Below are 53,541 nucleotides of genomic sequence, written 5' to 3'. Positions count from 1 at the left end.
TCCTGACCGCGCGCCTCTCCCTGGATGTAGCCCATAAACGACAATGCCCGTATCGATCGATACGGGCATTGTCTTCAGCTTCGACTCAGACGGCTAGGTTTTCACACAGTCTGCAATGGCCGCCCTTTTTCGTTTATGCCTTCCGCCGCATGGGCGTGACGGGCTGGCCGCCGATCAGGTAAACTCCCCCGCTATTTTTCGGCGAGCAACCTGCTTGCGGCTTTCTTGAGTGTTGACCTGTGAGTGACCTGAGTCATATCCGCAATTTCTCCATCATCGCCCACATCGACCATGGCAAGTCGACCCTGGCAGACCGCTTCATCCAGATGTGCGGCGGCCTGTCCGACCGCGAGATGGAGGCCCAGGTACTGGACTCCATGGACCTGGAGCGCGAGCGTGGCATCACCATCAAGGCCCACAGCGTCACGCTGCACTACAAGGCGCAGAGCGGTAAGACTTACCAGCTGAACTTCATCGACACCCCCGGTCACGTGGACTTCACCTACGAGGTCAGCCGTTCGCTGGCCGCGTGCGAAGGCGCGTTGCTGGTGGTGGATGCCGGCCAGGGCGTGGAAGCCCAGTCCGTGGCCAACTGCTACACCGCCATCGAGCAGGGCCTCGAGGTCATGCCGGTGCTGAACAAGATGGACCTGCCCCAGGCCGAGCCGGAGCGGGTCAAGGAAGAGATCGAACACATTATCGGCATCGACGCCACCGACGCCGTGCCCTGCAGTGCCAAAAGCGGCATGGGCGTGATCGATGTGCTGGAGCGTCTGGTCGAGGTGATCCCGGCACCGGAAGGCGAGATCGACGCACCGTTGCAGGCCCTGATCATCGACTCCTGGTTCGACAACTACCTGGGCGTTGTCTCTCTGGTGCGGGTCAAGCACGGCCGGGTGAAGAAGGGCGACAAGATCCTGGTGAAATCCACCGGCAAGCTCCACCAGGTGGACAGCGTTGGTGTATTCACTCCGAAGCACACCGAGATGGCCGATCTGAAGGCCGGCGAGGTGGGCTTCATCATTGCGGGCATCAAGGACATCCATGGCGCGCCGGTGGGCGATACCCTGACCCTGTCCAACACCCCTGACGTGGACGTGCTGCCGGGCTTCCAGCGCATCAAGCCGCAGGTTTACGCCGGCCTGTTCCCGGTCAGCTCCGATGACTTCGAAGACTTCCGCGAAGCCCTGCAGAAGCTGACCCTGAACGACGCCGCCCTGCAGTACGAGCCGGAAAGCTCCGAAGCCCTGGGCTTTGGTTTCCGCATCGGGTTCCTCGGCATGCTGCACATGGAGATCATCCAGGAGCGCCTGGAGCGCGAATACGACCTGGACCTGATCACCACCGCTCCCACCGTGGTCTTCGAGATCGTGCAGAAGAACGGCGAGACGATCTACGTCGACAACCCGTCCAAGCTGCCCGACCTCGCGTCCATCGACGAAATGCGTGAGCCCATCGTCCGCGCCAATATCCTGGTACCCCAGGAGCACCTCGGCAACGTCATCACCCTGTGCATCGAGAAACGTGGCGTCCAGCGCGACATGCAGTTCCTCAGCTCGCAGGTCCAGGTCTGCTATGACCTGCCGATGAACGAGGTGGTGCTGGACTTCTTCGACCGCCTGAAGTCGGTAAGTCGTGGCTATGCGTCGCTGGACTACAGCTTCGATCGTTTTGAACCGGCTAATCTGGTGAAGCTGGATGTGCTGATCAACGGCGAGAAGGTCGATGCCCTGGCACTCATCGTGCATCGCGATCAGGCCCACTACAAGGGGCGTGCGCTGACCGAAAAGATGAAGGAACTGATCCCGCGGCAGATGTTCGACGTGGCGATTCAGGCGGCGATCGGTGGACAGATCGTTGCGCGTACTACCGTAAAGGCGCTCAGGAAGAACGTTCTGGCCAAGTGCTACGGCGGCGACGTCAGCCGTAAGAAAAAACTGCTGGAGAAGCAGAAGGCCGGTAAGAAACGGATGAAGCAGGTTGGCAGCGTGGAAATCCCGCAAGAAGCCTTCCTCGCTGTGCTCAAAGTGGATAGCTAGGGTCTATGTCGATCAATTTCCCGCTGTTGTTGGTTATCGCCGTGGCAGTCTGCGGCGTGCTCGCGCTTATCGATCTGGTTCTGCTGGCCCCGCGCCGGCGCTCTGCGATTGCTGCCTACGAGGGGCAAGTCGGCGAGCCCGACCCGGAGGTGGTCGACAAGCTGAACAAGGAGCCACTGCTGGTGGAGTACGGGAAGTCCTTCTTCCCAGTACTGGCCATCGTACTGGTGCTGCGCTCCTTCCTGGTGGAACCCTTCCAGATCCCGTCCGGCTCGATGAAACCGACCCTGGAAGTGGGTGATTTCATCCTGGTCAACAAGTTCGCCTATGGCATCCGCCTGCCAGTGCTGGATAACAAGGTGATCGAGGTGGGTGATCCGCAGCGCGGTGATGTCATGGTGTTCCGCTATCCCAGCGACCCGAACATCAACTACATCAAGCGGGTGATCGGCCTGCCGGGCGACCGCATTGCCTACAGCAGCGACAAGCACCTGACCGTCAACGGTAAGCCAGTCGCCGAAAAGCTGCTGGGCGAAGAGCCGGGAACGTTGGGTAGCGCCATGCTCTACGAAGAGAAACTGGGCGAAGCCGAGCACCTGATTCGCAAGGAAATGAAGCGCTACCGCATGGAGCCGGGTCGCGAGTGGGTAGTGCCCCAGGGTCATTACTTCATGATGGGCGACAACAGGGACAACTCCAACGACAGCCGCTACTGGAACGATCCGCGTATCCCGAAGGACCTGCTCGGCATGGTCCCGGACCGGAATGTCGTCGGCAAGGCGTTTGCCGTGTGGATGAGCTGGCCCGATCCCAAGATGCGTAACCTGCCGAACTTCTCCCGAGTGGGCCTGATTCACTGATAACCCGCTCGCCATTGCGGTTTTGCGGCGTTGTTCATGACAGCGCCGCAGTCGCTATATAGTCTTGCTTGCGGGCCAACCGGCCTCCATAAAAACACAGACATTGAGGTCGATCATGACGTTCGCGCGTAAGCAGAAGGGTATGTCGGTTATGGGCTGGCTGCTGGTTCTGGCCATAGTGGCTTTCCTGGCCAGCACCGCCTTCAAGGTCATCCCGCACTATCTCGATTTCTTCTCCCTGGAGAAGATCATTACTTCGGTGGAAACCGAGAAGGCCCTGGAAATCAGGTCCATTCCCGATTTCTACAGCCATGTCAGCAAGGGCATGCAGGTGAATGGCATCCGTGACCTTGACCTGGAAAAGTCCCTGAAGGTAACCCTGGAAAACAACGAGTTCCAGGCCCACCTCAAGTATGAAAAACGCGAACCTCTGGTCGAGAACCTCGATCTGGTGGTGCGCTTCGATAAAGAATTCCGTGTGCGAGCCCAGTGAGCGTATCCCTCAGCCGTCTCGAGCGTAAGCTCGGCTATACCTTCAAGGACCAGAGTCTGATGATTCTGGCCCTGACCCACCGCAGTTACGCGGGGCGCAACAACGAGCGTCTCGAGTTCCTCGGCGATGCCATCCTCAATTTCGTCGCCGGCGAAGCGCTGTTCGAGCGGTTTCCGCAGGCCCGTGAGGGCCAGCTGTCACGGCTGCGCGCGCGACTGGTGAAGGGCGAGACCCTGGCGCTGCTCGCCCGCGGTTTCGAGCTGGGCGAGTACCTGCGCCTGGGCTCGGGTGAGCTGAAGAGTGGCGGTTTCCGCCGTGAATCGATTCTCGCTGACGCACTGGAAGCGCTGATAGGCGCCATCTACCTGGATTCCGGCATGGAGGCCGCGCGTGAGCGCGTACTCGCCTGGCTGGCCAACGAACTCGAAGGCCTGACCCTGGTGGACACCAACAAGGATCCCAAGACCCGTCTGCAGGAATTTCTGCAGTCCAGGGCGTGCGAACTGCCACGTTATGAAGTGGTGGATATCCAGGGTGAACCGCACTGCCGGACGTTTTTCGTCGAGTGCCAGGTCACCCTGTTGAATGACAAGACCCAGGGCCAGGGCGTCAGCCGGCGTATCGCCGAACAGGTGGCTGCGGCTGCCGCCCTGGTTGCCCTCGGCGTGGAGAACGGCAATGACTGATATCGATACCCCCCGCTGCGGCTACGTTGCCATCGTCGGCCGCCCCAATGTGGGCAAGTCCACGCTGCTCAACCACATCCTTGGGCAGAAACTGGCGATCACCTCGCGCAAGCCGCAGACCACCCGGCACAACATGCTCGGCATCAAGACCGAGGGTAATGTCCAGGCGATCTATGTCGACACCCCCGGCTTGCACAAGAAGAGCGACAAGGCGCTGAACCGCTACATGAACCGTAGCGCCTCGGCGGCCCTGAAGGATGTGGACGTGGTTGTCTTCGTGGTCGACCGTGACCGCTGGACCGAAGAAGACCAACTGGTGCTGGAGCGCGTGCAGTACGTGCAAGGCCCAGTGCTGATCGCGGTGAACAAGACTGACCGCCTGGAAGAGAAGGGCGACCTCATCCCGCACCTGGCCTGGCTCCAGGAGCAACTGCCGAACGCTGAACTGATCCCGGTTTCCGCCCTCCAGGGACACAACCTGGACACGTTGGAGCGCCTGGTGTCGGAGCGTCTGCCGGAAGGTGACCACTTCTTCCCGGAAGACCAGATCACCGACCGCAGCAGCCGCTTCCTCGCAGCCGAGCTGGTGCGCGAGAAGATCATGCGGCAGTTGGGCGCCGAGCTGCCCTACCAGATCACCGTGGAGATCGAAGAGTTCAAGCAGGAAGGTCACATCCTGCACATCCACGCCCTGATCCTGGTGGAGCGTGACGGCCAGAAGAAGATCATCATTGGCGACGGTGGGGAGCGCATCAAACGCATCGGCCAGGACGCCCGCAAGGACATGGAGACCATGTTCGACTCCAAGGTCATGCTCAACCTCTGGGTGAAAGTGAAGGGAGGCTGGTCCGACGACGAGCGTGCCTTGCGTTCCCTGGGCTACAACGACCTCTGAGCCTCCTCATGATCAGCGCGGCGCTACCGGCGTTTGTCCTGCACAGCAGGGCCTATCGGGAAAGCAGCGCGCTGGTCGACTTTTTCACCCCTCAAGGCCGCCTGCGCGCCGTCATGCGGGGTGCTCGAGGCAAGACCGGAACCCTGGCGCGACCCTTCCTGCCGCTGGAAGCCGAGTTCCGTGGCCGCGGCGAGCTGAAGAATGTCGCGCGCCTGGAGGGCGGCGGTATCCCCAACCTGCTTGCCGGTGAAGCGCTGTTCAGCGGGCTCTACCTCAATGAACTGCTGATTCGCCTGCTGCCGGCTGAAGACGCGCAGCCGGCGCTCTTCGAACACTATGCCGTTACGCTCCAGGCCCTGGCGGCCAACCGACCGCTGGAACCTTTGCTGCGCGCGTTCGAATGGCGCCTGCTGGACGAGCTGGGCTATGGTTTCGCCCTGGATTCGGACCTGGCAGGACAGCCCATTGCCCCCGACGGTATCTATCGCTTGTTGCCCGACGCAGGGTTGGAGCCGGTGGGGCAGTTGCAGCCCGGTCTTTTCCATGGCCGCGAACTCCTCGCCCTGGCCGAAGCCGACTGGAGCGCCCCCGGCGCCCTCGGCGCGGCCAAGCGCCTGATGCGCCAGGCCCTGGCACCTCATCTGGGCGGCCGACCTCTGGTCAGCCGCGAGCTATTCATGACGATCAAGGAACCTCCCCGTGACTGAAGCCAACCGCGTACTTCTCGGCGTCAACATCGATCACGTCGCCACCCTTCGCCAGGCCCGTGGCACTCGCTATCCGGACCCCGTCAAGGCGGCGCTGGACGCCGAGGAAGCGGGTGCCGATGGCATCACCGTGCACCTGCGCGAAGACCGCCGGCACATCCAGGAGCGCGACGTACGCCTGCTCAAGGACGTGCTGCAGACCCGCATGAACTTCGAGATGGGCGTGACCGAGGAAATGATGGCCTTCGCCGAGGAGATTCGCCCCGCGCATGTCTGCCTGGTTCCGGAGACCCGCCAGGAGTTGACCACTGAAGGCGGACTCGACGTCGCCGGCCAGGAAGCCCGCATCAAGGCCGCGGTAGAACGCCTGGCCAAGGTCGGCAGTGAAGTGTCGCTGTTCATCGATGCTGATCCGCAGCAGATCGAGGCGGCCCACCGTGTCGGTGCACCGGCCATCGAGCTGCATACCGGTCGTTACGCCGATGCCCACACCCCGGAAGAAGCCGCTCGCGAACTTCAGCGCATCCAGGAGGGCGTCGCCCTGGGCCTCAAGCTCGGCCTGATCGTCAACGCCGGCCATGGCCTGCACTATCACAACGTCGAGCCTGTGGCGGCGATTCCGGGCATCAATGAGCTGAACATTGGCCACGCGCTGGTGGCCCACGCGCTGTTCGTTGGCTTCAAGCAGGCAGTGGTGGAGATGAAGCAACTGATCGTTTCGGCCGCGGCCAAGGGCTGATCAAGTCAGGCCTCGGGCCTGTTCAGCGAATGAGCTCACCCCCATATGGCGTTCGTTTCATGTGTGGGTGTGTAGGGTGGGCTCCAGCCCACCCTACGCGCTCCCACGACGTAACCAGTATCAAGGCTTGCGGGCGATCATCACGGCACGGGCCGGCGCGGGCAGGCCTTCGATGGTGCGGCTATGGTCAGCGGGATCGAGGAACTCCGGGAGAGACTGGAAGCGCATCCATTCGGTGCTGCGCTGCTCTTCCACGCTGGTGTAGCTGACATCCACGCAACGGATATCCACGTAGCCTGCACGGCGTAGCCACAGCTCCAGGGCCGGAGCCGAAGGCAGGAACCAGACATTGCGCATCTGTGCGTAGCGGTCCTCGGGCACCAGCACCTGTTGCGCATCGCCTTCGACCACCAGGGTTTCCAGTACCAGCTCGCCGCCTCGGCGCAGGCAATCCTTGAGGTCGAGCAAGTGGTCGATGGGGGAGCGGCGATGGTAGAGCACGCCCATGGAGAACACGGTATCGAAGCCTTCCAGCTTCGGCGGCAACTCTTCCAGCGCCAGAGGCAGGTGCCAGGCGGGGAGGTCAGGGAGGAAGCGTTTCATGGCCAGGAACTGGCAGAAGAACAGCCAGTTGGGATCGATACCCACCACGCTGTCGGCGCCGGCACCAAGCATGCGCCACTGGTAGTAACCATTACCGCAGCCGACATCCAGCACGCGGCGTCCACGCAGGTCGAGATGGGGCGACACCCGGGACCATTTCCAGTCCGAGCGCCATTCGGTGTCGACGTGTACGCCGAACAGCTCAAAGGGGCCCTTACGCCAGGGAATCAGCCCTTGCAGCGCAGTTCTCAGTGCAATGCGTGTGGCGTCGTCGCACGGGCCGTCGAGCAGGAAGCGCTGCGCCAGTTCCACGTGCTGTGGTTGTAGCGGCGGCAGCGCGTTGACCGCAGCGCTCCAGCGCTCCAGATCGCCATGACCAACCGCCAGCTTGGCGTCGAGCTGAGCGGGCAGATCGGCTGCCCAATCCTGCAGGGGCGTGCCTGCCAACGTTTGCTGCAGAGTGTCCAGGTCCAGCGTACGAATCATGGTAGGGCGATCAGCGAAGCGAAGTTGAGGCATTGGAACCAGGGCACGACCTTGGAGAAGCCGGCCGCCAGCAGGCGTTCACGGTGTTCTTCCAGGCTGTCCGGGTGCATGACGTTTTCCAGGGCACTGCGTTTCTGGGCGATTTCCAGTTCGCTGTAGCCATTGGCGCGCTTGAAGGCAATGTGCAGGTCGGTGAGTAACTGGTGCTCGTCGGCGTCCTCGAAGCGCAGCTTTTCCGAGAGGATCAGCGCGCCGCCGGGCAGCAAGGCCTGGCGAATACGGCCGAGGAGTTCCGTGCGGCGCTCGCGGGGCACGAATTGCAGGGTGAAATTCATCGCCACCAGGGAGCAGGGCTGGAAGTCCAGGGCAAGGATGTCGGCCTCCATCACCTCCACCGGCAGCAGCTCCTGAAACATGGCGTCCTGAGCGTGCAGGTACTCGCGGCAGCGCTCCACCATGGCGCTGGAGTTATCCACAGCAATGACCCGGCAACCGTCAGTCTTCACATGGCGGCGCAGGGCCTGGGTCACGGCACCGAGGGAACTGCCCAGGTCATAGAGTGGGGTACCGGCCTGGGCGAACTGAGCTGCCAGCACGCCGATGTTCTCGACGATGGTGGGGTAGCCTGGCACCGAGCGCTTGATCATGTCCGGGAACACCCGGACCACGTCTTCGTTGAAGGCGAAGTCGCCGACTTGGGCCTGGGGATTGGCGTAGATGCGATCAGGGCTTTCGGTCACGGGCCGGTACCAGCAGTGGAAAAGGCCGGCATTCTAACGGACTGCGCGACGCGGCCAAACCACCCTTACTTCAACTGATCGGAAAAGAACTCGCCCGCCCCCTGCAGGGGGCCAAGCGGGTTTCGCTTGACCTCGTGGCGGCGGATGTTCGGTTCGCCGTTGCTCACCTTGTGCACGACCACGTCGTCCACCAGCACGAATACAGCGCGGAATACCCAACCCTGCAGTTCGCGATTCTTGCGGAAATTGAAGACGTCAGCCCAGAAGCTGCCGACCCGCTGGGTATCGGTTTTGGTGAATTCGAAGGCGTAGCCAATGCAGCGGTCCTTGGCTTCGAGGCACTTCATCAGCCCTTCGGGCAGATAATCGATCGGGACGTTGGGCTGGACGAACATCAATCGCACGTCGATGAACGAGAGCATCTTGCCGTTGCCCTGGATCAGCGGGTCGAAGCCCAGGGAAAAAAGCTCGGGGCGGGTCGTTCTGCCCGGCATCGCCTGGGAATAGCGGGCCTCGGCATCGCTGTAATCCCGAAACGGCGACAACACTTCGGCCCGTTCGCTGGGCAATAGACTGCCGCAACCTGCGAGAAGAACTGCATAGCACAGCAAGCTCCACAGTCGTACCAGGCCGCCCATTGCTCGCTCCCTTTTTTTTGAGTGTCCGCCTATTTGCTATAGCCGATTTCCCGGGAGGGTGCCGGGGGTTTCTTCGCGGATGGGATGGAGGTCGACAACGTCACGGCGGAGGAAGTGATGCCCCATTGGCCGAGCCAGTAGCTGAGAATGATCAAATAGCTCGCGGCACCAAAGGGGGAGACGAAGCGGTTGAGCCCGATCAGGCTGTCGGATAGCACGAAGAGCGCAGCACCCCCGGCTGCCAAGAGCGCCGATTGGCGGTCGAGATCGGCACCCAGGCGGGCCAGTGCACGCCAGAGCATGGCACTGATGGCCAGTGCGTAGCAGGCTACCGGTACCAGCAGGACGCCCAGGCCGCCCGAGGCGAGCAGGGCGAAGATGGTGCCGCCACTCCCAAGCGCCACCAGCAGTGCCATTGGGGCCAGCCGACGGGTGTCCAGCAGATAGGCGCGCAAGTAGGCCAGATGGGCTAGCAGGAAAGCGCCAAGGCCGAAGACGAACAGATCGGCAGGCCACTGCAGCAGCATGTCGCCGAGCAGCGACAACGCCAGGCCGATGGCTATCCAGCGGCGGTAAGGGCCGGATGGTGCTCGGCGCAGCCAGAGCAGCAGGGCGATGATGGGAACCGGTTTGCTGACGAAGCACAACCAGTCGAGTTCCAGCGCGAGGCCAGTGAGAAAAGCCAGCACGCCGGCCAGCCCGAAGATCAAGATTCCCATGAGTGCTCCTGCAGATCGGTCAGGGCATCACTATGGGAAGCTGCCGATGCGCCCGCCAGGCGGCGGACGCCAACGGTGCAGTCATTTGGCGCTACTTGACGCTGATCTGGCAGTCGAAGGATTCGGCCGGCGCCACGTCGGTCTCCCAGGGGCGCTGGTAGTCGAGGTGCAATCGGCCTTCGCCGGGTTGGCTGGCCTTGAAGCGCCAGGTGGATTGGCCCGCGCTGCCCACCAGGCCGGCATCTTCCGGCGTCGAGTAGACCTCCGGGCCGAGGCTCTGCAGCACGTTGGTCGCGGCGTCGCGCACCACCCAGCGAAAGCCGGTGGTGGGGTTGCTGGGGAGTGTCAGCACCAGAGGTTGGCCCTGGCTGAGGGAGAGCGGGCAGTCATCCTGTTGGTCCTGGACCACCATCGGGCCGGTCTTCTGCTGGGCGCAGGCGGTGAGCAGGGCGAGGCCCAGGGGCAACAACAGGCGAGGGGAGGGAACGAAGAACATCGGCGGCTCCGTCGGTCAAGGGCGGGGTCAGCATAACGGCTGACTCCGCCCTTGCGTAGGCTTGGTTCGAAAAGTGCCAGCGACTTTTCTCGAACAGGAGCGGTCCCTCAGTCGAACAATACCTTCGCCACATCGCTGAAGCGTCGGGCAAAGTGCACGGTCAGGCCTTCCTTGAGGTAGTCCGGCAGTTCTTCGAACGAACCTCGGTTGGCCTCAGGCAGGATCAGCTCGAAGATTTTCTGCCGGCGTGCGGCGATCACCTTCTCGCGTACGCCACCGATCGGCAGCACCTGGCCCGTGAGGGTCAGCTCGCCGGTCATGGCGACGCCCTTTTTCGGTACCTGGTTGCGTGCCAGGGAGAGCAATGCGCTGGCCATGGTGATGCCGGCACTTGGGCCATCCTTGGGCGTGGCGCCTTCCGGTACGTGGAGATGGACGAATGCCTGGTCGAAGAAGGTCGGGTCGCCGCCGTAGCGCTTCAGGTGCGAGCTGATGTAGCTGTAGGCGATCTCGGCCGACTCCTTCATCACATCACCCAGTTGGCCGGTGAGCTTGAAGCCGCGGTTGAGGGTGTGGATGCGCGTCGCCTCGATGGGCAGGGTTGCTCCGCCCAGGCTGGTCCAGGCCAGGCCAGTGATCACGCCGACCCCCGACAGCAGCTGCTCCTTGCGGAACGGCGCCAGGCCCAGGTAGTGCTCCAGGTCCTTCTGGCCGACCTTGATATTCGTCTCGGGCTCCTCCAGCAGGCGGACCACCGCCTTGCGGATGATCTTGCCCAACTGCTTCTCCAGTTGACGCACGCCTGCTTCGCGGGCGTAGCCCTCGATCACGGAAGTCAGGGCGCCATCGGTAATGGCCAGGCGCCCCTTCGGTACGCCGGTACGCTCCAGCAGGCGCGGCCAGAGGTGGCGCTTGGCGATGGCGTGCTTTTCCTCGGTGATGTAGCCGGAGAGGCGAATGGTCTCCATGCGGTCCAACAGGGGCCCCGGAATGGAGTCCAGTGTGTTGGCGGTGCAGACGAACAGCACCTTGGACAGATCCAGGCGCAGGTCCAGATAGTGGTCGAGAAACTCGACGTTCTGCTCCGGGTCCAGGGTTTCCAGCAGGGCCGAGGCTGGATCGCCCTGATAGCTGGCCCCGAGTTTGTCGATCTCGTCGAGCATGATGACCGGATTCATCACCTCCACCTCTTTCAGCGCCTGCACCAGCTTGCCGGGCAGGGCGCCGATGTAGGTGCGGCGGTGGCCCTTGATTTCAGCTTCGTCGCGCATGCCGCCAACGCTGAATCGGTAGAAGGGGCGCCCGAGGGATTCGGCGATGGACTTGCCGATGCTGGTCTTGCCCACGCCGGGCGGGCCTACCAGCAGGACGATGGAACCGGATATCTCACCCTTGAAGGCGCCCACCGCGAGGAATTCGAGGATGCGGTTTTTCACGTCATCCAGCCCGGCGTGGTGTTTGTCCAATACCTTGCGGGCATGCTTGAGGTCGAGCTTGTCTGCCTTGTAGACGCCCCATGGCACCGAGGTGGCCCAGTCCAGGTAATTGCGGGTGACCGCGTACTCCGGCGATCCGGTTTCCAGGATCGACAACTTGTTCAGCTCTTCATCAATGCGCTTCTTCGCCTGGCTGGGCAGCACCTTGCCTTCCAGGCGCTGGGTGAACTGCTCACTGTCGGCACTGCGGTCGTCCTTGGTGATGCCGAGTTCCTGCTGGATCAGCTTGAGCTGCTCCTTGAGGAAAAATTCGCGCTGGTGCTGGCCGATCTTGCGGTTCACCTCGGCGGACAGCTCGCTCTGCAGCCGCGCGACTTCCACTTCCTTGCGCAGTAGCGGCAGCACCTTCTCCATGCGCTTGAGGATCGGTACGGTGTCCAGCACCTCCTGCAACTCACGGGCGGGCGCAGTGGTCAGGGCAGCGGCGAAGTCGGTCAGCGGCGAAGGATCGTTGGGGCTGAAGCGGTTGAGGTAGTTCTTCAGTTCTTCGCTGTACAGCGGGTTGAGCGGCAGCAGTTCCTTGATGGCATTGATCAGCGCCATGCCGTAGGCCTTGACCTCGTCACGCGGGTCCAGCGGGCTATGTGGATAATCCACCTCCACCAGATAGGGCGGGCGGTGACGCTTGAGCCAGCCCCGGATGCGCACCCGTGACAGGCCTTGGGCCACGAACTGCAGTTTGCCGCCCTCGCGGCTGGCATGGTGCACGCGCACCAGGGTGCCGTGCTCGGGCAGGGTGCTGGGGTCGAAATGGCGCGGGTTCTCCGGCGGGTTTTCCATGAAGAACAGCGCCAGGCAGTGGTGTTCGGTCTTGGCCACCAGCTCAAGGGTTTCCGCCCAGGGCTCTTCGTTGACGATGACCGGCAGCACCTGGGCCGGGAAGAACGGGCGATTGTGGATGGGAATGACGTAGACCTTGTCCGGCAGGGTCTGGCCGGGTAGCACCAGGCCGGTCCGCTGGCTTGAAGTGGCTTCGTCGACGATGTCGGCGTTGATATCCTGATCGCTCATGGGGGCACCTGGCTAATGGCTTACCCTGGCTAGATGGGGTAACGCGGCGGGCATTTCAACTGCGCTGAGCCGCAGCACTCTGCCAGGTGGCGCTGTGCAACCCGGGTTGCGACGGCTAGAATGCGCAAAATTTGATCAAGTCACCCCATGCTCGAAGCCCGCCTCCTGCGCCTGGACGATCAGGCCCACCACCACGCCCACGACCATCACCAACTGGTGATGTCCGTCGCCGGCCGCGCCGCGTTCGAGGTGGATGGACGTGGCGGTGAGGTTTGCCGGATGCGCGCTTGTCTGGTGCCGGGGGATGCCAGGCACGAGTTCGCCGGCGTTGGGGACAACCGCATGCTGATTCTCGATCTGGATGAGCAAGGCACCCCGGCCGAGGACCTCGAACTACTGGGTCGCCTCTTCGAGACCCCGCGCTACCCCGAGCTGGATGCGGACTTCCACAACCTCTTGAGCTACGCCGGCGCCGAACTCGCCCGCTACGGCAGCGATCCTATGCTGGCCCGTTCCCTAGGCGGCATCCTGCTGCGCGCCCTGTACCTGCGCCTGTTTGGCGAGATGCAACGGCGTCCGGTCAGCAATCTCGATATCGAGCGGCTGGACGGCTACATCCAGGACAACCTGTCGCGGCGGATCAGTGTGGCGGAGCTGGCCCAGGTCGCTTGCCTGAGTCCCAGCCACTTCCATGCGCAGTTCAAGGACAGCCTGGGCCTGACCCCACATCAATACCTGCTGAAAACCCGCCTGGATCGCGCGGCCCGCCTGCTGCGCGAAAGTGAGCAGCCGCTGGTGCGCATCGCCGAAGAATGCGGGTTCTCCAGTCAGAGCGCGCTGACCACGGCCATGCGCCGCTATCTTGGCCTGACGCCCAAGCGCCTGCGTGGCGCAGACATGACCTCCATGCCCCACGATTAGCCGTACTGCGCACAGTCGTTGTGAATCACTCTTATTTGTTACGTTATAACACTATATAGTTGTACCTCGCAGTGATCATCCCTGCGCGTGTCTGCCAACAGCACCGTGCAATGCGGTGCGTCATACGGATATCAGAGGTACAACATGAAAGCGTTTCACCATCGTCTCGCCTTGGCCATTGCCCTGGCGCCGAGTGCGGCTGCCCTGGCTGACGAGGCCAGGACACCGTTGGAGCTGGAGAGCAACGTCATCAGCGCCAGCGCCCTGTCCAGCTCACCCAACGACATGGTCAGCCCGGCGGCCGTGCTACAGGGCGACCAACTGATGCTGCGTCGCGAGGCGACCCTGGGGGAAACCCTCGACGGCCTGCCAGGCGTGCATTCCAGCAGCTTCGGCGCGGGGGCCAGTCGCCCGGTCATCCGGGGCCTGGATGGCGCTCGGGTGCGGGTTCTCAGCGATGGGGTCGATGCTCTGGATGCCTCCACGATCAGCCCTGATCACGCGGTCAGCCTGGAGCCGATGCTGGTTGAACGTATCGAGGTGCTCAAAGGACCGGCGACCTTGCTCTATGGCGGTGGAGCCATCGGTGGTGTGGTCAATGTGATCGACAAGAAAGTGCCTACCTACATTCCCGAGAAGGGTTACGAGGGGGAAGTCGAGCTGCGCGCCAACAGCGTGGCCAACGAAGGTGCCGGGGCCTTCGGCCTGACTGCCGGAGCAGGGCAGTTCGCGATGCGTGTAGAGGGGGTCAAGCGCCAGGATGACGCGTACGAGATTCCCGGTGCCGGAGGCGAGCCTCGTTCCAGCAAACAGACGGGCTCCTACAACGACACCGATACTGCCACCCTCGGTGGCAGCTGGATCGGTGACCGTGGTTACCTCGGCCTGGCCTACACCCAGCAGAACAATCGCTACGGTCTGCTGGCCCACGAGCATGCTGACTGCCATGTGCACGATCCGCGCGACTGGCACTGCGCGAGCCATGACGATGAAGGCCATGACGACGATCATGACGAAGATCACGACCACGAGGATGCCGAAGGCGGCGTGCCTTACATCGACATGGAGCAGCGTCGCTGGGACCTGCGTGGTGAGTACCGTGAACCGCTGCCGGGTTTCGAGATGGGCCGACTCCGGGTGGGTCATAGTGACTATGAGCACCGGGAAATAGAAGGAGGCGAGACCTCGACCACCTTCCGCAACGACGCTACCGATGCCCGTCTGGAGTTGACCCATGCGCCGCTGCTGGGCTGGCGTGGTGTGCTGGGTGGTCAGACACTGCGGCGCGATTTTCAAGCGCTGGGTGAAGAGGCCTACGTGCCGCCAACACTCACGCGCAACCATGGCCTTTTCCTGCTGGAGGAGTACCGGGTTGGCGATTGGCGCTACGAGCTCGGTTTGCGTCACGAGTGGCAGGACATCGACGCTGAAGGCCAGCGAGGCGCCAGTCATCGCGGTACCTCGGCTTCGGCCGGGGCGGTCTGGAGTTTCGCCCCGGAATATTCACTTGGCCTGACCCTGTCGCGCTCGCAGCGCCTGCCCACCGCCGAGGAGCTTTATGCCAACGGCCCTCACGCGGCGACTCGCACAGTAGAACTGGGCGATCCGGAGCTGGAGGAAGAAACCTCCCACAATGCCGAGCTGTCATTGCGCAAGCACACCGGCCGTATCCAGTTCAGTCTCAGTCTGTACCGCAACCAGGTGAACGACTTCATCTACGCCGCCGACACGGGACGTGACATCGGTGGTGGCATGCGCGAGATCCAGTACAGCCAGGACGATGCCGTGTTGACCGGCGCAGAAGGTGAGGTCAGCTACCGCTTCACTGCTGCCACCCAGGCGAGCCTGTTTGGTGATCATGTGCGTGGAAAACTGCGTGATGGCGGCGACCTGCCGCGTATTCCGGCGGATCGGTTGGGCGTGCGCCTCGATCAACGCCTCGCCCCGTCGCTGGCCGGCCAGCTGGAGTTCTACCGGGTGCAGCGTCAGGACGAGGTAGCGGCGTATGAGAGCGAAACGGGTGGTTACAACATGCTCGGCGCTTCGCTGACCTACGACGGGCGTTTGCAGAATACCGACTATCAGGTTTATCTGAAGGGGAGCAACCTGCTGGACTCCGTTGGGCGCAACCACAGTTCCTTTATCAAGGATGAGGTTGTCCTTCCTGGGCGCAACCTGACGCTGGGGCTGCGCCTCGTGTTTTGAGGCGATGTACCGGCTGCTCTACGGGGCAGCCGGTTGCACCTTTTGGCGGAAAGTTCCCTGAATCAGAGGATTCTGAAAATGAATCAGAGAATCTGACAAGAAAGGCGTAAGGCCATGTCTCTAAATTCCGCACTCGCCTTGCGACCGCCGGCAGTCTGGCGTGCCCTTGCGAGCCGGAATGGTTGTACTAGACCAAAGTAGTAGCGATCCCGGTGAGTAAAGGGGCGTGATGTCGATAGCCAGTCACGTCGGTTCGGTGTTGGTCCGCCAAGCCCACCCGCTTGACGTTCTCTTCATCGCGGTCCATGGCAGCGCGGCCTCCGTAACCCATGAGGCGCCGAAAGGAATTCATTGATACGCCTGGTGGACTGGACCCCCGGTCCGGATTCACCAGTCGTACTGGCAGGGCCGGATGCTCTGTGACCATTGCCCGACCGGGATTGCATCGGCCCCATGGCTGACGTGGTCGGGAAGTAAACCGGTAGCCGCCAAAAGCGTCTGCCAAATAGCAACCACGGAGCGGATACCCGCCGCATCCGAATAAAAACAAACGAGCAGGGGAGACCCCCATGAGTGTGAGTAACCCGACACTGATCACTTTCGTGATCTACATCGCGGCCATGGTGCTGATCGGCTTCTATGCCTATCGCTCCACCAACAACCTTTCCGACTACATCCTCGGTGGCCGCAGCCTCGGTAGCTTCGTTACCGCACTGTCCGCCGGCGCCTCAGACATGAGCGGCTGGCTGCTTATGGGCCTGCCGGGTGCCGTCTACCTCTCCGGTCTCTCTGAAAGCTGGATCGCCATCGGCCTGATCGTTGGTGCCTACCTCAACTGGCTGTTCGTTGCCGGCCGTCTGCGCGTGCAGACCGAGCACAACGGCAACGCCCTGACCCTGCCGGACTACTTCACCAACCGCTTCGAAGACAACAGCCGCATCCTGCGCATCTTCTCCGCCGTGGTAATCCTGGTGTTCTTCACCATCTACTGCGCATCCGGCATCGTGGCTGGCGCCCGTCTGTTCGAGAGCACCTTCGGCATTTCCTACGAAACCGCCCTGTGGGCCGGTGCTGCCGCCACCATCTGCTACACCTTCGTCGGTGGTTTCCTGGCGGTAAGCTGGACCGATACCGTCCAGGCCAGCCTGATGATCTTCGCCCTGATCCTCACCCCGATCATCGTGATGATCGCCACCGGTGGCGTCGATCCGACCTTCATGGCCATCGAAATGAAGGACGCGACCAACTTCGACATGCTCAAGGGCGCTACCTTCATCGGCGTGATCTCCCTGCTCGCCTGGGGCCTGGGCTACTTCGGCCAGCCGCACATCCTGGCGCGCTTCATGGCTGCCGACTCGGTCAAATCCATCCCCAATGCCCGTCGCATCTCCATGGCCTGGATGATCTTCTGCCTGGCTGGTGCCGTGGCCGTCGGCTTCTTCGGCATCGCCTACTTCTCCGCCCATCCGGAGCAGGCTGGTGCCGTGGGTGAGAACCACGAGCGCGTGTTCATCGAACTGGCCAAGATTCTGTTCAACCCCTGGGTTGCCGGTGTACTGCTGTCGGCAATCCTGGCCGCTGTGATGTCCACCCTGAGCTGCCAGCTGCTGGTGTGCTCCAGTGCCCTGACTGAAGACTTCTACAAGGCCTTCTTCCGCAAGAATGCCAGCCAGCTGGAGCTGGTGTGGGTCGGTCGTGCCATGGTGCTGCTGGTGGCCGTGATCGCTATCGCCATCGCCTCCAACCCGGAAAGCAAGGTGCTGGGCCTGGTGTCCTACGCCTGGGCTGGCTTCGGTGCCGCCTTCGGTCCGGTGGTGATTCTCTCTCTGGTGTGGAAAGGCATGACCCGTAACGGTGCGCTGGCCGGCATGGTCCTTGGCGCGGTCACCGTGGTCCTGTGGAAGAACTTCTTCGGCTGGACCGGCCTGTACGAAATCGTTCCGGGCTTCATCCTCTGCACCCTCGGCATCCTGATCTTCAGCCGCATCGGCAACGGCCCGTCCGCCGCCATGCTCAAGCGCTTCGACGAAGCCGAGAAGGAATACCAGGACGCCCACGTCTGACTCTGTATGGCGCGCGGCCGGTCGTCCGCGTGCCATCAGCCGGGCTTGATGTCCGGGCTCTCACCAACGACCCGATAGTGCTTCGCCGGCCCATATCCTCGGATATCGGGCCGGTTTTTTTTCGCCCCGGAAAAGGTTGTGGCGTGCTTGGGTGGAGCCTGTTCGCCAGGGCTCAGCCGTACGTCATTTTTGCAGCTCCGACCATAGTCCGAGTTTGGTAAGACCATGGTCGAATGGCCCTACAGAAGGGCGGGGGATACAAAAGACGCCATACAAAAACAACTACCCACCGAGGTAAGACCCATGAGTGCTGCTTCTCTGTATCCGGTCCGCCCTGAAGTGGCCGCCCAGTCCCTGACGGACGAGGCGACCTACAAAGCCATGTACCAGCAGTCCGTGATCAATCCCGATGGCTTCTGGCGTGAACAGGCCAAGCGCATCGACTGGATCAAGCCTTTCACCAAGGTGAAGCAGACCTCCTTCGACGACCACCACGTCGATATCAAGTGGTTCGCTGACGGCACCCTCAACGTTTCCGCCAACTGCCTGGATCGCCACCTTGCCGAGCGTGGCGACCAGGTCGCGATCATCTGGGAAGGCGACGACCCTTCCGAGCACGAGCACATCACCTACCGCGATCTGCATGAGCGCGTCTGCAAGTTCGCCAACGCCCTGCGCGGCCAGGATGTTCACCGCGGCGACGTGGTGACTATCTATATGCCGATGATCCCGGAAGCCGTGGTGGCCATGCTGGCCTGCACCCGTATCGGTGCCATCCACTCCGTGGTGTTCGGCGGTTTCTCCCCTGAAGCCCTGGCCGGTCGCATCATCGACTGCCGCTCCAAGGTGGTGATCACCGCCGACGAAGGCTTGCGCGGCGGCAAGAAGACCCCGCTGAAAGCCAATGTCGACGACGCGCTGACCAACCCGGAAACCAGCAGCGTGCAGAAGATCATCGTGGTCAAGCGCACGGGCGGCGATATCAAGTGGAACCAGCATCGCGATGTCTGGTACGAGGATCTGATGAAGGTGGCGGGTAGCACCTGCGCGCCAAAGGAAATGGGCGCCGAGGATCCGCTGTTCATCCTCTACACCTCCGGCTCCACCGGCAAACCCAAGGGCGTACTGCACACCACAGGGGGTTACCTCACCTACGCGTCGCTGACCCATGAGCGCGTATTCGATTACCGCCCGGGCGAGGTGTTCTGGTGCACCGCCGACATCGGCTGGGTCACCGGCCACACCTATCTGGTCTACGGTCCGCTGTCCAACGGCGCGACGACTGTCATGTTCGAAGGCGTGCCGAACTACCCGGACATGACTCGCGTCGCCAAAATCATCGACAAGCACAAGGTCAACGTTCTCTACACCGCCCCCACCGCCATTCGCGCCATGATGGCCGAGGGCAAGGCTGCGGTCGAAGGCGCTGACGGCTCCAGCCTGCGCCTGTTGGGTTCGGTGGGTGAGCCGATCAACCCGGAAGCCTGGCACTGGTATTACGAGAATGTCGGCCAGGGCCGTTGCCCGATCGTCGATACCTGGTGGCAGACCGAAACCGGCGCCTGCCTGATGACTCCGCTGCCGGGCGCCCACGCCATGAAGCCGGGCTCCGCTGCGCGTCCGTTCTTTGGCGTGCAGCCAGCACTGGTGGATAACCTCGGCAACATCCTGGAAGGCGCGACCGAGGGCAACCTGGTGATCATCGATTCCTGGCCGGGCCAGGCGCGCACCCTGTACGGCGATCACGACCGCTTCGTCGACACCTACTTCAAGACCTTCAAGGGCATGTACTTCACCGGCGACGGCGCTCGTCGCGACGAAGACGGCTACTGGTGGATCACCGGTCGAGTGGATGATGTGCTCAACGTCTCTGGCCACCGCATGGGTACTGCAGAAATCGAGAGCGCCATGGTCGCCCACCCGAAAGTGGCCGAGGCTGCGGTGGTGGGTATGCCCCACGACATCAAAGGGCAGGGCATCTACGTCTACGTCACTCTGAACGCTGGAGAGGAGTCTTCCGAGCAGCTACGTCAGGAACTGAGGAACTGGGTGCGCAAGGAGATCGGTCCGATCGCTACCCCAGATGTAATCCAGTGGGCTCCGGGCCTTCCGAAGACCCGCTCGGGCAAGATCATGCGCCGCATCCTGCGCAAGATCGCCGTCGCCGAATATGACTCCCTCGGTGACATCTCCACCCTGGCTGATCCCGGCGTGGTGCAGCACCTCATCGATACTCACCGCACCATGCAAGCCGCCTGATCGGGGCTTGTCGCAAACCCCGCCCTGGCCACAAGCCGGGGCGGGGTTTTGCATTTCAGGAGCTGTGCGCTCGCACGTTGCCGTTGCGTTCAGTCGCGCCGGGAAAGTAGCGCGACTGCAGTCGGCCCCGCAGGCCGGGCATCAATGCCTCGCTGCAAATACCGATTTCTTATCGAGTTTTCGGCCGGAGAGGGGTGGTCGAGTAACAGTCCCCGTTACAGGTCGCACCATTCTGGTTCCATTGGGAACGCGTTGTCCTTAATTGGGGCGTTATTCGGGCCTCGAGAAACAAGGTGAAACTCGCAAGGTCGCGGAATAAAAGGGGCTTAAGTTTTGTGGTCCGATAATTGCCTTGCTATTGGGTTCTGCATCTAATCCTTTCGGCATTTTTCTTAGTGCCTGTCAATGCTCTTCATCCCCCTCTTCGGTGCTTCTGTAATTTGTTGTCGCATTGAAGAAATATCGACTTAAGGGCTGTGGCTAGAATGCCGCACACCCAGTCGGAGCCTTTTGCCTACAGCTTTCAGACAGCAAAGACGACGACTCTTCCTACAATTCGTGGACCGTCTGGGCGAATTCTCACGCTGCCAACAGAAGCCATATCCCTTTGAAGGAGTCATAACATGAAGAAGATTGCACTTCTCGGCGCCATGGCGCTGTCCCTGTTGTCGCCGTTGGCCGCCATTGCTGAGGACGCCAAGCCCCTGCGCATCGGTATTGAAGCCGCTTACCCGCCCTTCGCCTTCAAGACGCCGGAAGGCACCATCACCGGTTTCGACTACGACATCGGCAACGCCCTGTGCGCGGAAATGAAGGTCGAGTGCAAGTGGATCGAGCAGGAGTTCGATGGCCTGATCCCGGCCCTGAAAGTACGCAAGTTCGACGCCGTACTGTCTTCCATGAGCATCACCGAAGAGCGCCTGAAGTCGGTGGACTTCACCAAGAAGTACTACCACACCCCCGCTCGCCTGGCGATGAAGGAAGGCACCGTCATCAATGACCCGCTGACCGACCTCAAGGGCAAGAAAGTCGGCGTGCAGCGCGCCTCCATCTATGACCGCTACGCTACCGACGTCTTCGCGCCGGCCGGTGTTGAAGTGGTTCGCTACAGCTCGCAGAACGAGATCTTCCTGGACATGTCCGCTGGTCGCCTCGACGCCACCCTGGCGGACGTGGTGAATATCGACGACGGCTTCCTCAAGACCGACGCCGGCAAGGGCTTCGCCCTGGTAGGTCCGGCTTTCACCGAGAAGAAGTACTTCGGCGAAGGCGCCGGCATTGCCGTGCGCAAGGGCGACAAGGCCCTGGCCGAGAAGATCAACACCGCCATCGCCGCCATCCGCGCCAATGGCAAGTACAAAGAAGTACAGGACAAGTACTTCAAGTTCGACGTCTACGGCGAGTAATCGCTTTTCCCTGAAAGTGGCACAAACTTCACATAGCGGTTTGTGCCACTTTTTCGTTGTGGCGGTGCCGTCCGGAGCATTCCGGCGCGCTGCATGAGGATCTGAATCATGCTCAACGGCTACGGCTCGACCATTCTCGATGGTGCCTGGCTCACCCTGTTGCTGGCCCTGTCTTCCATAACCATGGCAGTGGTGCTCGGCCTGATCGGTGCGGCTTTTCGACTGTCCCCGATCAAGTGGTTGTCCTTGCTGGGGGAGACCTACGCCACCGTGATCCGCGGCATTCCTGACCTGGTGCTGATCCTGCTGATCTTCTACGGCGGTCAGCAGATCGTGAACGTCGTCGCGCCGATGGTCGGCTACGACGACTACATCGACCTGGACCCCTTCTGGTCCGGCGTCTTTACCCTTGGCTTCATCTTCGGCGCCTACCTGTCCGAGACCTTTCGCGGTGCCTTCATGGCGATTCCGAAAGGGCAGGGCGAGGCGGGGATGGCCTATGGCATGAGCGGCCCCAAGGTGTTCTTCCGCATTCTCGTGCCGCAGATGATTCGCCTGGCGATTCCCGGCTTCACCAACAACTGGCTGGTGTTGACCAAGGCCACCGCGCTGATTTCGGTGGTCGGCCTACAGGACATGATGTTCAAGGCCAAAAGTGCAGCGGACGCTACCCGTGAACCTTTCACCTTCTACCTCGCGGTTGCCGCGTTGTACCTGGTGCTGACCAGCGTTTCCCTGCTGGCGCTGCGCTACATGGAGCGACGCTACTCGGTAGGCATCAAGGCGGCTGAACTATGATCTTCGACTACAACGTGATCCTGGAGAGCCTGCCGCTCTACTTCGGTGGCGTGCTGGTGACCTTGAAGCTGCTGGCCATCTCCCTGGCTCTGGGGCTGACTGCAGCTGTTCCGCTGGCGCTGATGCGTGTATCCAAGCAGCCTTGGGTGAACTTCCCGGCCTGGCTCTACACCTATGTGATCCGCGGCACTCCGATGCTGGTGCAGCTGTTCCTGATCTACTACGGCTTGGCGCAGTTCGAGGCCGTGCGCGAGAGCGTCCTCTGGCCCTACCTGTCCAATGCGACCTTCTGCGCCTGCCTGGCCTTTGCCATCAATACCAGCGCGTACACTGCGGAAATTCTTGCTGGCAGCATCAAGGCCACGCCCCACGGCGAAATCGAGGCGGCCAAGGCCATGGGCATGTCCCGCGGCAAGCTCTACCGCCGCATCCTGCTGCCGTCGGCCCTGCGTCGTGCGCTGCCGCAGTACAGCAACGAAGTCATCATGATGCTGCACACCACCAGCCTGGCGTCCATCGTCACCCTGATCGACATCACCGGCGCCGCGCGCACCGTGAACTCGCAGTACTACCTGCCGTTCGAGGCGTTCATTACCGCAGGCGCGTTCTACCTGTGCCTGACTTTCATCCTGGTGCGCCTGTTCAAGGCCGCCGAGCGTCGCTACCTGGCCTATCTGGCCCCGCGCAAGGCCTGACGTCATGCAACGTATTGACCACGAGCTGCCCTGGGGATGCCTGGGAACCCGCCGCCAACTGACGGTCTTCCGATTCGGCAATGGCGCGCGCAAGACCTACATCCAGGCCTCGCTGCATGCTGATGAGTTGCCGGGCATGCGCGTTGCGGTCGAGCTCAAGCGTCGCCTGCGTGAGCTGGAAGGGCAGGGCCGCCTGAACGGTGTGATCGAACTGGTGCCAGTGGCCAACCCCCTGGGGCTTGGCCAGGTGCTCCAGGCGGTCCAGCAGGGTCGCTTCGAGCTGGGCAGCGGCAAGAACTTCAACCGTGACTTCGCTGACCTGGCCGGCCTGGTGGCCGAGCGCCTGGAAGGTCGTCTGGGTGCCGACGCCGCGGCCAACGTGGCGCTGATCCGCCAGGCAATGGGCGAGGCACTGGCCGCGCTGCCCCCGGCCGGTTCCGAGCTGGCGGGCATGCAACGGCTGCTGCTGCAGCATGCCTGCGATGCCGACCTGGTGCTGGACCTGCATTGCGACTTCGAGGCGGCCGTGCATCTGTACTGCCTGCCTCAGCACTGGTCAGGGTTGCGTCCGCTGGCGGCGCGCCTGGAGGCCGGTGCGGTGTTGACCGCCGAAGATTCCGGTGGCAGCTCTTTCGATGAATCCTGTTCGCTGCCTTGGCTGCGCCTGGCCCAGCGCTTCCCCGAAGCGTCTATTCCTCCGGCCTGCATGGCGACGACCGTTGAGCTTGGCAGCATGGCCGATACCGACAAGCCGCTGGCCGAAGCGCGCGCCGAAGCCATCCTGGCCTTCCTCGCCGAGCAGGGTCTGATCACTGGTGACTGGCCGGTGGCGCCCGAGGTCTGCTGCGAAGCCACGCCTTTCGAGGGCGCCGAGTACCTCTACCCGCCGCATTCCGGCGTGGTGAGCTTCCTGCAGCCCGCTGGCGCGAAGGTCAAGGCGGGTGAGCCGCTGTTCGAGGTGATCGATCCACTTGAAGACCGCCATGCCGTGGTTTGCGCCTCGGTAGACGGCGTGCTGTTCGCGCGTGAGCGGATGCGTTTCGCGCAACCTGGACTGTGGCTGGCCAAGGTGGCCGGCCGTGAACCTATTCGTCAGGGACGCCTGCTGAGCGACTGAGCCAAACGAGACCGAAACCATGTACAAACTGGAAGTCCAAGACCTGCACAAGCGCTATGGCAGCCACGAAGTCCTCAAGGGAGTGTCCCTGGCGGCAAAGGCGGGCGACGTCATCAGCATCATCGGCTCGAGCGGCTCGGGCAAGAGTACCTTCCTGCGCTGCATCAACATGCTGGAGCAGCCCCACGGCGGCAAGATTCTCCTCAATGGCGAAGAGCTGAAGCTCGTGGCCAACAAGGACGGTGGCCTGAAAGCGGCCGATGCCAAACAGCTGCAGCGCATGCGTTCGCGCCTTGCCATGGTGTTCCAGCATTTCAACCTCTGGTCGCACATGAGCGCCCTGGAGAACGTGATCGAAGCCCCGGTGCATGTGCTTGGTGTGCCGAAGAAAGAAGCCATCGAGAAGGCCGAACATTACCTGGCGAAAGTGGGTGTGGCCCATCGCAAGGACGCCTACCCGGCGCACATGTCCGGTGGTGAGCAGCAGCGCGTGGCCATCGCCCGCGCCCTGGCCATGGAGCCGGAAGTCATGCTGTTCGACGAACCCACCTCGGCACTGGATCCGGAGCTGGTGGGTGAAGTGCTCAAGGTCATGAAAGACCTGGCGGTGGAAGGCCGCACCATGGTGGTGGTGACCCACGAGATGGGCTTCGCCCGCGAGGTTTCCAACCAGCTGGTGTTCCTGCACAAGGGACTGGTGGAAGAGCGTGGTTGCCCGAAGGAAGTGCTGGCCAATCCGCAATCCGATCGCCTCAAACAGTTCCTTTCCGGCAGCCTCAAGTGAGCTCCGTCGCGGCGGCCCCAGGGCCGCCGCGACGCATTCGAAACCTGTCCTTGCCTTGTCCCTTTCCTTTTACCGGGGTCTGCTAAGCTGCCTGCCATGACTGCCCATCGAATCGCTTTTCTCCTCTGGCCCGGTACCAAGGCGCTGACTCTGGCGCTGGCTGAGGAAGCTCTGCGCGTTGCCCAGCGACTGCATCCGGAAGTGGTTTACGAGATGTCCTTCTTGCAGGCCGAACCGGCTGCCGAAGCGGCGTGGCGCCTGCCCGGCGAAGCCTGGGCCGGCAAGCTGGAGGGTCTGCAGCGCCTGTTCCTGTTGGCCGATGAGCCGCCGGCACAGATGTCGCCGGCGCTGTCGGCGGCCATCAAGCATGCGGTACGTGCCGGCTGCGTGATTGGCGGCCTGTCCGCGGGTGTCTATCCATTGGCGCAACTGGGCCTGCTGGATGGCTATCGCGCAGCAGTGCACTGGCGCTGGCAGGATGATTTCGCCGAGCGCTTCCCCAAGGTGATCGCCACCAGCCATCTGTTCGACTGGGATCGTGATCGTCTTACTGCCTGCGGTGGTCTGGCGGTACTCGACCTGCTGCTGGCAGTGCTGGCCCGTGACCACGGTGCCGAATTGGCTGGGGCGGTATCCGAGGAGCTGGTAGTCGAGCGCATCCGCGAAGGCGGCGAACGGCAGCGCATTCCTCTGCAGAATCGTCTGGGTTCCAGTCACCCGAAGCTGACTCAGGCCGTGCTGCTGATGGAGGCCAATATCGAAGAGCCGCTGACCACCGACGAGATTGCCCAGCATGTCTGCGTGTCCCGTCGTCAGTTGGAGCGGATCTTCAAGCAGTACCTCAATCGTGTACCCAGCCAGTACTACCTGGAGCTGCGCCTGAACAAGGCGCGCCAGATGCTGATGCAAACCAGCAAGTCGATCATCCAGATCGGCCTGTCCTGCGGCTTCTCCTCCGGTCCGCACTTCTCCAGCGCTTACCGCAACTTCTTCGGCGTCACCCCTCGCGAAGACCGCAACCAGCGTCGTGGTTCCAGCCCCTTCGACACCCAGCAGCCGGTCGCAGTGGCCGAGCGCGGCTGATCTCTCACCGCACTTCTCTTGTAGGGGCGAATGCATTCGCCAGGCGGGCCGCAGGCCAGCCTTTCGGGTTTCCATGGGGCAGATGCTCTGCCCTTGGCGAATAAATTGGCTATGTCTGCGTTAGCTGTTGCGAGAGATTTACCATTGGGCCAGGAGCCTTGTAGGAGCTGGCTTGCCAGCGAAGCGGGGCCATTCGCTGGCAAGCCAGCTCCTACGGGCAATGCATCTGCTTGCAACACGTACTGCAGACGGATCCAACAAATTCACCCCCACAGATATTCCAATCCCTTCGAGCATCAATACCCATCAGTCACCCTGTGGAGAAAATTTCCCTGCGGGTGCGTAGCAGCGGCGATCAGCGTTTAAACTGCGCCTTCCCGACGCTTTCTGTCGCATTTCCATAAGCGCCGGTTTTCGCGGGGTTGGTGCTGTAAGAAGTTGTCGCATGGTGGCAATGCCAACCCCGAATCAGTCCCTACAATCCTTTCATCACTAGCCGTTCATGGCAGGAGAAACTGATGTCCGTTGAGCATGCGCAGGTCGAGCGCGCCGATTTCGACAAGGTGATGGTTCCCAACTACGCCCCCGCTGCATTCATTCCGGTGCGTGGTCAGGGTTCCCGAGTCTGGGACCAGTCCGGTCGCGAGTTGATCGATTTTGCCGGCGGTATCGCAGTGAACTCCCTGGGCCACGCGCACCCGGCGCTGGTCAAGGCGCTGACCGAGCAGGCCAACAAGATCTGGCACGTCTCCAACGTCTTCACCAACGAGCCTGCCCTGCGCCTGGCCAAGAAACTGGTGGACGCCACCTTTGCCGAGCGCGTGTTCCTCGCCAACTCCGGTGCCGAGGCCAACGAAGCGGCTTTCAAGCTGGCCCGTCGTTATGCCCATGACGTCTATGGCCCACAGAAGCACGAGATCATCTCCGCCACCAACAGTTTCCACGGTCGTACCCTGTTCACCGTGACCGTTGGCGGCCAGCCGAAGTACTCCGACGGCTTCGGCCCGAAGATGGAAGGCATCAGCCATGTGCCCTATAACGATCTGGATGCCCTGAAGGCGGCCATTTCCGACAAGACCTGTGCTGTGGTTCTGGAACCCGTGCAGGGTGAGGGTGGCGTTCTGCCGGCCGACCAGGCTTACCTGGAAGGCGCCCGCAAGCTGTGTGACGAGCACAACGCGCTGCTGATCTTCGACGAAGTGCAGAGCGGCATGGGTCGTACCGGTCACCTGTTCGCCTACGAGCACTATGGTGTGACGCCGGACATCCTCTCCAGCGCCAAGAGCCTGGGCGGCGGTTTCCCCATCGGCGCCATGCTGACTACCAGCGAAATCGCCAAGCACCTGTCCGTGGGTACTCATGGCACCACCTATGGCGGTAACCCGCTGGCCAGCGCTGTCGCCGAAGCCGTGCTGGACGTGATCAACACCCCGGAAGTGCTCCGCGGCATCAACGCCAAGCACGACCGCTTCAAGACCCGTCTCGAAGCCATCGGTGCCAAGTACGGCATCTTCACCGAAGTTCGCGGCCTGGGCCTGCTGATTGGCGCCGTCCTCTCCGACGCCTGGAAGGGCAAGGCCAAGGACGTGCTGAATGCCGCCGAACAGGAAGCCGTGATGGTCCTGCAGGCCAGCCCGGACGTGGTGCGCTTCGCGCCGAGTCTGGTTATTCCGGATGCGGACATCGATGAAGGGCTGGATCGCTTCGAGCGCGCTGTCGCCAAGCTGACCCAGGCGTAAGCCTCTGCTGGACGCGGCGCAGGGAAGCGCTGCGCTGCGATCCCAGGGATGGAACAGATTCATGCGTGAGCGCGGGCCATAGGGGCCCGGCCTTCCTCCGAATGGAACCACTGGTTCGTTCGGGGTTTTCAACAAGAAAAGGAGTGACCCCCATGTTGGTGATGCGCCCCGCGCAAATGGCCGATCTCGCTGAAGTCCAGCGCCTGGCCGCGGACAGCCCCGTGGGTGTCACTTCGCTGCCGGATGACGCCCAGGTGCTGGGCGAGAAGATTGCCGCGTCCGAGGCTTCCTTCTCTGCCGAGGTGAGCTTCAACGGCGAGGAGAGCTATTTCTTCGTCCTTGAGGACAGCAAGACTGGCCGTCTGGCAGGTTGCTCGGCGATCGTCGCCTCGGCCGGATTTTCCGAACCCTTCTACAGCTTCCGTAACGAGACTTTCGTGCATGCCTCTCGTTCGCTGTCGATCCACAACAAGATCCATGTCCTGTCGCTCTGCCATGACCTCACCGGCAACAGCCTGCTGACCAGTTTCTACGTCGAGCGCGACCTGGTGAACACTTCCGTTGCCGAACTCAACTCCCGCGGCCGTCTGCTGTTCATGGCAAGCAACCCGGAGCGCTTCGCCGACGCGGTGGTGGTGGAGATCGTCGGCTACAGCGACGAGCACGGCGAGTCGCCGTTCTGGGATGCGGTGGGGCGTAATTTCTTCGACCTCAACTACACCGAGGCCGAGCGCCTGTCCGGCCTGAAGAGTCGTACCTTCCTCGCCGAGTTGATGCCGCACTACCCGATCTATGTGCCGCTGCTGCCGGATGAAGCCCAGGAATCCATGGGGCAGGTGCATCCGCGTGCGCAGATCACCTTCGACATCCTGATGCGCGAAGGCTTCGAGACCGACAACTACATCGACATCTTCGACGGTGGTCCGACCCTTCACGCCCGCACTTCGAGCATCCGCTCCATCGCCCAGAGCCGCATGGTGCCGGTGAAGCTGGGTGACCAGGGCAAGGGTGGCCGCCAGTACCTGGTGTGCAACGGCCAGCTGCAGGATTTCCGTGCGATCGTCGCCGAACTCGACTGGGTGCCCGGCAAACCTGTGGTGCTTGGCGAAGAAGCCGCCGAAGCCCTGGGTGTTGGCGAAGGCGCCAGCGTTCGACTGATTGCCGTTTGAGTCTTAGACCCTCCTCCCGTCGGGAGGAGGTGGCCCCTGGTTGGGCCGGATGAGAGCACCGCTCTCTCCCTGGCTTTCTTCCCGGACGGAAGGAAGCGCAATTTCTGGAGGCACTATGATCGTTCGTCCCGTACGCAGCGCCGATTTACCGGCCCTGATCGACCTGGCGCGCAGCACTGGCGCAGGCCTGACCACGCTGCCGGCCAATGAAGAGCGCCTGGCGCATCGAGTCGGCTGGGCGGAGAAGGCATTCCATGGCGAGGCCGAGCGCGCCGATGCGGACTACCTGTTCGTCCTCGAAGACGACGATGGCACCGTTATTGGCATTTCCGCCGTGGCCGGCGCCGTGGGCTTGCGTGAGCCCTGGTACAACTACCGGGTCGGCCTGACCGTCAGCGCCTCCCAGGAGCTGAACATCCACCGCCAGATTCCCACGCTGTTCCTGGCCAATGACCTGACTGGCAACTCCGAGCTCTGCTCGCTGTTCCTCCATTCCGGTCATCGCACGGGGTTGAACGGCCGGCTGCTGTCCAAGGCGCGCTTCCTGTTCATCGCCGAGTTCCCGGAGCTGTTCGGTGACAAGGTGATTGCCGAGATGCGCGGCATGTCTGACGAGCACGGTGTTTCCCCGTTCTGGGAAAGCCTCGGGCGGCACTTCTTCAAGATGGAGTTCTCCCGCGCCGACTACCTTACCGGCGTGGGCAACAAGGCCTTCATCGCCGAACTGATGCCCAGGTTCCCGCTCTACACCTGCTTCCTGTCTGAAGCGGCGCGCAACATTATCGGCCGCGTGCACACCGATACCGAACCCGCGCTGGCCATGCTCAAGAGCGAGGGCTTCAGCTATCAGGGCTACGTCGACATTTTCGACGCCGGTCCGGCCATCGAGTGCGAGACCGCGAAGATTCGCGCCGTGCGCGATAGCCAGAACTTGGTGCTGGCTGTTGGCACGCCGGGCGACGACGCTACGCCTTTCCTGATCCATAACCGCAAGCGCGAAGACTGCCGCATCACTGCCGCGCCCGCCCGTCTGGCCGCCGGTACCCTGGTGGTGGATGCGCTGACCGCCAAGCGCCTGAAACTCTCCGCCGGCGCCTCGGTTCGCGCCGTGCCGCTGTCGGCCAAGGAGTCCGTATAAATGAGCACTCACTTCATTGCTGGTAATTGGCAGGCAGGGCGGGGCGAGGCGTTCGATTCGCTGAACCCTGTGACCCAGGCGGTCGTCTGGTCCGGCCGCGGCGCGACTGCTGATCAGGTCGAGGAAGCCGCCAAGGCTGCGCGCGCTGCCTTCCCGGCCTGGGCGCGCCGCCCGCTGGAAGAGCGCATCACCATCCTCGAACAGTTCGCTGTGACCCTGCGCAACCACGCCGATGAGCTGGCTCGTTGCATAGGCGAAGAAACCGGAAAACCGCTGTGGGAGTCCGCGACCGAAGTGACCAGTATGGTCAACAAGGTCGCCATCTCCATTCAGAGCTACCGCGAACGTACCGGCGAAAAGAGCGGCCCCCTGGCCGATGCCACCGCCGTGCTGCGCCACAAGCCCCACGGCGTGGTGGCGGTGTTCGGCCCCTACAACTTCCCTGGTCACCTGCCCAACGGCCACATCGTGCCCGCACTGCTGGCTGGTAACGCGGTGATCTTCAAACCCAGCGAGCTGACCCCAAAGGTCGCCGAGCTTACCGTCAAGTGCTGGATCGAGGCCGGATTGCCGGCTGGCGTGCTCAATCTGGTTCAGGGCGGCCGTGAGACCGGCATCGCCCTGGCGGGCAATCCAGGTCTGGACGGCCTGTTCTTCACCGGCTCCAGCCGCACTGGCAACCTGCTGCACCAACAGTTCGCCGGCCGACCGGACAAGATCCTCGCCCTGGAAATGGGCGGCAACAACCCGCTGGTGGTGGACCAGGTGCAGGACGTGGACGCCGCGGTCTACACCATCATTCAATCGGCCTTCATTTCCGCCGGCCAACGCTGCACCTGTGCCCGCCGCCTGCTGGTGCCGGAAGGCGCCTGGGGCGATGCCCTGCTGGCACGCCTGGTGAGTGTCGCCAGTACCATCAAGGTCGGTGCCTTCGACGCCCAGCCCGCACCGTTCATGGGGTCGGTGATTTCCCTGGATGCCGCCCGTCATCTGATCAAGGCGCAGGACCATCTTGTCGCGGGTGGAGCCAAGGTACTGTTGGCCATGTCCCAGCCGCTGGCGACCGCCGCACTGCTGACCCCCGGCATTCTTGACGTGACCGCCGTGGTCGATCGCCCCGACGAGGAGTTCTTCGGTCCGCTGCTGCAGGTAATCCGCTACCGCGACTTCGATGCCGCCATCACGGAGGCCAACGCCACTCAGTACGGCCTGGCTGCCGGTCTGCTGTCGGACTCCGCCGAGCGCTACCAGCAGTTCCTCATCGAGAGCCGCGCCGGCATCGTCAACTGGAACAAGCAACTCACCGGTGCCGCCAGCAGCGCACCCTTCGGTGGTGTAGGTGCGTCCGGCAACCATCGCGCCAGCGCCTACTATGCCGCTGACTACTGCGCCTACCCGGTGGCGTCGCTGGAAAGCGAAACCCTTGCCTTGCCTGCAACCCTTACTCCAGGAGTCAGCCTGTGAACGCCTATGAAGTGAACTTCGACGGACTGGTCGGTCCGACCCACAACTATGGCGGTCTGTCCTACGGTAACGTCGCCTCGCAGAGCAACAGCCAGGCGGTTTCCAATCCGAAGGAAGCTGCGCTGCAGGGCCTGGGCAAGATGAAGGCACTGATGGAAATGGGCTTCAAGCAGGGTGTGTTCGCCCCTCAGGAACGCCAGGACGTCGCCGCCCTGCGCAGCCTGGGTTTCTCCGGCACCGATGCCGAAGTGATCGCCAAGGCCGCCAAGGAAGCCATGCCGCTTCTGGCTGCCTGCAGTTCCGCCTCCAGCATGTGGACCGCCAACTCCTGCACCGTCAGCCCCAGCGCCGACACCGCGGATGGCCGCGTGCATTTCACTGCTGCCAACCTGAACTGCAAGTTCCATCGTTCCATCGAGCACCCGACTACCAGCCGCGTGCTGGGCGCGATGTTCGCCAATGACAAATTCTTTGCCCACCATACTGCCCTGCCCGCAGTTGGCCAGTTCGGCGACGAAGGTGCGGCCAACCACACCCGCTTCTGCAAGGGCTACGGTGATGCCGGTGTCGAATTCTTCGTGTTCGGACGCAGCGCCTTCGACAGCCGTTTCCCAGCGCCGCAACGCTACCCGGCGCGGCAGACCCTGGAGGCCAGCCAGGCGGTCGCCCGTCTGCATGGTTTGGGATCTGAAGGCGTGGTCTACGCTCAGCAGAACCCGGCGGTGATCGATCAGGGTGTGTTCCACAACGACGTGATTTCGGTGGGGAATGGCGAAGTGCTGTTCTACCACGAGGATGCCTTCCTCGAGACTGACAAGGTGCTGGCCGAGCTGGACAGCAAGCTGGGCAAGCGTGGTGGTCGTTTCCAGGCGGTGCGCGTACCGCGCAGCGCAGTGGGGGTGGAGGACGCAGTGCGTTCTTACCTGTTCAACAGCCAGCTGCTTAGTCGTGCTGACGGCAGCATGCTGCTGATCGTGCCGGAAGAGTGCCGCAGCAACGCCAACGTCTGGAACTACCTGAGCCAGCTGACTTCGGACCAGGGCCCGATCCGCGAAGTGAAGGTCTTCGACCTCAAGCAGAGCATGCAGAACGGCGGCGGGCCGGCTTGCCTTCGCCTGCGCGTGGCGCTGAAGGAAGACGAGCTGGCAGCGGTGAATCAGGGGGTGATCATGTCCCCGCAACTTCACGCCACCCTGACCACCTGGGTCGAGAAGCACTACCGTGACCGCCTCAGTGAAGCCGACCTGGCCGACCCGCAATTGCTGGTGGAGTGCCGGACGGCATTGGATGAACTGACGCAGATCCTTAAACTGGGCGCTGTTTATCCCTTCCAGCTCAACTGAGAAACCTGAAATGTCCGATGCCCTGCAACTTATCCTCGAAGATACCGACGGCACCCAGCTCGAAACCTCCTGCACCCGTTTCGCCGTTATCTGGCAGGGCAAGGAAGTCTGGATCCAGCAGGCCGGCAACGGTCAGCTGCTGATTGGCGTAGATGTGGAGGAAGGTGACACCGAGTACGCCAACCTGCTGCTGCGCCCGCTGGCTACCAACCTGGTCAGCCTGCAACTGGAAATGGAACCGGCCGACGCCGACGCTGACGACGACCATGTCCATGGTCCCGACTGCGATCACGATCATTGAGGTAACAGGATGCTAGCCCTCGGAAAACTGCTCGAATTGACCCTCGCCGGCCGTGAGCCGACCGAGAAGATCCAGCTGACATCCGGGGGCGTGCGCCTGCACTGGTTGGGCGAGGGGGCGCTGGACGTCACCCCGCCAGCCGCCGAAGACAGCGGGCTGGACCTGCTGCTTTCGGCAGGGGTGCATGGTAACGAGACCGCCCCGATCGAACTTCTGGACCGCCTGGTCCAGTCCATCGCACGCGGCCAGCTCAAGCCGCGCGCACGTATACTTTTCCTGCTGGGCAACCCCGAGGCCATCCGTCGTGGCGATCGCTTCGTCGAGCAGGATGTCAACCGTCTGTTCAATGGCCGCCATGCCGAATCCAGTGGCTTCGAAGCCATGCGTGCCGGAGAACTGGAGCGATACGCTGCTGCGTTCTTCAGCAAGCCTGACCGCGACCGCCTGCACTACGATCTGCACACCGCCATCCGTGGCTCCAAGATCGAGCAGTTCGCGCTGTACCCCTATGTCGAGGGCCGCGAGCATTCGCGCCAGGAACTGGCCCGCCTGCGCGACGCCGGGATAGACGCGGTGCTGCTGCAGAACAAGACCGGTATCACCTTCAGTTCCTACACCTACGCGTGCCTGGGGGCCGAAGCCTTTACCCTGGAGCTGGGCAAGGCGAGGCCTTTCGGTAGCAACGAGGAGGTCAACCTCGATCGTCTGGAGGCTCGCCTGTGTTCGATCGTCGAAGGCTGCGAGCCGGCCACTGACGGAGAAAGCCTGGATGGCTTGCAGCTGTTCTCGGTATCCCGGGAGATCATCAAGCACAGCGAGTCCTTCCGGCTGCACCTGGCACCGGACATCGAGAACTTCAGCGAGCTGCCCGTGGGCTATCTGCTGGCGGAAGATATCGCCGGTACCCGCTGGGTGGTGGAAGAGCAGGGCGCGCGGATTATCTTCCCCAATCCCAAGGTGAAGAACGGTCTGCGGGCGGGCATCCTGATCGTGCCGGCCGACGTCTGACGATTCATCCCTTTCTGTACCTGTACCCGCACGGCGCCGGGCTTTAGGATCGGGCTCTTCGCCCATCCAAGGAGCCCGGCATGAGCCTGATTGATCTGCGTAGCGACACCGTCACCCAACCCACTGCCGGAATGCGCGAGGCCATGCAGCGCGCCCAGCTGGGCGACGACGTCTATGGCGAAGACCCGACTGTCAATCGCCTGGAAGCCACTCTGGCCGAGCGCCTGGGCTTCGAAGGCGCACTTTTCGTACCCACGGGCACGATGAGCAACCTGCTGGGGCTGATGGCCCATTGCGAGCGCGGCGACGAATACATCGTCGGCCAGCAGGCGCATACCTATAAGTACGAAGGTGGTGGCGCCGCCGTGCTGGGTTCCATCCAGCCCCAGCCAATCGATGGCGAGGCCGACGGCAGCCTGGGCCTCTCCAAGGTCGAAGCTGCCATCAAGCAGGACGACTTCCACTTCGCCCGCACCCGCCTGCTGGCCCTGGAAAACACCATGCAAGGCAAGGTGCTGCCGCTGGGCTACCTGGCGGCGGCCCGTGAGCTGACTCGCCGGCGTGGCCTCGGCCTGCACCTGGATGGCGCCCGGTTGTACAACGCGGCGGTAAAGCTGGGCGTGGACGCCCGTGAGATCACCCGGCACTTCGACTCGGTTTCCGTATGTCTGTCCAAGGGCCTGGGGGCGCCGGTGGGGTCGGTGCTGTGCGGCAGCGCGGCCCTGATCGGCAAGGCGCGGCGCCTGCGCAAGATGGTCGGCGGTGGCATGCGTCAGGCTGGCCTGCTCGCGGCAGCGGGCCTCTACGCGCTGGACTATCAGGTCGAGCGCCTGGCTGAGGATCACGCGAACGCCGAGCGTCTGGGCGCTGGGCTGCGGGAGTTCGGTTTTGCCGTAGAACCGGTGCAGACCAACATGGTCTACGTGCAAGTCGGTGATCAGGCCGGCGCATTGGGTGCGTTCCTTTCCGCTCGCGGTATCCGCGTGAGCCCGGCCGCGCGCCTGCGCCTGGTGACCCACCTGGATGTGCAGGCCGCCGATGTTCCACGTGTGATCGAGGCTTTTGCGGCTTTCCAGCAGGCCTGAGTCGGCGGCGCGCATAAATAGCCGCCATCTATCGCACAAAGAGACTATCCCCGTAGCGCAGGGCCGATATAATGCGGCCCTTTGCCGGTGATTCGTATGTCCGTCGCCAGACGGCTGCGAGTTTCGCGCGCAATGTTGGAAACAGGCGGGAAATGCCGGGATATTCTGGAAAACCTGCTGCTTTCTCGCTGATTTCCACTTGCCGTCCTTCGCCGATAACGATTTGCACCCGCCGTCGTGGCCGCAGTTTCCGTGGAAGAACCTATGAAAAGCGCAGAAATCCGTGAAGCCTTCCTGAGCTTCTTCGAAGAGAAGGGGCATACCCGTGTCGCTTCCAGCTCCCTGATTCCGGGCAACGACCCGACCCTGCTGTTCACCAACGCGGGGATGAACCAGTTCAAGGACTGCTTCCTTGGCCTGGAAAAGCGCGCCTACACCCGTGCCACCACCAGCCAGAAATGCGTGCGCGCCGGCGGCAAGCACAACGACCTGGAAAACGTCGGCTATACCGCGCGTCACCACACCTTCTTCGAAATGCTGGGCAACTTCAGCTTTGGCGACTATTTCAAGCGTGATGCCATCCATTTCGCCTGGGAATTCCTCACCGGCGACAAGTGGCTGAAACTGCCGAAAGACAAACTCTGGGTCACCGTCTACGCCACCGATGACGAGGCCTATGACATCTGGACCAAGGAAGTCGGCATTCCCCACGAGCGCATGGTGCGCATCGGCGACAACAAGGGCGCTCCGTACGCCTCCGACAATTTCTGGGCCATGGGCGATACCGGCCCGTGCGGTCCCTGCACCGAGATCTTCTTCGACCACGGCCCCGACATCTGGGGCGGCCCGCCCGGCTCCCCGGAAGAAGACGGCGACCGCTACATCGAGATCTGGAACAACGTGTTCATGCAGTTCAACCGTACGGCTGACGGCGTGATGCACCCGCTGCCGGCCCCGAGCGTGGACACCGGCATGGGCCTGGAGCGCATCAGTGCTGTGCTGCAGCACGTGCATTCGAACTACGAGATCGACCTGTTCCAGAGCCTGCTGAAAGCCTCCGCGGATGCTGTTGGTTGCGCCAACGACGACGCGCCGTCGCTGAAAGTAGTGGCCGACCACATCCGTTCCTGCTCCTTCCTGATCGCCGATGGCGTGCTGCCGTCCAATGAAGGCCGCGGCTATGTGCTGCGCCGCATCATCCGTCGCGCCTGCCGTCACGGTAACAAGCTGGGCGCCAAGGGCAGCTTCTTCCACAAGATCGTTGCCGCCCTGGTTGGTGAGATGGGCGAAGCCTTCCCCGAGCTCAAGCAGCAGCAGGCGCATATAGAGCGCGTGCTGAAGACCGAGGAAGAGCAGTTTGCCAAGACCCTGGAGCAGGGCCTGCGTATCCTCGAACAGGACCTGGCGGGCCTCTCCGGTACCGTCATCCCGGGCGACGTGGTGTTCAAGCTGTATGACACCTACGGCTTCCCCATGGACCTGACCGGCGATATCGCTCGCGAGCGCGGCCTGACCCTCGACGAGGAAGGTTTCGAGCGCGAAATGGATAAGCAGCGCGAGCTGTCCCGTGCTTCCAGCGCCTTCGGTATGGATTACAACGCGCTGGTCAAGGTCGACGCCGATACCGATTTCACCGGTTATGTCTGCACCCATGGTGATGCCAAGGTCGTCGCCCTGTTCAAGGACGGCCAGGCCGTCGAACAGCTCGCCGAAGGCGAGGAGGGCGTGTTGGTCCTCGATCGCACGCCTTTCTATGCCGAGTCCGGTGGCCAGGTGGGTGACTGCGGCTTCATCGCCGCCAGCGGTCTGCGCTTCGACGTTCGTGATACCACCAAGGCCGGCGGCGCATTCCTGCACCACGGCGTGGTCGACCACGGCACCCTGCGTGTGGGCGCTGCCGTCACCGCCCAGGTGGACGCTACCGTGCGCCAGGCCACCGCGCTCAACCACTCTGCCACCCACCTGTTGCACGCGGCCCTGCGCCAAGTGCTGGGCGATCATGTGCAGCAGAAAGGCTCCCTGGTGGACAGCCAGCGCCTGCGCTTCGACTTCAGTCACTTCGAGTCGATAAAGCCTGAACAGTTGAAAGCGCTGGAAGACATCGTCAACGCTGAAATCCGCAAGAACAGCGAAGTCGAGACCGAGGAAACCGATATCGACACAGCCAAGGCCAAAGGCGCCATGGCCCTGTTCGGTGAGAAGTACGGCGATCAGGTTCGCGTACTGACCATGGGTGGCGATTTCTCCGTCGAGCTCTGCGGCGGCACCCACGTGTCCCGCACGGGTGACATCGGCCTGTTCAAGATCACCAGCGAAGGCGGTGTGGCTGCTGGCGTTCGTCGTATCGAAGCAGTGACCGGCGCTGCTGCGCTGGCCTACCTGAACGGTGCCGAAGAACAACTCAAGGAAGCCGCGGGCCTGGTCAAAGGCAGTCGCGACAACCTGCTGGACAAACTGTCCGCACTGCTGGAGCGCAATCGCCAGCTCGAGAAAGAGCTGGAGCAGCTCAAGGCCAAGGCGGCCAGCGCTGCCGGCGACGATCTGGCGTCTTCCGCCATCGACGTCAAAGGCGTGAAGGTGCTGGCTGCGCGTCTGGATGGACTGGACGGCGATGCGCTGTTGGCGCTGGTCGACCAATTGAAGAACAAGCTCGGCCGCGCGGTGATCCTGCTCGGCGGTGCGCTGGAGGGCAAGGTGACACTGGTCGCCGGCGTCACCCAGGACCTGACCGGCCAACTCAAAGCCGGCGATCTGATGAAGCAGGCCGCGGCAGCGGTTGGCGGCAAGGGCGGTGGTCGCCCTGACATGGCGCGTGGCGGCGGTACCGACGCTGCGGCCCTGGAACAGGCTCTGGCCTTGGCCGTACCGTTCGTCGAGCAGGGGCTCTAAAGCCCTCCGCCATCGGCCCGCCCCACGCCCGGCGGGCCTTGGCAGTGTTCTGCGTTGATTGTTTAATGGGCGCCCTTCACGGGATTAGGCGGCTTTTGAAATGGCTTTGATCGTACAGAAGTTTGGGGGGACCTCGGTCGGCACTGTCGAACGCATCGAACAGGTGGCCGAGAAGGTGAAGAAGTTCCGCGAAGGCGGCGATGACATCGTGGTCGTGGTTTCCGCTATGAGCGGCGAAACCAACCGCCTGATCGATCTGGCCAAACAGATCAGCGACCAGCCGGTACCGCGTGAACTGGATGTGATGGTTTCCACTGGCGAGCAGGTAACCATTGCGCTGCTGGCCATGGCGCTGATCAAGCGCGGTGTATCGGCGGTTTCCTATACCGGTAACCAGGTACGCATTCTCACTGACAGTGCCCACAACAAGGCGCGCATCCTGCAGATCGACGACCAGAAGATTCGTGCCGACCTCAAGGCCGGCCGCGTGGTCGTGGTCGCCGGCTTCCAGGGCGTGGATGAGCACGGCAACATCACTACCCTCGGTCGTGGCGGTTCCGACACCACCGGCGTGGCGTTGGCTGCGGCGCTGAAGGCCGACGAGTGCCAGATCTACACCGATGTAGATGGTGTCTACACCACCGATCCGCGCGTAGTGCCCCAGGCGCAGCGCCTGGACAAGATCACCTTTGAAGAGATGCTGGAAATGGCCAGCCTCGGTTCCAAGGTGCTGCAGATTCGTTCGGTGGAATTCGCCGGCAAATACAATGTCCCGCTGCGCGTGCTGCACAGCTTCCAGGAGGGTCCGGGCACCCTCATTACCCTTGATGAAGAGGAATCCATGGAACAGCCGATCATCTCCGGCATCGCCTTCAATCGCGACGAAGCCAAGCTGACCATCCGTGGCGTGCCGGATATCCCCGGCGTGGCCTTCAAGATCCTGGGCCCGATCAGTGCCGCCAACATCGAAGTGGACATGATCGTGCAGAACGTGGCGCACGATAACACCACCGATTTCACCTTCACTGTTCATCGCAACGACTACCAGAACGCCCAGCGCGTGCTGGAGCAGACCGCCAGCGAAATCGGTGCTCGCGAAGTGATCGGCGACACCAAGATCGCCAAGGTCTCCATTGTCGGCGTCGGCATGCGCTCCCACGCTGGCGTTGCCAGCCGCATGTTCGAAGCCCTGGCCAAGGAAACCATCAACATCCAGATGATCTCTACCTCGGAAATCAAGGTATCCGTGGTCATCGAGGAAAAGTACCTGGAGCTGGCGGTCCGTGCTTTGCACACCGCATTCGAGCTCGACGCCCCGACTCGACAGGGCGAGTAAGGCAATTTTCAAAAGGCGCGGCTCACCCCGCGCCTTTTGTCGTTTTTGGCTGCTACGGCGGAGCTTTCCTTTTGCCGGGGCTGGTCAATACTTGGGTGTAAGCTCCAGCGGCTAAACCGTGCCGGGGCCGTAACCATTTCTTTTTTGCAGACTGTTGTCCCGAAACGAATCCGTAAGGAGAAAGGAATGCTGATTCTGACTCGCCGGGTCGGAGAGACCCTGATGGTGGGTGACGATGTCACTGTGACCGTGTTAGGCGTGAAAGGTAATCAGGTGCGCATTGGAGTGAACGCTCCCAAGGAGGTAGCCGTGCACCGCGAAGAAATCTATCAACGCATACAGAAAGAGAAAGACCAAGAACCAAGCCACTAATTTTTCTGCAATTTTTGGCTTTGCAAACGGGGAAAACATGGTTATCATGCGCCCCGTGTTGCGGAGAGGTGGCCGAGTGGCCGAAGGCGCTCCCCTGCTAAGGGAGTACACCTCAAAAGGGTGTCGGGGGTTCGAATCCCCCCTTCTCCGCCATTTTTAGTGTTGTAGGGTGGTTCAAGGCTAGATCGATAAGTTATTGAAACTTCTCGAAAAAGCAGTTGACCGAAGCAAGAAATTCCCTATAATGCGCGCCCACAACGCACTCATAGCTCAGCTGGATAGAGTACCCGGCTACGAACCGGGCGGTCGGAGGTTCGAATCCTCCTGAGTGCGCCATTTTCAAGATATCCGGCTTATGCCGGAATCCTGAAAACCAGCGGTGATCTGGTCTAAAAACACCAACTGCGCACTCATAGCTCAGCTGGATAGAGTACCCGGCTACGAACCGGGCGGTCGGAGGTTCGAATCCTCCTGAGTGCGCCATACCCAAAGGGCCTGCAGAAATGCAGGCCCTTTTTTTGTTTCAACGCCCGCCTTTCACGCAACCCGCCTCATCGAATTGCACCAGGTGGCGGGCTCCCTTCTTTGGCTGATAGTGATAGAGAAGCCGACCGTTCTTGCCGCTTATGCGGTCGGGTTTTCCCAGGGCGCTCTCCACGTCGGCTCGGGTCATGCCGCTGCGAATCTGCTTGCGAATGATGGCGTGGCGTCGCTCCTGCGGAGAAATCAGGTTTCCGCATCCGTCCTCTCGCTCGCCGACCACTACTATTTCCTGACGCTGTTCTGAAATTCCCCAGTTCTGAGTCGGAAGATTCCTGCTGCCCAATTCTTCCTGTATCGGCTCGTTGCTTAGCAGATTCGGCGTCCGGGGGCGTTGTTGTTCGGTTTGGCTGCCGGGTGGACAGCCGTGTTGGTTGTAGCTGATGTTCCCGTCGGCGTCGCTGCAGCGGTACACGGAAGCCGCCTGCGCCGGGCCGTAGAGGCAGCAGGGTAGGGTGGTGAGGAGGAGGATCGAGAGCATTCGCATAGTGCCTTTTCCTTGGCGTGGGCTCTCGAGGGTATCCCGTGATTTTCCGTGCGTACGCGTGTCCTACAGAGGGCTGCCATCGTCGCAGCAGGGTGAAGACAATCCCAGCTTTGCGATGCAAGCGATTGTTCTTTCCATGATTTTGTAACGCGTGAGTGGAACGGCGGTGTTATCATTGCGCGGTCAGCCCCGCCGGGGCCTTCGGACAACCATCATGGACTTACCCAGTAGTTACTCAGAATCCCGATTGCACAATCGCGAAATGACTGTCTGACCCCTTCTGGCGTGCTCTGCCACTGGGGGTGGAGCGCGCTATATGACTGAAGTAGAAGCCAAAAAGCCGCAAGAGAGCCTGCAGGACCGCCTGGCCCAGGTTATCGAATTGCTGCATCGCCACAAGCTGGTGGAAGACCTGACCCACCGTCAGGAAGGCCAGCACCGTGACCTCGTCGAGAATCTCGTTCACCGGCAGAACCTTGCCGAGCTGCAACGAAAGCTCGATGAGCTTCACCCGGCCGACATCGCCCACATCCTCGAAGCCCTGCCGCTGAACGACCGCCTGACGGTCTGGCAGTTGGTCAAGGCCGAGCGTGACGGCGACATCCTCCTCGAAGTTTCCGACGCCGTCCGCGAATCGCTGATCGCCGACATGGACGATCACGAGCTGCTCGCCGCCGCCAAGGAGATGGACGCCGACGAGCTGGCCGACCTCGCGCCAGAGCTGCCGCGAGACGTGATCCACGAGCTGATGGAGTCCCTCGATGCCCAGCAGCGCGAGCGCGTGCGCTCCGTGCTGTCCTACGAGGAGGATCAGGTCGGTGCGCTGATGGACTTCGAGATGGTCACGATCCGTGATGACGTGACCTTGGAAGTAGTTCTGCGCTACCTGCGTCGGCTCAAGGAGCTCCCCGGTCACACCGACAAGCTTTTCGTTGTGGACTACGACGGCATCCTCCAGGGCGTACTGCCTATAAAACGCCTGTTGGTGAATGACCCGGACAAACAGGTGGCCGAGGTGATGGCGACCGACCCGGTGAGCTTCCATCCGGATGAGGACGCTTACGATGCCGCCCAGGCATTCGAACGTTACGACCTGGTGTCGGCTCCGGTGGTGGACAAGAACGGCAAGTTGATCGGTCGTCTGACCATCGATGAAATGGTCGACCTGATTCGTGAGGAGAGCGAGACCGAAGTTCTCAACATGGCCGGTCTGCGCGAAGAGGAAGATATCTTCGCCTCGGTCTGGAAGTCAGTGGGCAACCGCTGGGCCTGGCTGGCTGTCAATCTGATCACTGCCTTCATCGCCTCGCGGGTCATCGGCCTGTTCGAGGGCTCCATCGAGAAGCTGGTGGCCCTGGCCGCGCTCATGCCCATCGTCGCCGGCATCGGCGGCAATTCGGGCAACCAGACCATTACCATGATCGTGCGCGCCATGGCCCTGGACCAGATGGGGACAGGCAATACGTCGCGCCTGGTGCGCAAGGAGCTGGGCGTCGCATTGATCAATGGCCTGGTCTGGGGCGGGGTGATCGGTCTGGTGGCCTACTACCTCTACGGGAGCTGGTCGCTTGGCGTTGTGATGACGGGCGCCATGACTTTGAACTTGCTGCTCGCGGCGCTGATGGGCGTTTTGATTCCCATGACGCTGGTGCGCATGGGGCGCGACCCGGCCATGGGTTCCAGCGTGATGATCACGGCCATGACTGACAGTGGTGGCTTCTTCATCTTCCTTGGCCTGGCCACCTTGTTCCTGCTCTGACCTTTCCATAAGCGAAGAAGCCGCCTCAAGAGGGCGGCTTCTTCGTTTTTGGGGTAGCGCGGGGTGCAGGGGCTGCTTCGATGCCAAATCGAAGGCATGAAAAAACCGGCAGTTGCCGGCTTCTTCAATCGATGTGGAGTGGTCTCACGACTCTTCGGCCGCCAGCTCCGCATCGTGTGCGATCAGTGCAACCAGCGCGTTTTGCTGGCGCCGCGACAGCTGACGGAAACGCTGCAGCAGCTCGCGCTCGTGCAGGGTCAGCTCCGGGCTGTCCAGGCGCAGGGAAACACCTTCATCCAGTGCGCCTTCCTGGAGCATGCTCTGCTCGAGGCGGGCAATGATTTCGGAGTTCATGCTGCGGTGGTGGTTACGAGCGACCAGAGCGATGCGCTCGCGCATACCCTCGGGGAGGCGAACGACGAATTTGTCAGCCGTGCGACTGGAATAAATAGCCTGTTTCATAGGGCGCATACATTCAACCGGTTAGTTCAGGAAAGCGATGCTGGCAATGAGCTGCAGATTGTCACCGGTTTGACTGTCCTTGGCAGCAATTGTTCAACCAGTTTCGCGATTCGAATCGGTATGACCCTTGGGTCAGCAAAACGTTTCCTTGACGTCAATTTGGTGTCAGATTGTGATCGTTATAGCGGCTTTTGGCCAGCACCAATTGTCCGAATTGAGAGTGGCTGAACAATTCGCACGTTTCCGATGCACCTATGGGACTAAGCCGCTTTGACCGCAGTCTTCTCTCCTGCGAGCACCCTGTTACTCGTTACAGATAATGAAGGCACTGTGATGCTGTCTAGCCATCACGCTAAAGGGTAGCTGCTGTTGTCTGACCACGCCCAGTGCAAAAGAATTCCTTTGCGCTGTCATAAAAGCGGTTCAAAATTTTCCTTTCGGATTTCCGCTCGCTGGCGGCCACAACCCATCCTCTCCAGGTGCCCCATGACAGGCAGGCTCATTTACCTCATAGGCCCTTCCGGTTCTGGCAAGGACAGCCTGCTCGATGCCGTGCGTGAGGGCTCGGGCAGTCACGGTTGCCGAGTGGCGCGTCGGGTCATTACCCGCTCGGCGGAAGCCAAGGGTGAGCTGGCCGAAGCGGTCAGTCCCGAGGAGTTCGCCCAGCGAGAGGGCCGTGGCGACTTCGCCATGAGCTGGTACGCCAATGGGCTGTCCTACGGCATCCCCCGAGTCATCGACGAATGGCTGGATGCGGGCGACGACGTGCTGGTGAACGGCTCTCGCGGTTACCTGCCTGAAGCGCGTCGCCGCTATCCGCACCTGCTGGCCGTGCTGCTGACGGTAGAGGACGAAGTCCTGCGTCGGCGCCTGCACGCCCGTGGCCGCGAATCGGCGGAAGAGATCGAGGTCCGCCTGGCACGTAACGCCGGTTTTGCCGACACCTTGCTGGCTGGAGAAAACGCCGACCTCTGCCTGCTGGACAATTCCGGTTCCCTCGCCCAGTCCTGCGAGCGCCTGCTAAAGCTCATCGAAGACCACCGCCCCATCGCCTGGCCGGACTCGGCCTGACCCTCAATCCAGCGGCAGCTCGGTGGTGCGCTTGACCTCGCTCATGGCGATGTTCGAGTGCGCCTCCAGTACATGAGGGCGTTGCAGCAACTGGTCCCGCAGAAAGCGTTCGTAGCCGGCGATGTCCTTGGCCACCACCTTCAGCAGGTAGTCCGAGCCGCCGGCCATGGTGTAGCACTCCAGCACTTCCGGGTAGCCGACGATGGCTTCCTCGAACTCGGTGAGGTTGTTGCGGCCGTGGGCAGACAGCTTGATGTTGACGAATACCGTGATCGAGAAACCCAGCAACTTGGGATTGAGCAGGGCGACCTTGCGTTCGATCAGCCCGTCCTCCTGCATGCGGTGGATGCGCCGCCAGCAGGGTGACTGGGACAGCTCCACCTTCTCCGCCACTTCCGCGGCGGACAGGTCAGCGTCATGTTGCAACAGGCGCAGGATCTTACGATCGATGGGGCTCAGCGGGTTCTGCATGAATCTGTCCGAAATCTTGTTTTTGTTGGAAGGATCATGCGCAAGTCTGGCGTTGGAATCCGAAAATAGAAAGAAAAAATCAGCACCGTCCGGTCATATTCTTATCCACGCGTCCGAGGCAGCGATCCTGCGTCGGGCTGAACAAGAGATGGCACCCACCGTTGCCATCAAGGTCGCCATAAAAACAAAAGGAGCGCCCGCATGTCTCTGGCCGAGATCCGCCTGGATGACAAGTACCGCCTTGAAACCGGTCACCTGTACCTCACCGGCACCCAGGCACTCACCCGCCTGCCGATGCTGCAGAAGCAACGCGATAAGGCCCACGGCCTGAACACCGCCTGCTTCATCTCCGGCTACCGGGGTTCGCCGTTGGGCAACCTCGACAAGAGCCTCTGGGAAGCCAAGTCCTTCCTCAAGGAAAACCACGTTCACTTCCAACCGGGCGTCAACGAAGAACTGGCCGCAACCGCCTGCTGGGGCAGCCAGCAGACCAGCCTGTTCCCCGGTGCCAAGTACGATGGCGTGTTTTCCATGTGGTACGGCAAAGGGCCGGGCGTGGATCGCTGCGGCGACGTCTTCAAGCACGGCAACTCCGCCGGCGTCTCGGCCCATGGCGGCGTCTTGCTGCTGGCCGGCGACGACCACGGTTGCAAGTCCTCCAGCATCGCCAACCAGAGCGAGCATGCCTTCATCGGCGCCTCCATCCCGGTACTGAATCCGGCCAACGTCCAGGAAATCCTCGACTACGGGATCATCGGCTGGGAGCTCTCGCGCTACAGCGGCTGCTGGGTGGCGCTGAAGACCATCGCCGAAAACGTCGACTCTTCCGCTGTGGTGGAAGTCGACCCGCTGCGCGTAGATGTGAAAATTCCGCAAGATTTCGTACTGCCGGAAGACGGTGTTCATATCCGCTGGCCGGACCCGCCCCTGGCGCAGGAAAAGCGCCTGAACATGTACAAGATCTACGCCGCCCGCGCCTTCGCCCGTGCCAACAACCTCAATCAGGTGATGCTCGACTCGCCGACCCCGCGCCTTGGCATCATCACCACCGGCAAGTCCTATCTCGACGTGCGCCAGGCCCTGAACGACCTGGGCCTCGACGAGGAACTCTGCGCCAAGGTCGGCCTGCGGGTGCTCAAGGTTGGCATGAGCTGGCCGCTGGAACCCGTCTCCGTCCACGAGTTCGCCCAAGGCCTGGATGAAATCCTGGTGGTGGAAGAGAAGCGCAGCGTCATCGAAGACCAAGTCACCGGCCAGCTCTACAACTGGCCTGTGGACAAGCGCCCGCGCGTGGTGGGCGAGTTCGACGAGGAGGGCACCTCGCTGCTGCCCAACCTCAGCGAACTGACTCCGGCGATGATCGCCCGCGTCATTGCCAAGCGCCTGGCGCCGATCTACTCCAGTGAGCAGATCGAGTCCCGCCTGGCCTTCCTCGCCGCCAAGGAAAAGGCCCTCGCCGAGCCCAAGCACACGACCACGCGCACCCCGCATTTCTGCTCTGGCTGCCCGCACAACACCTCCACCAAGCTGCCGGAAGGCAGTCGCGCCCAGGGCGGCATCGGCTGCCACTACATGACCCAGTGGATGGACCGCAACACCGACACCTTCACCCAGATGGGCGGGGAGGGCGCCACCTGGATCGGCCAGGCGCCCTTCACCGACACCCCGCACATCTTCCAGAACCTGGGTGACGGCACGTATTTCCACTCCGGCCAACTGGCCCTGCGCGCGGCCGTCGCCGCCGGGGTCAACATCACCTACAAGATTCTCTACAACGATGCCGTGGCCATGACCGGCGGCCAGCCGATCGACGGCGAGCTGCGCGTCGACCAGCTCAGCCAGCAGGTCTTCGCCGAAGGCGTGAAGCGCATCGCCCTGGTCTCCGACGAGCCGGAGAAGTACCCGACCCGCGCCACCTTCGCGCCCATCGTCACCTTTCACCATCGCCGCGAACTGGATGCCGTGCAGCGCGAGCTGCGTGAGTTCAAGGGCGTGTCGGTGCTGATCTTCGACCAGACCTGCGCCACCGAGAAGCGCCGCCGCCGCAAGCGCGGCAAGCTGGTCGACCCGGCCAAGCGCGCCTTCATCAACCCGGCTGTGTGCGAAGGCTGCGGCGACTGCAGCGTCAAGTCCAACTGCCTCTCCGTGTTGCCACTGGAAACCGAGCTGGGGCGTAAGCGCCAGATCGATCAGAACGCCTGCAACAAGGATTTCTCCTGCGTCGAAGGCTTCTGCCCGAGCTTCGTCACCGTGCACGGCGGCAGCCTGCGCAAGCCCGAAGCCGCCGGTGCCAAGGCGCTCTTCGTGGCCCTGCCGGAACCGCGTCAGCCGAGCCTGAACCGTCCCTGGAACATTCTCCTGCCCGGCGTCGGCGGAAGTGGCGTAACCACCGTCGGCGCGCTGTTGGGTATGGCCGCGCACATCGAAGGCAAGGGCTGCACCGTGCTCGACCAGGCCGGCCTGGCACAGAAGTTCGGCCCGGTGATCACCCACATCCGCATTGCTGCCAAGCAGGACGACATCTACGCCGTGCGCATCGCCGCCGGCGAGACCGACCTGCTGCTGGGCTGTGACCTCGTCGTGGCCGCCAGCGAAGAGGCCCTGGCCAAGCTCAATGACCGCATCGCCAACGCGGTGGTCAACAGCCATGAGGCTGCCACTGCCGAGTTCACCCGCAACCCCGACGCCCAGGTACCGGGCCAGGCCATGCGCGAGGCACTGGTGGAAGCGGTGGGCGAGGCCAAGACCCATTTCGTCGATGCCACCCGCCTGGCCACCCGCCTGCTGGGCGACAGCATCGCCACCAACCTGTTCATGCTCGGTTACGCCTACCAGCGCGGCCTGGTACCCATCTCCGCTGACGCCATCGACAAAGCCATCGAACTCAACGGCGTGTCGGTCGCCCTCAACCAGCAGGCCTTCCTCTGGGGTCGTCGTGCTGCCCACGACCTGGCCGCGGTAGAGAAACTGGCCAAGCCTGTCGAAGTGGAAGCACCTCGCTGTGAAACCCTGGAAGAGATCATCCAGTACCGCGCCGACCACCTGCGCGCCTACCAGGACGCCGCTTACGCCGAGCGTTACCGTGCGCTGGTGGAGCGCGTGCGCAAGGCCGACAGCAGTGAAGACAAGCTCCTGACCCGCGCCGTCGCCCGCTACTACGCCAAGTTGCTGGCCTACAAGGACGAGTACGAAGTGGCGCGCCTCTACAGCGACGCTACCTTCCGCAAGCAACTGGACGCCCAGTTCCAGGGTGATTACCACCTGGAGTTCCACCTGGCGCCGTCCTGGCTGGCCAAGGCTGACCCGGTCACCGGCGAGCCGCGCAAGCGCCGCTTCGGACCCTGGATGCTCAAGGCGTTCGGCGTGCTGGCCGGGTTCAAGTTCCTTCGCGGCAGCGCGTTCGACCTCTTCGGTTACAGCGAAGAGCGCAAGCTCGAACGCCAGTTGATCGCCGAGTACGAAGCCACGGTCGACCTGCTGATCAAGGAACTGAAGCCAAGCAACTACGCCGCCGCAGTCGCCCTGGCCGAGTTGCCGGAGCAGATTCGCGGCTACGGCCCGGTCAAGGAACGCGCCCTGGCCAAGGTCCGCGAGCAAGAGAAGCAGCTGCGCACCCGCCTCACCGCCAGCGAGATCCAGGTGCTGCACCTGTTCGACCCGGCTGCCTGAACCCACCCACTCAAGCTCACCTCCCTCTTCCGTTCGCGGAGAGGGAGGCGAGCACCCGTTCAATTCGCAACACGTCACCACAGAATCGAGGAACACCCATGTCCGTCTTCACGCACGTCGAGTTCGATCATCACGAGCAGGTGGTCTACGGCCACGACAAGGCCTCCGGACTCAAGGCCATCATCGCCATCCACAACAGCAACCTCGGCCCGGCCCTGGGCGGCTGCCGCATGTGGCCCTACCTGAATGACGAGCAGGCCCTGCGCGATGTGCTGCGCCTGTCCCGTGGCATGACCTACAAATCCGCCCTGGCCAATCTGCCGCTCGGCGGTGGCAAGGCGGTGATCATCGGCGACCCGCACCGCGACAAGAGCGAAGCGCTGTTCCAGGCCATGGGCGATTTCGTCGACAGCCTGGGCGGCCGCTACATCACCGCCGCTGACTCCGGCACCGGGGTCACCGAGATGCGCATCATGGCCGAGCGCAGCCGCCATGTGGCCGGCGCCGGCACCCGCGAAGCCCTGGGCGGCGGCGTGCGCGACGGCAACCCGTCGCCATCCACCGCCTACGGCACCTTCGTTGGTATCCGCGTGGCGGCGAAGCATCGCCTCGGACGCGATGACCTTTCCGGCCTGCGCGTGGCCATCCAGGGCGTCGGCCAGGTGGGCTTCAGCCTGGCGCAGTACCTGAAAGAGGCTGGTGCCCAGCTCTGGGTCTGCGACATCCACGACGCCAACGCCCGCCGCGCCGCCGAGCAACTGGGCGCTCAGGTAGTCGGGCAGAACGATATCTATGGCCTGGACGTGGACGTCTTCGCCCCCTGTGCCATGGGCGGCATCGTCAACCCGCAGACCCTCGAAGCCCTGCGTGCGCCGATCATCGCCGGCGCCGCCAACAACCAGCTGGCCGACGCCGGCCTGGCCGAGGAACTGCGCCGTCGCGGCATCCTCTACGCACCGGACTACGCCATCAACGCTGGCGGCATCATCGACGTCTGGTACGAGCGCAGCAACGGCAGCGAAGCGGCGCTGCGCCAGCACGTGGAAGGCATTGGCGAGACCCTGCGGGAAATCTTCGTGCGCGCCGACAGCGAAGGCCGCACCACCACCGCGGTGGCCGACCGCCTGGCCGAGGAGCGCTTCGGCCGCGTCTGACGGCTGTTCCCAGCCGGCCATCGGCGAGCGCCCCTGGCCGGCCCGTACCTCACTACAACAACAAGACGGTATGCCCCATGACTCAAGAAAGCCTCGTATCCGGCCATGCCGGTGATGCCTCCAGACCCGCCGACGCCCGTGGACAATGGTCGTCGCGCTGGGCCTTCTTCCTTGCCGCAACCGGCTCCGCCGTGGGATTGGGCAATATCTGGAAGTTCCCCTACATCACCGGTGAGAACGGCGGCGGCGCCTTCGTTCTCGTCTACCTTGGCTGCATCCTGGTGATCGGCATCCCCCTGCTGATGCTGGAAGTAATGCTGGGCCGACGCGCCCGGGCCAACCCGGAGCAGGCGATGAACCTGGCAGCTCTCGATGCCGGTGCTGGGCGCCATTGGCGACGCCTGGGCAGCATGGCGGTGCTCACCGGCTTCCTTATCCTCAGCTTCTACACCCTGGTGGCGGGCTGGGCCGTGGCCTATGTCCCCGATGCCCTGGCCGGCCGCTTCGCCGGGATCGACGGCAAGGCCAGCGAGGCCCTTTTCAACGGTCTGCTGGCCAACCCGCTCAAGCTCCTGGCCTATGGCAGTGCTGTGCTCCTGGCCACCCTGTTGATCGTCGCCCTGGGTGTGCAGAAAGGGCTGGAGCGCTCGCTGCGCTTCCTCATGCCGGGGCTGTTCCTGCTCCTGCTGGTGCTGGTGGGCTACGCCGCCACTACCGAGCACTTCGGCACTGCCGTCCACTTCCTCTTCGATTTCGACTTCAGCAAGCTCACCGGCCAAAGCGTACTCATCGCCCTGGGCCATTCGTTCTTCACCCTCAGCCTCGCCAGCGGCGCCATGATGGTCTATGGCTCCTACCTGCCCGCCGGCACGTCCATTGCCCGCACCTCGATCATGGTGGCCATCGCCGACACCAGCGTCGCCCTGCTGGCGGGTCTGGCGATCTTCCCGCTGGTGTTCGCCAACGGCCTGGAGCCTGGCTCCGGTCCGGGGCTGATCTTCGTCACCCTGCCCATCGCCTTTGGCCAGATGCCCTTGGGCAGCCTGGTAGGCGGGCTGTTCTTCGTGATGCTGGCGATCGCCGCCCTGACCTCCGCCATCTCCCTCAGTGAACCCACCATTGCCTGGCTCACCGAGCGCTTCGGCATCGGAAGGGTCAAGGCGGTGCTGCTGAGCGGCCTCGGTCTGTGGGTGCTGGGGCTGGGCTCGGTGTTCTCCTTCAACCTTGGCGCCGAGTACACCCTGTTCGGCAAGACCTTCTTCGACGCCCTGGACTACCTCACCGCCAACCTGCTGATGCCTGTCGGTGGCCTGCTGACCGTGCTGTTCTGCGGCTGGGTGCTGGGCCGTGCCAAGGTGGAGGAGGGCGTGGGCATCGCCAGCCCGACGCTGTTCCGTCTCTGGTGGAAAATGCTGTGCTACGTCACGCCGCTGTGCATTCTCGTGGTTTTCCTCCACAGCCTGGGCCTGTTCTGAGCCCGTCGGGATGGCATGACAAACGCCGCGAACGTCGTTAACATGCCGCCCGTCCTCACGACCTCGCCACCCGGCGGGGTCGCCGCGTCCCAGTAGCTCAATTGGATAGAGCATCCCCCTCCTAAGGGGAAGGTTGGTGGTTCGAACCCACTCTGGGACGCCATATATTCCGCGGCTTACAGCCATTTCACCCTGACAGCAGGTAGCACCCGTGACAGCAGGGTGACAGCAAAAACCAAGCGTCAGCTGTCACGCGATCGAGTCGCGGATGCGCAACACGGTGGTGGTGCTGCAATCGGCGTGACGGGCCGTCGCCCGGATGCCCAGGCCGGCCCCCAGCAGCTCAGTGACCCGCTTGTGCAGATCGGCATCCACCGGACGCCCCTTGTACTTCCCTTCATCCTTGGCCTTCTTGATGCCCTGGGCTTTGTGCTCGCGGCGCTGCTCGTAGTTCTTGCGAGCGATGTTAGCGGGCACACCCCAGTCGATGTACTTGAGTATCTGCGTAGCGTCTCGCTGAAGTGTGCGTGGTGGTTGCGTCCGCTCTCATGCCGCGTCGCAGGGCGCAGGTCTGAAAGTCCAAGTTCGATGGACGGGCGAGATTGATGGACGAGCAACTGCGCGTTCATTCGAATGAATGATTTCAAAAAAATGGGGCCTTCTATCCTGAAGCGTCAGGAAATCAACGCTGCTGGAGGGTTGTGCAGATGGCCACCATAAATGGCAATAACGGCGACAATATTCTGACCAGTGCTGGAGGCAGCGATACTCTTAATGGTTTGGGTGGTAACGATACGCTGAGCGGTAATGGCGGCAGCGATACGCTGGACGGCGGAGCCGGCAACGACTTGTTGATCGGCGGCAGCGGCAGTGACACCTACCGCTTTGGCAGCGGCTATGGTCATGACGTGATCGACAACAGCGGGGGCAGCAGCAGCGACGTTGATACCATCCGCTTGTCCAATCTGAACGCCGGGCAAGTCCGCCTGAACCGTGTGGGCAATGACCTGATCCTCACCGTGATCGCCACGGGTGAAACCCTCACCGTCAGCCAGCACTTCCTCACCCCCAGCCGGGCCATCGATCGCATCCAGTTCGCCGACGGCAGCCGCTGGACCAGCAACGACATCATTGCCAACCTGTATTACCCGTCGGTGACCCCGACCAACTCTGGCGACATCATCAATGGCAATCCGGACGATGACGTCCTGTCGGGCCTGGGCGGCAACGACATCCTCTCCGGCAACAGCGGCAACGACCTGCTTGACGGGGGCACCGGGGCCGACCTCATGCAAGGGGGCCAGGGCAACGATACCTACGTGGTCGACCACCTTTTCGATATCGTGGTCGAGGCCAGTAACGCGGGCATCGATACCGTGCGTGCCAGCATCAGCTACAGCCTCGGCGACAACCTGGAGAATCTGACCCTGCTGGGGACCGCCGATCTCAACGGCTTCGGCAACTCGCGGGACAACACCCTGATCGGCAACGCCGGCAACAACCTGCTCAGCGGCGGCGCTGGCAATGACCGGTTACAGGGCGAGGCCGGCAACGATATGCTGCTCGGTGGCAACGGCAACGACACGCTGGAGGGCGGCGCCGGCGACGACCTGCTGGATGGCGGTTCAGGTACCGACACCATGGCCGGCGGCAGCGGCAACGACGTCTATGTGGTTTCGCAGAGCAGCGACAGCGTCAGCGAGGCGGCTGGCGAAGGCACGGACACCGTCCGTGCCTCAGTCAACTACAACCTGGGCGCCAACCTGGAAAACCTGGAACTGACCGGCAGCTCCAATCTACGCGGGACAGGTAACGCCCTGGACAACCGCCTGCTCGGCAACAGTGGCAGCAATATCCTGGATGGCGGCGCCGGCAACGACTGGCTGGCTGGCCGGCGCGGGAGTGACACCTACCTGTACGGCGCCGGCACTGGCAACGATGTGGTCGACAACAGCGGTGGTGCCGGCAGCGATGTCGACACCCTGCAACTAACCGGGCTCAACCCGGCGAATGTGCGCTTCCTGCGCAGCGGCAGCGACCTGGTCATGCAGGTGCTCGCCACCGGCGAAACCCTGACCCTGCTGAACTTCTACCTCGGCGCCGACTTCGAAATCGACCGGGTGCGCTTCGCCAACAACACCGTCTGGAACAATGCCCAGCTCAAGGCCGCGGTTAGCGGTAGCGTCAACGTCGCGCCCACCTCCAGCGACGATAGCCTGACAACCCTCGAAGACACCTCGGTGCTGCTGCGTGCGACGGATTTCGGCAGTTACAACGACACGGAAGGCACACCGCTGGCCGCCGTTCGCATCACCGCGCTTCCCGGAACGGGAAGCCTGCAACTGTTCAACGGCAGTGCCTGGAGCGCCGTGATTCTCGACCAGGTCATCAGCCGGAGCGATCTGGATGCGGGCCGGCTGCGCTTCGTACCGGCGGCGGATGGCAATGGCAGCCCCTACGCCAGCATTGGCTTCAGGGTCGGCGACGGCAGCGCCTTCGCCCTGAGCGCCAACACCCTGAGCATCACGGTGACCGCCGTCAATGACGTGCCGACCCTGGTCAATGCCCTGACCGACCAGGGCGCCAGCGAAGACAGCCCGTTCAGCTTCACGGTGCCGGCCGACGCCTTCGCCGATGTCGACGGTGACACCCTCAGCTACAGCGCCACGC

At 62.6% G+C, this 53,541-nt stretch carries 43 protein-coding genes, 4 tRNA genes and 1 pseudogene; 38 read left to right on the top strand and 10 right to left on the bottom strand.

Annotated elements, in window-relative coordinates:
- The first annotated feature begins 239 nt into the window (after nt 1–239).
- The 7 genes from lepA (at nt 240) to pdxJ (ending at nt 6,419) form a co-directional block, all read left to right on the top strand.
- Nucleotides 240–2,039, top strand: a complete 1,800-nt coding sequence (gene lepA / locus FFS60_RS21490; RefSeq protein WP_137823094.1) for a translation elongation factor 4 — start codon at nt 240–242, stop codon at nt 2,037–2,039.
- A gap of 5 nt (nt 2,040–2,044) precedes the next feature.
- On the top strand, nt 2,045–2,899 hold the full coding sequence (gene lepB, locus FFS60_RS21485) for a signal peptidase I (protein WP_028626353.1): 855 nt from the start codon (nt 2,045–2,047) through the stop codon (nt 2,897–2,899).
- Between the two features lie 115 nt (nt 2,900–3,014).
- Nucleotides 3,015–3,392 (top strand): DUF4845 domain-containing protein, encoded by a 378-nt coding sequence (locus FFS60_RS21480; protein ID WP_028626354.1) that lies wholly within the window; start codon nt 3,015–3,017, stop codon nt 3,390–3,392.
- The gene (gene rnc, locus FFS60_RS21475; protein ID WP_028626355.1) at nt 3,389–4,078 is read left to right on the top strand and encodes a ribonuclease III; all 690 of its coding nucleotides are present in this window, start codon (nt 3,389–3,391) and stop codon (nt 4,076–4,078) included. The genes FFS60_RS21480 and rnc overlap by 4 nt, the downstream gene beginning before the upstream one ends.
- Nucleotides 4,071–4,973 (top strand): GTPase Era, encoded by a 903-nt coding sequence (gene era / locus FFS60_RS21470; protein ID WP_028626356.1) that lies wholly within the window; start codon nt 4,071–4,073, stop codon nt 4,971–4,973. The genes rnc and era overlap by 8 nt, the downstream gene beginning before the upstream one ends.
- An 8-nt stretch (nt 4,974–4,981) precedes the next feature.
- The gene (recO, locus tag FFS60_RS21465; RefSeq protein WP_028626357.1) at nt 4,982–5,680 is read left to right on the top strand and encodes a DNA repair protein RecO; all 699 of its coding nucleotides are present in this window, start codon (nt 4,982–4,984) and stop codon (nt 5,678–5,680) included.
- The gene (pdxJ, locus tag FFS60_RS21460; RefSeq protein ID WP_028626358.1) at nt 5,673–6,419 is read left to right on the top strand and encodes a pyridoxine 5'-phosphate synthase; all 747 of its coding nucleotides are present in this window, start codon (nt 5,673–5,675) and stop codon (nt 6,417–6,419) included. The genes recO and pdxJ overlap by 8 nt, the downstream gene beginning before the upstream one ends.
- A 120-nt stretch (nt 6,420–6,539) precedes the next feature.
- Here pdxJ and cmoB read toward each other — a convergent pair whose 3' ends face one another.
- The 6 genes from cmoB to lon all read right to left on the bottom strand — a co-directional run bounded on the left by cmoB (nt 6,540) and on the right by lon (nt 12,608).
- On the bottom strand, nt 6,540–7,508 hold the full coding sequence (cmoB, locus tag FFS60_RS21455) for a tRNA 5-methoxyuridine(34)/uridine 5-oxyacetic acid(34) synthase CmoB (protein WP_028626359.1): 969 nt from the start codon (nt 7,506–7,508) through the stop codon (nt 6,540–6,542).
- Nucleotides 7,505–8,248 (bottom strand): carboxy-S-adenosyl-L-methionine synthase CmoA, encoded by a 744-nt coding sequence (cmoA, locus tag FFS60_RS21450; RefSeq protein WP_028626360.1) that lies wholly within the window; start codon nt 8,246–8,248, stop codon nt 7,505–7,507. The genes cmoB and cmoA overlap by 4 nt, the downstream gene beginning before the upstream one ends.
- A 65-nt stretch (nt 8,249–8,313) precedes the next feature.
- A complete protein-coding gene (locus tag FFS60_RS21445; RefSeq protein WP_028626361.1) occupies nt 8,314–8,886 on the bottom strand; it encodes a hypothetical protein in 573 nt (190 codons plus the stop codon).
- A 29-nt stretch (nt 8,887–8,915) separates the two neighbouring features.
- Nucleotides 8,916–9,605, bottom strand: coding sequence for a lysoplasmalogenase (locus FFS60_RS21440; protein ID WP_137823093.1), 690 nt, complete (start codon nt 9,603–9,605; stop codon nt 8,916–8,918).
- Between the two features lie 91 nt (nt 9,606–9,696).
- Entirely contained in the window at nt 9,697–10,101 is a 405-nt protein-coding gene (locus tag FFS60_RS21435) for a protease inhibitor I42 family protein (RefSeq protein ID WP_137823092.1), read from the bottom strand.
- Between the two features lie 107 nt (nt 10,102–10,208).
- Nucleotides 10,209–12,608 carry an endopeptidase La gene (gene lon, locus FFS60_RS21430; protein ID WP_028626364.1) on the bottom strand — a complete coding sequence of 800 codons (2,400 nt, stop codon included), beginning with the start codon at nt 12,606–12,608 and terminating at the stop codon, nt 10,209–10,211.
- Nucleotides 12,609–12,755: 147 nt separating this feature from the next.
- On the opposite strand from lon, the gene FFS60_RS21425 reads away from it, so the two are divergent.
- From FFS60_RS21425 to FFS60_RS21310, 24 genes are all read left to right on the top strand, one after another.
- On the top strand, nt 12,756–13,529 hold the full coding sequence (locus tag FFS60_RS21425; RefSeq protein ID WP_028626365.1) for an AraC family transcriptional regulator: 774 nt from the start codon (nt 12,756–12,758) through the stop codon (nt 13,527–13,529).
- A 144-nt stretch (nt 13,530–13,673) separates the two neighbouring features.
- Complete coding sequence (locus tag FFS60_RS21420; protein WP_137823091.1) at nt 13,674–15,734, top strand: TonB-dependent receptor; 2,061 nt, start codon at nt 13,674–13,676, stop codon at nt 15,732–15,734.
- A 569-nt stretch (nt 15,735–16,303) separates the two neighbouring features.
- Entirely contained in the window at nt 16,304–17,797 is a 1,494-nt protein-coding gene (gene putP / locus FFS60_RS21415; protein ID WP_028626367.1) for a sodium/proline symporter PutP, read from the top strand.
- A gap of 303 nt (nt 17,798–18,100) precedes the next feature.
- Nucleotides 18,101–20,056 carry an acetate--CoA ligase gene (gene acs, locus FFS60_RS21410; RefSeq protein WP_028626368.1) on the top strand — a complete coding sequence of 652 codons (1,956 nt, stop codon included), beginning with the start codon at nt 18,101–18,103 and terminating at the stop codon, nt 20,054–20,056.
- A gap of 623 nt (nt 20,057–20,679) precedes the next feature.
- Nucleotides 20,680–21,462, top strand: a complete 783-nt coding sequence (locus tag FFS60_RS21405; protein ID WP_137823090.1) for an ABC transporter substrate-binding protein — start codon at nt 20,680–20,682, stop codon at nt 21,460–21,462.
- Between the two features lie 108 nt (nt 21,463–21,570).
- Complete coding sequence (locus tag FFS60_RS21400; protein ID WP_028626370.1) at nt 21,571–22,260, top strand: ABC transporter permease; 690 nt, start codon at nt 21,571–21,573, stop codon at nt 22,258–22,260.
- A complete protein-coding gene (locus tag FFS60_RS21395) occupies nt 22,257–22,955 on the top strand; it encodes an ABC transporter permease (protein ID WP_137823089.1) in 699 nt (232 codons plus the stop codon). The genes FFS60_RS21400 and FFS60_RS21395 overlap by 4 nt, the downstream gene beginning before the upstream one ends.
- Before the next feature lie 4 nt (nt 22,956–22,959).
- Entirely contained in the window at nt 22,960–24,072 is a 1,113-nt protein-coding gene (locus FFS60_RS21390; protein WP_137823088.1) for a succinylglutamate desuccinylase/aspartoacylase family protein, read from the top strand.
- Between the two features lie 19 nt (nt 24,073–24,091).
- Nucleotides 24,092–24,856, top strand: coding sequence for an arginine/ornithine transport ATP-binding protein AotP (aotP, locus tag FFS60_RS21385; RefSeq protein ID WP_028626373.1), 765 nt, complete (start codon nt 24,092–24,094; stop codon nt 24,854–24,856).
- A gap of 96 nt (nt 24,857–24,952) precedes the next feature.
- Nucleotides 24,953–25,939, top strand: coding sequence for a transcriptional regulator ArgR (gene argR / locus FFS60_RS21380; protein ID WP_137823087.1), 987 nt, complete (start codon nt 24,953–24,955; stop codon nt 25,937–25,939).
- A gap of 518 nt (nt 25,940–26,457) precedes the next feature.
- Nucleotides 26,458–27,678 carry an aspartate aminotransferase family protein gene (locus FFS60_RS21375; protein WP_137823086.1) on the top strand — a complete coding sequence of 407 codons (1,221 nt, stop codon included), beginning with the start codon at nt 26,458–26,460 and terminating at the stop codon, nt 27,676–27,678.
- Nucleotides 27,679–27,830: 152 nt separating this feature from the next.
- Nucleotides 27,831–28,847 carry an arginine/ornithine succinyltransferase subunit alpha gene (aruF, locus tag FFS60_RS21370; RefSeq protein WP_028626376.1) on the top strand — a complete coding sequence of 339 codons (1,017 nt, stop codon included), beginning with the start codon at nt 27,831–27,833 and terminating at the stop codon, nt 28,845–28,847.
- A 115-nt stretch (nt 28,848–28,962) separates the two neighbouring features.
- The gene (gene astA, locus FFS60_RS21365) at nt 28,963–29,985 is read left to right on the top strand and encodes an arginine N-succinyltransferase (protein WP_028626377.1); all 1,023 of its coding nucleotides are present in this window, start codon (nt 28,963–28,965) and stop codon (nt 29,983–29,985) included.
- Nucleotides 29,986–31,449, top strand: coding sequence for a succinylglutamate-semialdehyde dehydrogenase (astD, locus tag FFS60_RS21360; protein WP_137823085.1), 1,464 nt, complete (start codon nt 29,986–29,988; stop codon nt 31,447–31,449). It begins immediately after the preceding gene.
- Nucleotides 31,446–32,792, top strand: coding sequence for an N-succinylarginine dihydrolase (gene astB / locus FFS60_RS21355; RefSeq protein WP_137823084.1), 1,347 nt, complete (start codon nt 31,446–31,448; stop codon nt 32,790–32,792). Before astD ends, astB begins: the two co-directional genes overlap by 4 nt.
- Before the next feature lie 10 nt (nt 32,793–32,802).
- Nucleotides 32,803–33,093 (top strand): hypothetical protein, encoded by a 291-nt coding sequence (locus FFS60_RS21350; RefSeq protein WP_028626380.1) that lies wholly within the window; start codon nt 32,803–32,805, stop codon nt 33,091–33,093.
- 9 nt (nt 33,094–33,102) lie between these two features.
- The gene (gene astE / locus FFS60_RS21345) at nt 33,103–34,101 is read left to right on the top strand and encodes a succinylglutamate desuccinylase (RefSeq protein ID WP_137823083.1); all 999 of its coding nucleotides are present in this window, start codon (nt 33,103–33,105) and stop codon (nt 34,099–34,101) included.
- A gap of 80 nt (nt 34,102–34,181) precedes the next feature.
- Nucleotides 34,182–35,186: a low-specificity L-threonine aldolase gene (ltaE, locus tag FFS60_RS21340; RefSeq protein WP_137823082.1), complete on the top strand. Its 1,005-nt coding sequence runs from the start codon at nt 34,182–34,184 to the stop codon at nt 35,184–35,186.
- A gap of 264 nt (nt 35,187–35,450) precedes the next feature.
- Nucleotides 35,451–38,075 carry an alanine--tRNA ligase gene (gene alaS / locus FFS60_RS21335; RefSeq protein WP_028626383.1) on the top strand — a complete coding sequence of 875 codons (2,625 nt, stop codon included), beginning with the start codon at nt 35,451–35,453 and terminating at the stop codon, nt 38,073–38,075.
- A gap of 100 nt (nt 38,076–38,175) precedes the next feature.
- Nucleotides 38,176–39,411: an aspartate kinase gene (locus FFS60_RS21330; protein ID WP_137823081.1), complete on the top strand. Its 1,236-nt coding sequence runs from the start codon at nt 38,176–38,178 to the stop codon at nt 39,409–39,411.
- Nucleotides 39,412–39,597: 186 nt separating this feature from the next.
- A complete protein-coding gene (gene csrA, locus FFS60_RS21325) occupies nt 39,598–39,783 on the top strand; it encodes a carbon storage regulator CsrA (protein WP_003283978.1) in 186 nt (61 codons plus the stop codon).
- A 62-nt stretch (nt 39,784–39,845) separates the two neighbouring features.
- Nucleotides 39,846–39,936 (top strand) — tRNA-Ser (locus FFS60_RS21320).
- Nucleotides 39,937–40,042: 106 nt separating this feature from the next.
- A tRNA-Arg gene (locus FFS60_RS21315) sits at nt 40,043–40,119 on the top strand.
- A gap of 70 nt (nt 40,120–40,189) precedes the next feature.
- Nucleotides 40,190–40,266, top strand: a tRNA-Arg gene (locus tag FFS60_RS21310).
- A gap of 40 nt (nt 40,267–40,306) precedes the next feature.
- Here FFS60_RS21310 and FFS60_RS21305 read toward each other — a convergent pair.
- Complete coding sequence (locus FFS60_RS21305; RefSeq protein WP_256658122.1) at nt 40,307–40,804, bottom strand: DUF4124 domain-containing protein; 498 nt, start codon at nt 40,802–40,804, stop codon at nt 40,307–40,309.
- Nucleotides 40,805–41,126: 322 nt separating this feature from the next.
- Between FFS60_RS21305 and mgtE the strand changes: the two genes are divergently transcribed.
- Nucleotides 41,127–42,569: a magnesium transporter gene (gene mgtE, locus FFS60_RS21300; RefSeq protein ID WP_028626386.1), complete on the top strand. Its 1,443-nt coding sequence runs from the start codon at nt 41,127–41,129 to the stop codon at nt 42,567–42,569.
- 144 nt (nt 42,570–42,713) lie between these two features.
- Here the strand turns inward: mgtE and FFS60_RS21295 are convergent, their stop codons facing one another.
- Nucleotides 42,714–43,040 carry an Arc family DNA-binding protein gene (locus FFS60_RS21295; protein WP_028626387.1) on the bottom strand — a complete coding sequence of 109 codons (327 nt, stop codon included), beginning with the start codon at nt 43,038–43,040 and terminating at the stop codon, nt 42,714–42,716.
- A 477-nt stretch (nt 43,041–43,517) separates the two neighbouring features.
- On the opposite strand from FFS60_RS21295, the gene phnN reads away from it, so the two are divergent.
- Nucleotides 43,518–44,102: a phosphonate metabolism protein/1,5-bisphosphokinase (PRPP-forming) PhnN gene (phnN, locus tag FFS60_RS21290; RefSeq protein WP_028626388.1), complete on the top strand. Its 585-nt coding sequence runs from the start codon at nt 43,518–43,520 to the stop codon at nt 44,100–44,102.
- Nucleotides 44,103–44,105: 3 nt separating this feature from the next.
- Here phnN and FFS60_RS21285 read toward each other — a convergent pair whose 3' ends face one another.
- On the bottom strand, nt 44,106–44,573 hold the full coding sequence (locus FFS60_RS21285; RefSeq protein ID WP_028626389.1) for an Lrp/AsnC family transcriptional regulator: 468 nt from the start codon (nt 44,571–44,573) through the stop codon (nt 44,106–44,108).
- A 201-nt stretch (nt 44,574–44,774) separates the two neighbouring features.
- Here FFS60_RS21285 and FFS60_RS21280 point away from each other — a divergent pair, with 201 nt between their 5' ends.
- The 4 genes from FFS60_RS21280 (at nt 44,775) to FFS60_RS21265 (ending at nt 51,034) form a co-directional block, all read left to right on the top strand.
- Nucleotides 44,775–48,242: an indolepyruvate ferredoxin oxidoreductase family protein gene (locus tag FFS60_RS21280; protein ID WP_137823079.1), complete on the top strand. Its 3,468-nt coding sequence runs from the start codon at nt 44,775–44,777 to the stop codon at nt 48,240–48,242.
- A gap of 98 nt (nt 48,243–48,340) precedes the next feature.
- A complete protein-coding gene (locus tag FFS60_RS21275) occupies nt 48,341–49,396 on the top strand; it encodes a Glu/Leu/Phe/Val dehydrogenase dimerization domain-containing protein (RefSeq protein WP_028626391.1) in 1,056 nt (351 codons plus the stop codon).
- 77 nt (nt 49,397–49,473) lie between these two features.
- Entirely contained in the window at nt 49,474–50,871 is a 1,398-nt protein-coding gene (locus FFS60_RS21270; protein ID WP_137823078.1) for a sodium-dependent transporter, read from the top strand.
- Nucleotides 50,872–50,957: 86 nt separating this feature from the next.
- Nucleotides 50,958–51,034, top strand: a tRNA-Arg gene (locus tag FFS60_RS21265).
- A gap of 86 nt (nt 51,035–51,120) precedes the next feature.
- On the opposite strand, the pseudogene FFS60_RS21260 reads toward FFS60_RS21265, so the two are convergent.
- Nucleotides 51,121–51,342: pseudogene (locus tag FFS60_RS21260) on the bottom strand (helix-turn-helix domain-containing protein); the annotation flags it as partial.
- A gap of 236 nt (nt 51,343–51,578) precedes the next feature.
- On the opposite strand from FFS60_RS21260, the gene FFS60_RS21255 reads away from it, so the two are divergent.
- Nucleotides 51,579–53,541: calcium-binding protein (locus tag FFS60_RS21255; RefSeq protein ID WP_305955954.1), on the top strand; the 1,963-nt coding region annotated here is incomplete at its 3' end.

This window comes from Pseudomonas sp. D(2018) (genome assembly GCF_005502555.1).
In the GTDB taxonomy this organism is placed as follows: Bacteria; Pseudomonadota; Gammaproteobacteria; order Pseudomonadales; family Pseudomonadaceae; genus Metapseudomonas; species Metapseudomonas resinovorans.
The sequence above is the reverse complement of the archived record's forward strand: the minus strand, read 5'-3'. Positions and strand labels throughout refer to the sequence as shown.

Coding starts and splice junctions, on each gene's coding strand:
- lepB (WP_028626353.1), top strand. CDS start 2,045: ATGTCGATCAATTTCCCGCTGTTGTTGGTTATCGCCGTGGCAGTCTGC.
- FFS60_RS21480 (WP_028626354.1), top strand. CDS start 3,015: ATGACGTTCGCGCGTAAGCAGAAGGGTATGTCGGTTATGGGCTGGCTG.
- era (WP_028626356.1), top strand. CDS start 4,071: ATGACTGATATCGATACCCCCCGCTGCGGCTACGTTGCCATCGTCGGC.
- recO (WP_028626357.1), top strand. CDS start 4,982: ATGATCAGCGCGGCGCTACCGGCGTTTGTCCTGCACAGCAGGGCCTAT.
- cmoB (WP_028626359.1), bottom strand. CDS start 7,508: ATGATTCGTACGCTGGACCTGGACACTCTGCAGCAAACGTTGGCAGGC.
- FFS60_RS21445 (WP_028626361.1), bottom strand. CDS start 8,886: ATGGGCGGCCTGGTACGACTGTGGAGCTTGCTGTGCTATGCAGTTCTT.
- FFS60_RS21440 (WP_137823093.1), bottom strand. CDS start 9,605: ATGGGAATCTTGATCTTCGGGCTGGCCGGCGTGCTGGCTTTTCTCACT.
- FFS60_RS21435 (WP_137823092.1), bottom strand. CDS start 10,101: ATGTTCTTCGTTCCCTCCCCTCGCCTGTTGTTGCCCCTGGGCCTCGCC.
- lon (WP_028626364.1), bottom strand. CDS start 12,608: ATGAGCGATCAGGATATCAACGCCGACATCGTCGACGAAGCCACTTCA.
- FFS60_RS21425 (WP_028626365.1), top strand. CDS start 12,756: ATGCTCGAAGCCCGCCTCCTGCGCCTGGACGATCAGGCCCACCACCAC.
- FFS60_RS21420 (WP_137823091.1), top strand. CDS start 13,674: ATGAAAGCGTTTCACCATCGTCTCGCCTTGGCCATTGCCCTGGCGCCG.
- putP (WP_028626367.1), top strand. CDS start 16,304: ATGAGTGTGAGTAACCCGACACTGATCACTTTCGTGATCTACATCGCG.
- acs (WP_028626368.1), top strand. CDS start 18,101: ATGAGTGCTGCTTCTCTGTATCCGGTCCGCCCTGAAGTGGCCGCCCAG.
- FFS60_RS21405 (WP_137823090.1), top strand. CDS start 20,680: ATGAAGAAGATTGCACTTCTCGGCGCCATGGCGCTGTCCCTGTTGTCG.
- FFS60_RS21400 (WP_028626370.1), top strand. CDS start 21,571: ATGCTCAACGGCTACGGCTCGACCATTCTCGATGGTGCCTGGCTCACC.
- FFS60_RS21395 (WP_137823089.1), top strand. CDS start 22,257: ATGATCTTCGACTACAACGTGATCCTGGAGAGCCTGCCGCTCTACTTC.
- FFS60_RS21390 (WP_137823088.1), top strand. CDS start 22,960: ATGCAACGTATTGACCACGAGCTGCCCTGGGGATGCCTGGGAACCCGC.
- aotP (WP_028626373.1), top strand. CDS start 24,092: ATGTACAAACTGGAAGTCCAAGACCTGCACAAGCGCTATGGCAGCCAC.
- argR (WP_137823087.1), top strand. CDS start 24,953: ATGACTGCCCATCGAATCGCTTTTCTCCTCTGGCCCGGTACCAAGGCG.
- FFS60_RS21375 (WP_137823086.1), top strand. CDS start 26,458: ATGTCCGTTGAGCATGCGCAGGTCGAGCGCGCCGATTTCGACAAGGTG.
- aruF (WP_028626376.1), top strand. CDS start 27,831: ATGTTGGTGATGCGCCCCGCGCAAATGGCCGATCTCGCTGAAGTCCAG.
- astA (WP_028626377.1), top strand. CDS start 28,963: ATGATCGTTCGTCCCGTACGCAGCGCCGATTTACCGGCCCTGATCGAC.
- astD (WP_137823085.1), top strand. CDS start 29,986: ATGAGCACTCACTTCATTGCTGGTAATTGGCAGGCAGGGCGGGGCGAG.
- FFS60_RS21350 (WP_028626380.1), top strand. CDS start 32,803: ATGTCCGATGCCCTGCAACTTATCCTCGAAGATACCGACGGCACCCAG.
- astE (WP_137823083.1), top strand. CDS start 33,103: ATGCTAGCCCTCGGAAAACTGCTCGAATTGACCCTCGCCGGCCGTGAG.
- ltaE (WP_137823082.1), top strand. CDS start 34,182: ATGAGCCTGATTGATCTGCGTAGCGACACCGTCACCCAACCCACTGCC.
- alaS (WP_028626383.1), top strand. CDS start 35,451: ATGAAAAGCGCAGAAATCCGTGAAGCCTTCCTGAGCTTCTTCGAAGAG.
- FFS60_RS21330 (WP_137823081.1), top strand. CDS start 38,176: ATGGCTTTGATCGTACAGAAGTTTGGGGGGACCTCGGTCGGCACTGTC.
- csrA (WP_003283978.1), top strand. CDS start 39,598: ATGCTGATTCTGACTCGCCGGGTCGGAGAGACCCTGATGGTGGGTGAC.
- FFS60_RS21305 (WP_256658122.1), bottom strand. CDS start 40,804: ATGCTCTCGATCCTCCTCCTCACCACCCTACCCTGCTGCCTCTACGGC.
- mgtE (WP_028626386.1), top strand. CDS start 41,127: ATGACTGAAGTAGAAGCCAAAAAGCCGCAAGAGAGCCTGCAGGACCGC.
- FFS60_RS21295 (WP_028626387.1), bottom strand. CDS start 43,040: ATGCGCCCTATGAAACAGGCTATTTATTCCAGTCGCACGGCTGACAAA.
- phnN (WP_028626388.1), top strand. CDS start 43,518: ATGACAGGCAGGCTCATTTACCTCATAGGCCCTTCCGGTTCTGGCAAG.
- FFS60_RS21285 (WP_028626389.1), bottom strand. CDS start 44,573: ATGCAGAACCCGCTGAGCCCCATCGATCGTAAGATCCTGCGCCTGTTG.
- FFS60_RS21280 (WP_137823079.1), top strand. CDS start 44,775: ATGTCTCTGGCCGAGATCCGCCTGGATGACAAGTACCGCCTTGAAACC.
- FFS60_RS21275 (WP_028626391.1), top strand. CDS start 48,341: ATGTCCGTCTTCACGCACGTCGAGTTCGATCATCACGAGCAGGTGGTC.
- FFS60_RS21270 (WP_137823078.1), top strand. CDS start 49,474: ATGACTCAAGAAAGCCTCGTATCCGGCCATGCCGGTGATGCCTCCAGA.